Origin of the sequence: Pseudomonas sp. PDM25 (assembly GCF_019219045.1) — a bacterium.
Classification (GTDB): domain Bacteria; phylum Pseudomonadota; class Gammaproteobacteria; order Pseudomonadales; family Pseudomonadaceae; genus Aquipseudomonas.
This window is the reverse complement of sequence record NZ_JAHUWL010000019.1, coordinates 56,220-113,890: the sequence shown is the minus strand read 5'-3', so window position 1 is coordinate 113,890 and position 57,671 is coordinate 56,220. Positions and strand designations below refer to the sequence as shown.

Annotated in this window: 41 protein-coding genes (2 of these 41 cut by a window edge); 17 read left to right on the top strand and 24 right to left on the bottom strand. The window is 58.9% G+C overall.

The window, feature by feature from the left end:
- From KW848_RS27410 to cbiE, 7 genes are all read right to left on the bottom strand, one after another.
- Positions 1–1,045, bottom strand: partial view of a TonB-dependent copper receptor gene (locus tag KW848_RS27410; protein ID WP_218538658.1) — the 5' end (the start) only. Its footprint begins 1,073 nt before the window's first position; the window shows 1,045 of its 2,118 coding nt (coding positions 1–1,045); its start codon is at positions 1,043–1,045; the stop codon falls past the left edge of the window.
- 190 nt (positions 1,046–1,235) lie between these two features.
- Positions 1,236–1,682: a DUF2946 domain-containing protein gene (locus KW848_RS27405; protein ID WP_218538657.1), complete on the bottom strand. Its 447-nt coding sequence runs from the start codon at positions 1,680–1,682 to the stop codon at positions 1,236–1,238.
- 19 nt (positions 1,683–1,701) lie between these two features.
- The gene (locus KW848_RS27400) at positions 1,702–2,181 is read right to left on the bottom strand and encodes a copper chaperone PCu(A)C (RefSeq protein WP_111449207.1); all 480 of its coding nucleotides are present in this window, start codon (positions 2,179–2,181) and stop codon (positions 1,702–1,704) included.
- 48 nt (positions 2,182–2,229) lie between these two features.
- On the bottom strand, positions 2,230–2,628 hold the full coding sequence (locus KW848_RS27395) for a DUF2946 domain-containing protein (RefSeq protein ID WP_218538656.1): 399 nt from the start codon (positions 2,626–2,628) through the stop codon (positions 2,230–2,232).
- A 177-nt stretch (positions 2,629–2,805) separates the two neighbouring features.
- Positions 2,806–3,540 (bottom strand): cobalt-precorrin-6A reductase, encoded by a 735-nt coding sequence (locus tag KW848_RS27390; protein WP_218538655.1) that lies wholly within the window; start codon positions 3,538–3,540, stop codon positions 2,806–2,808.
- The gene (locus KW848_RS27385) at positions 3,537–4,634 is read right to left on the bottom strand and encodes a cobalt-precorrin-5B (C(1))-methyltransferase (RefSeq protein WP_218538654.1); all 1,098 of its coding nucleotides are present in this window, start codon (positions 4,632–4,634) and stop codon (positions 3,537–3,539) included. Before KW848_RS27385 ends, KW848_RS27390 begins: the two co-directional genes overlap by 4 nt.
- Complete coding sequence (cbiE, locus tag KW848_RS27380; RefSeq protein WP_218538653.1) at positions 4,627–5,838, bottom strand: precorrin-6y C5,15-methyltransferase (decarboxylating) subunit CbiE; 1,212 nt, start codon at positions 5,836–5,838, stop codon at positions 4,627–4,629. The genes KW848_RS27385 and cbiE overlap by 8 nt, the downstream gene beginning before the upstream one ends.
- A 144-nt stretch (positions 5,839–5,982) precedes the next feature.
- On the opposite strand from cbiE, the gene cobG reads away from it, so the two are divergent.
- From cobG to KW848_RS27350, 6 genes are all read left to right on the top strand, one after another.
- Positions 5,983–7,284: a precorrin-3B synthase gene (gene cobG, locus KW848_RS27375; RefSeq protein ID WP_305729614.1), complete on the top strand. Its 1,302-nt coding sequence runs from the start codon at positions 5,983–5,985 to the stop codon at positions 7,282–7,284.
- Positions 7,277–7,903: a precorrin-8X methylmutase gene (locus KW848_RS27370; RefSeq protein ID WP_111449201.1), complete on the top strand. Its 627-nt coding sequence runs from the start codon at positions 7,277–7,279 to the stop codon at positions 7,901–7,903. The genes cobG and KW848_RS27370 overlap by 8 nt, the downstream gene beginning before the upstream one ends.
- Entirely contained in the window at positions 7,903–8,634 is a 732-nt protein-coding gene (locus KW848_RS27365) for a precorrin-2 C(20)-methyltransferase (protein ID WP_111449200.1), read from the top strand. Before KW848_RS27370 ends, KW848_RS27365 begins: the two co-directional genes overlap by 1 nt.
- Positions 8,634–10,337 carry a precorrin-3B C(17)-methyltransferase gene (cobJ, locus tag KW848_RS27360; RefSeq protein ID WP_218538651.1) on the top strand — a complete coding sequence of 568 codons (1,704 nt, stop codon included), beginning with the start codon at positions 8,634–8,636 and terminating at the stop codon, positions 10,335–10,337. The genes KW848_RS27365 and cobJ overlap by 1 nt, the downstream gene beginning before the upstream one ends.
- Positions 10,338–10,844: 507 nt before the next feature.
- Positions 10,845–17,921 (top strand): TcdA/TcdB pore-forming domain-containing protein, encoded by a 7,077-nt coding sequence (locus KW848_RS27355; protein ID WP_218538650.1) that lies wholly within the window; start codon positions 10,845–10,847, stop codon positions 17,919–17,921.
- Positions 17,922–17,942: 21 nt separating this feature from the next.
- Positions 17,943–25,094 (top strand): TcdA/TcdB pore-forming domain-containing protein, encoded by a 7,152-nt coding sequence (locus KW848_RS27350; protein ID WP_218538649.1) that lies wholly within the window; start codon positions 17,943–17,945, stop codon positions 25,092–25,094.
- Between the two features lie 70 nt (positions 25,095–25,164).
- Here the strand turns inward: KW848_RS27350 and KW848_RS27345 are convergent, their stop codons facing one another.
- A complete protein-coding gene (locus tag KW848_RS27345) occupies positions 25,165–25,815 on the bottom strand; it encodes a hypothetical protein (RefSeq protein ID WP_218538648.1) in 651 nt (216 codons plus the stop codon).
- Positions 25,816–26,048: 233 nt separating this feature from the next.
- Here KW848_RS27345 and KW848_RS27340 point away from each other — a divergent pair, with 233 nt between their 5' ends.
- On the top strand, positions 26,049–26,870 hold the full coding sequence (locus KW848_RS27340) for a hypothetical protein (RefSeq protein ID WP_218538647.1): 822 nt from the start codon (positions 26,049–26,051) through the stop codon (positions 26,868–26,870).
- 106 nt (positions 26,871–26,976) lie between these two features.
- On the opposite strand, the gene KW848_RS27335 is transcribed toward KW848_RS27340, so the two are convergent.
- From KW848_RS27335 to gcbA, 15 genes are all read right to left on the bottom strand, one after another.
- Entirely contained in the window at positions 26,977–27,573 is a 597-nt protein-coding gene (locus KW848_RS27335) for a MarC family protein (RefSeq protein ID WP_007937197.1), read from the bottom strand.
- Between the two features lie 65 nt (positions 27,574–27,638).
- On the bottom strand, positions 27,639–30,416 hold the full coding sequence (locus tag KW848_RS27330) for a hybrid sensor histidine kinase/response regulator (protein ID WP_218538646.1): 2,778 nt from the start codon (positions 30,414–30,416) through the stop codon (positions 27,639–27,641).
- A gap of 98 nt (positions 30,417–30,514) precedes the next feature.
- Positions 30,515–31,810, bottom strand: coding sequence for a phosphoribosylamine--glycine ligase (gene purD / locus KW848_RS27325; protein ID WP_218538645.1), 1,296 nt, complete (start codon positions 31,808–31,810; stop codon positions 30,515–30,517).
- Positions 31,811–31,964: 154 nt separating this feature from the next.
- The gene (purH, locus tag KW848_RS27320) at positions 31,965–33,572 is read right to left on the bottom strand and encodes a bifunctional phosphoribosylaminoimidazolecarboxamide formyltransferase/IMP cyclohydrolase (RefSeq protein WP_218538644.1); all 1,608 of its coding nucleotides are present in this window, start codon (positions 33,570–33,572) and stop codon (positions 31,965–31,967) included.
- A gap of 81 nt (positions 33,573–33,653) precedes the next feature.
- Positions 33,654–33,974 (bottom strand): DNA-binding transcriptional regulator Fis, encoded by a 321-nt coding sequence (fis, locus tag KW848_RS27315; protein WP_030128251.1) that lies wholly within the window; start codon positions 33,972–33,974, stop codon positions 33,654–33,656.
- Positions 33,971–34,981: a tRNA dihydrouridine synthase DusB gene (gene dusB / locus KW848_RS27310; RefSeq protein ID WP_218538643.1), complete on the bottom strand. Its 1,011-nt coding sequence runs from the start codon at positions 34,979–34,981 to the stop codon at positions 33,971–33,973. Before dusB ends, fis begins: the two co-directional genes overlap by 4 nt.
- Positions 34,982–35,166: 185 nt before the next feature.
- Complete coding sequence (locus KW848_RS27305) at positions 35,167–36,375, bottom strand: DUF3426 domain-containing protein (protein WP_111449191.1); 1,209 nt, start codon at positions 36,373–36,375, stop codon at positions 35,167–35,169.
- Between the two features lie 30 nt (positions 36,376–36,405).
- The gene (gene prmA / locus KW848_RS27300) at positions 36,406–37,284 is read right to left on the bottom strand and encodes a 50S ribosomal protein L11 methyltransferase (RefSeq protein ID WP_218538642.1); all 879 of its coding nucleotides are present in this window, start codon (positions 37,282–37,284) and stop codon (positions 36,406–36,408) included.
- Between the two features lie 169 nt (positions 37,285–37,453).
- Complete coding sequence (locus tag KW848_RS27295) at positions 37,454–38,995, bottom strand: Fic family protein (RefSeq protein ID WP_218538641.1); 1,542 nt, start codon at positions 38,993–38,995, stop codon at positions 37,454–37,456.
- Between the two features lie 156 nt (positions 38,996–39,151).
- Complete coding sequence (gene accC / locus KW848_RS27290; RefSeq protein ID WP_111449189.1) at positions 39,152–40,510, bottom strand: acetyl-CoA carboxylase biotin carboxylase subunit; 1,359 nt, start codon at positions 40,508–40,510, stop codon at positions 39,152–39,154.
- A gap of 17 nt (positions 40,511–40,527) precedes the next feature.
- Complete coding sequence (accB, locus tag KW848_RS27285; RefSeq protein WP_008153753.1) at positions 40,528–40,989, bottom strand: acetyl-CoA carboxylase biotin carboxyl carrier protein; 462 nt, start codon at positions 40,987–40,989, stop codon at positions 40,528–40,530.
- Between the two features lie 48 nt (positions 40,990–41,037).
- Positions 41,038–41,490 (bottom strand): type II 3-dehydroquinate dehydratase, encoded by a 453-nt coding sequence (gene aroQ, locus KW848_RS27280; RefSeq protein ID WP_111449188.1) that lies wholly within the window; start codon positions 41,488–41,490, stop codon positions 41,038–41,040.
- A gap of 131 nt (positions 41,491–41,621) precedes the next feature.
- The gene (locus KW848_RS27275) at positions 41,622–43,361 is read right to left on the bottom strand and encodes a protein-disulfide reductase DsbD (protein WP_218538640.1); all 1,740 of its coding nucleotides are present in this window, start codon (positions 43,359–43,361) and stop codon (positions 41,622–41,624) included.
- Between the two features lie 177 nt (positions 43,362–43,538).
- Positions 43,539–44,582, bottom strand: coding sequence for a methyl-accepting chemotaxis protein (locus KW848_RS32550; RefSeq protein ID WP_375154738.1), 1,044 nt, complete (start codon positions 44,580–44,582; stop codon positions 43,539–43,541).
- A 955-nt stretch (positions 44,583–45,537) separates the two neighbouring features.
- Positions 45,538–47,208 (bottom strand): diguanylate cyclase GcbA, encoded by a 1,671-nt coding sequence (gene gcbA / locus KW848_RS27265; protein WP_218538638.1) that lies wholly within the window; start codon positions 47,206–47,208, stop codon positions 45,538–45,540.
- Positions 47,209–47,534: 326 nt separating this feature from the next.
- On the opposite strand from gcbA, the gene KW848_RS27260 reads away from it, so the two are divergent.
- The 10 genes from KW848_RS27260 to KW848_RS27215 all read left to right on the top strand — a co-directional run bounded on the left by KW848_RS27260 (position 47,535) and on the right by KW848_RS27215 (position 57,294).
- Positions 47,535–48,686, top strand: a complete 1,152-nt coding sequence (locus tag KW848_RS27260; protein ID WP_218538637.1) for a DUF2515 family protein — start codon at positions 47,535–47,537, stop codon at positions 48,684–48,686.
- Positions 48,683–49,420 (top strand): hypothetical protein, encoded by a 738-nt coding sequence (locus tag KW848_RS27255; RefSeq protein WP_256365298.1) that lies wholly within the window; start codon positions 48,683–48,685, stop codon positions 49,418–49,420. The genes KW848_RS27260 and KW848_RS27255 overlap by 4 nt, the downstream gene beginning before the upstream one ends.
- Positions 49,399–49,905, top strand: a complete 507-nt coding sequence (locus KW848_RS27250; protein WP_111449182.1) for an Hcp family type VI secretion system effector — start codon at positions 49,399–49,401, stop codon at positions 49,903–49,905. The genes KW848_RS27255 and KW848_RS27250 overlap by 22 nt, the downstream gene beginning before the upstream one ends.
- On the top strand, positions 49,902–50,378 hold the full coding sequence (locus KW848_RS27245; RefSeq protein ID WP_218538636.1) for a hypothetical protein: 477 nt from the start codon (positions 49,902–49,904) through the stop codon (positions 50,376–50,378). The genes KW848_RS27250 and KW848_RS27245 overlap by 4 nt, the downstream gene beginning before the upstream one ends.
- A gap of 154 nt (positions 50,379–50,532) precedes the next feature.
- On the top strand, positions 50,533–51,600 hold the full coding sequence (locus KW848_RS27240; RefSeq protein WP_056746213.1) for a DUF2333 family protein: 1,068 nt from the start codon (positions 50,533–50,535) through the stop codon (positions 51,598–51,600).
- A gap of 3 nt (positions 51,601–51,603) precedes the next feature.
- The gene (locus KW848_RS27235) at positions 51,604–52,161 is read left to right on the top strand and encodes an NUDIX hydrolase (protein WP_111449179.1); all 558 of its coding nucleotides are present in this window, start codon (positions 51,604–51,606) and stop codon (positions 52,159–52,161) included.
- Between the two features lie 292 nt (positions 52,162–52,453).
- Positions 52,454–52,825 carry a translation initiation factor Sui1 gene (locus KW848_RS27230; protein WP_007907444.1) on the top strand — a complete coding sequence of 124 codons (372 nt, stop codon included), beginning with the start codon at positions 52,454–52,456 and terminating at the stop codon, positions 52,823–52,825.
- A gap of 214 nt (positions 52,826–53,039) precedes the next feature.
- Entirely contained in the window at positions 53,040–54,953 is a 1,914-nt protein-coding gene (gene speA, locus KW848_RS27225; protein ID WP_111449178.1) for an arginine decarboxylase, read from the top strand.
- Positions 54,954–55,186: 233 nt separating this feature from the next.
- Positions 55,187–56,515 (top strand): type VI secretion system Vgr family protein, encoded by a 1,329-nt coding sequence (locus KW848_RS27220; RefSeq protein ID WP_218538635.1) that lies wholly within the window; start codon positions 55,187–55,189, stop codon positions 56,513–56,515.
- Positions 56,512–57,294 carry a DUF4123 domain-containing protein gene (locus KW848_RS27215; protein WP_218538634.1) on the top strand — a complete coding sequence of 261 codons (783 nt, stop codon included), beginning with the start codon at positions 56,512–56,514 and terminating at the stop codon, positions 57,292–57,294. The genes KW848_RS27220 and KW848_RS27215 overlap by 4 nt, the downstream gene beginning before the upstream one ends.
- A 60-nt stretch (positions 57,295–57,354) precedes the next feature.
- Here KW848_RS27215 and KW848_RS27210 read toward each other — a convergent pair whose 3' ends face one another.
- Positions 57,355–57,671: the 3' portion of an MATE family efflux transporter gene (locus tag KW848_RS27210; RefSeq protein ID WP_218538633.1), read on the bottom strand. 1,033 nt of this gene lie beyond the right edge of the window; only the last 317 of its 1,350 coding nucleotides appear in the window; its start codon lies beyond the right edge, outside the window; it ends in the stop codon at positions 57,355–57,357.

The following is a 57,671-nucleotide window of genomic DNA, read 5'->3' as shown; positions in this document are numbered from 1 at the left end:
GCCACGTGGCTTTGATCCGTGCGCCGAGGGTTCGACGGTCGACGTTGGAGGCCATGGGACCGGCCATCATGCCGGTGCCGGACGGCGTGCGCAGGGTGTAGTTGTCCATCACGTGGTCGGCGTAGTTGTAGTAAACCTGCGCCTCGACCTTGTCCAGCACGTCGCCGATGTTCGACTGCTCGAAACGCAGGCCCAGGCTTTCGCGCTTGAACTGCGAGCCGTCCATGCCGCGACCGGCGTAACGCGCTTCGCCATCGCCCTTGCCGGCGGTGAGTTCCAGCAGGGTGTCGGCGTCCGGGGTCCAGCCCACTGCGACGTCGCCATTCCATTTGTCATAGCGCGACGGCACGGTGTCGTTGTTACCGTCCCGGTAGTCGTCGGCCTGCGCGGTGTTGCCGATCACTCGCACGTAACCCAATGGCCCGCCGGCAGCCGCGTCCACCACTTTGTCGAAACGGCCGTTGGAGCCCGCCAGCACGCTGGCGTTCACTCGCGTGCCGAGTTCGCCGAAGCTTTCCGGCTCGCGGTCGAAGAGGATGGTCCCGGCCGACGCGCCTGGTCCCCAGAGCACAGTTTGCGGGCCTTTGATCACGGTGAGTTTGTCGTAGGTTTCCGGCGAGATGTATGAGGTCGGTGCATCCATTCGGCCGGGGCAGGCGCCGAGCAACTGGCCGCCGTTGGTGAGGATGTTCAGCCGCGAGCCGAACATGCCGCGCAGCACCGGGTCGCCGTTGGTGCCGCCATTGCGCACCAGGGCGAAGCCGGGGATGGTTTTCAGGTAGTCGCCACCGTCGCTGGCCGGCACCGGTTGGCGCGGATCCTTGGGGTTGGTGACGATGGTCAGGGGCGAACTCGGCGCGATGGCGGTGATCACCGTCGGGCTCAGTTCTTCACGGTGACCGGCGTGTTCATCGGCCAGCACCATGGGGGTCAGCAGTGCACCGCAAAGGATGGCGGTGGCGTGCCTGAAACGAATACTGGATTCGTTCGGGGCAAAAGAAGCTTGGGCAGCGCTCAAGCGTGTGTCAGCAGAAAACCTGGACATGACAATTTCCATCGAACAGTCGTAAACGACACGGCCGGCAGCCTGCGCATTCCTTGTGGGGGCGAGTCTGCTCGCGAAAGCGGTGTGTCAGACGACATGAATGTTGACTGACAGTCCCTCTTCGCGAGCAAGCCCGCTCCCACTGGTTGCTGTGGCTGTCTTCGAACCGTGTGAGATCGGAGGTGGGTGTTTACGCGGCGAGGGGCGGGGCGCGGGTGCGGGCGCCGGGGAAGAAGGTTTGCCGGGCGTGGCCCAGGCGAGGGGAAGGTGAGGTGAAGGTAGTGGCTTTTGGCGTGCCGAATGCGACGAAGGACTGGCCGCCGGTCAGCGCCGGGCAATTGAACAGCAGGCTGCAATAGCCACATTTTTCCCAGAGCGCGTGGTGTTCGGCCTTGGGCGGGCAGTGCTCGGCAGCGGGTTGCGCGCCGTGGTCGGCGTGCTCCATCGCCGACATGTCCATGCTCATGTCCATCGACATGTTCATGGACATCGAGGCGCGTTGATCCATCGGCATCGACTGAGAAATCAGCGGGCCGATAAAGATCATCAACATGGCGAACAGGCTGATCCAGCTGCCGCGCGTCAGGCTTAACGGCTGACGACGGTGTGCGGATGACCTGGCGCTAAGCGGGCGCATGGGCGTTTTGCTCAGTCGCTTACTGGGCGTGGGCGTGCGTCTGCATGTCTTCCGGTGGCTTCTTCTGCACCGAGACTTCGACCGTCACATCGCCGGACTTCTCGAAATGCATCGTCAACGGGAAGCGTTTGCCATCGCTCAGCAGGCTGCGGTCTTTCAGGTTTACCAGCATCACGTGGTAGGCCATCGGCGCAAAGGTGACGTTGCCACCGGCAGGAATGTCGACGCTCGGCACCTGCTGCATTTTCATCAGATCGTTTTGCATGACGTGCTCGTGTAACTGAGCTTCGCCTGCAATGGGCGAGTCGACACTGAGCAAGCGGTCAGCGGTTTTGCCACCGTTGTGAATCACGAAATACGCAGCAACGGTCGGCGCGTTGGGCGGCAACTCCTGCGACCACGGATGAGCAATTTCCAGCTCCCCGGCCTTGTATTCGTGAGCATTGGCAAAACAGGCAGGCAGCAGCAACACAGCCAGAACGATGAGTTTGTTCAACATGGCAGTTCTCCAGAACGATTCAAAACGCAGGTCAATTGCGAGAAGGAATCACACCAGAGGGGAAGCGCGGGGGTTGAGGCTCGGCCATTGCTGGCGCGGTGTCGGTGTATCGAGAGAGGCGTCAGGCAGGCTTCGATTAGCCTCGAACTGAGCAAAGTACAGTTGGGGCTCATGCCCCGGCAGCGCCACCAGTGGCGCGGAACCTGAACAGCACCAGCAATGTTGCATGTTGGAGTGATCGTCACTCTGCGGGGCTTTCTGTTCGATATCGCCCAGGGAAATCGCCACCATTTTTGTGCCGCTGGACGAACAGAAACTGCCCAACAACACCTGCTCGGCAGGCGATTTCGCCGTCTGCGCCATCGCTCCCGTCATCGGCATGGCGAGCATGTTGAACAGCACTGCGAAGCAGGCGATCCAGGCAAATGCGAGCCGTTGTCGGGACATGGGACAAATCCGGTTGGGTGGGGGATCAGGCGCGGCTATTTAGCCTGATCAGGGCCGATAAGTAAAAAAGCGGCGTGCGGTGTGGTGTCGCAGCAGACTTTCAAGCGAGTGTAGCGGTATCGATTGGAAATGCCGGATGAATTGAGGCTAGCCGACAAGCCCCCTCTCCACAATGATTTATTCGTCCGTTAGATTGTGCTTCGCCAGGGCTGCCAACACGTCATTCACCGACCCAAACTCCCGATCAACCCCCGGCAACACTGGCCGCTGCAAAACAATCACCGGCACCCCACGCTCCCGTGCCACTTCCAGCTTCGGCTCGGTCGCGGTGCTGCCGCTGTTCTTGCTGATCAGTACATCAATCTGCCGACGTTCAAACAGCGCACGTTCATCTTCGATCAGAAACGGCCCACGCGCGCCGATCACTTCGCAGCGTTCATTGCTCGGGTAAACGTCCAGTGCGCGCAAGGTCCAGAATTGCTCTGGCGGGATTTCATGCAGATGCTGCAAGGGTTCGCGACCGAGGGTGAACAACGGTCTGCGGAAAGGTTTGAGGGCCTCGATCAACCCGGCCCAGTCGCTGACATCTCGCCAGTCATCGCCGGTCTGTGGTTGCCAGGCCGGGCGCCGCAGGGCCCAGCAGGCAATACCGCTCAACCGCGCAGCGGTAGCGGCGTTCTGGCTGATTTGTGCGGCGTAGGGATGGGTGGCGTCCAGCAGCAGGTCGATCCCTTCATCCCGAATGAACTGCGCCAGCCCTTCGGCACCGCCGTAGCCGCCAACGCGAACCTGACAGTCAAGATCTGTCGGCACACGCCCCACGCCGGCCAGGCTATAGATGTGTTCCGGCCCGAGGGTCCGGGCGATGGCCAAGGCTTCCGTCACGCCACCCAGCAACAACACGCGCTTCATTGAAAAGCTCCCGCATGGCCAACAATCCCGCCCTGGCGATCGATGGCGAACACTTCGACCTGAACCTGCGTCGGCACCACGCTGCGGGCAAAGTCCAGCGCGTGCTGACACACCGCATCACCCAGGGCGATCCCGGCAGCGCTGGCCATTGCCAAGGCTTGCTGGCTGGTGTTGGCCTCGCGAATCCCTTGCTGCAACGCCTTATCGGCGCCAATCGCCGCCGCCCACTCGGCCAATTGCGGCAGGTCGATGCTCGAATGCCGACTGTGCAAATCCATGTGCCCGGCCGCCAGTTTGCTGATCTTGCCGAAGCCGCCGCAGAGGCTGAGTTTATCCACAGGCACTTTGCGCAGATGTTTGAGCACCGCACCGACGAAATCGCCCATTTCGATCAGGGCGATTTCCGGCAAGTCGTAGACCCGGCGCATGGTGTCTTCGCTGGCGTTGCCGGTGCACGCGGCGATGTGCAGGTAGCCGTTGGTTTTGGCGACGTCGATGCCCTGATGGATCGAGGCGATGTAGGCCGCGCAGGAAAACGGCCGGACGATGCCGCTGGTGCCGAGGATCGACAAACCGCCGAGAATCCCCAGGCGCGGGTTCATGGTTTTCAGTGCCAGGGCTTCGCCGTCCTCGACATTCACCGTGACCTCGAAACCACCCCGGTAATCAAGCTCTTCGGCCAGCAGCGTCAGGTGGTCGGTAATCATCTTGCGCGGCACCGGGTTGATCGCGGGTTCGCCGACGCCCAGCACCAGCCCCGGCCGGGTGACGGTGCCCACGCCCCGGCCGGCGCTGAAGCGGATGCCTGGCTCGCTGTGCAGGCGCACCTGGGAAAACAGCAGGGCGCCGTGAGTCACGTCGGGGTCGTCGCCGGCGTCCTTGATCGTTCCGGCTTCGGCGCCGTTGTCGATCAGACGACAGAACTCCAGACGCATCTGCACCTGTTTGCCCTTGGGCAGAATGATTTCGACGGCGTCTGCTTCCACGCCACTGAGCAACAGACGTGCCGCTGCGAGGCTGGTGGCGGTGGCGCAGCTGCCGGTGGTCAGGCCGCTGCGTAGCGGGGCGGGTTGTTCGGCGGTTTCGTCACGCATCGAGGGGTTTCGTCACGTCCAGCAAGGTAATCGGCAGCGCCTGACGCCAGGTGTCGAACTCGCCCAAGGGTTGCGCCTGAGCGACGTGGATGCGGGTCAGTTCACCGCCATGCCGTTCGCGCCAGGCCATCAGGGTCACTTCGCTTTGCAGGGTGACTGCGTTGGCGATCAACCGGCCGCCGGGTTTGAGTTGCGCCCAGCAAGTGTCGAGCACGCCTTCGCGGGTGACGCCGCCGCCGATGAAAATTGCGTCCGGGCGTTCCAGCCCGGTCAAGGCTTGCGGTGCACTGCCGCGAATCAGTTGCAGACCGGGCACGCCCAAGGCATCGCGGTTGTGTTCGATCAACAACTGCCGACCTTCATCCGCTTCGACGGCCAGCGCCCGGCAGCTCGGATGAGCGCGCATCCACTCGATGCCGATCGAACCACTGCCGGCGCCGACGTCCCACAGCAGTTCGCCGGGAACCGGAGCGAGGCGCGCGAGGGTCATGGCGCGCACATCGCGCTTGGTCAGTTGGCCGTCGTGCTTGAAAGCGGAATCCGACAGGCCGGCCAGTCGGGACAGGCGCGGCGTGTTCGGTTCGGCGATGCATTCGATGGCGATCAGGTTCAGGTCGGCGATCACAGGGTTGTTCCAGTCATTGGCGACACCCTCGATGCGTCGTTCGGCTTCGCCGCCCAGATGTTCCAGCACGGTGAGGCGACTCGGCCCGAAACCACGCTCACGCAGCAGCGCCGCGATGACCGCCGGGCTCTGGCCGTCGTTGCTCAACACCAGCAAGCGAACACCGCTGAACAACTGCGCATTGAGTGCGGCGATGGGGCGAGCCACCACCGAGAGCGTGACCACATCCTGCAGCGGCCATCCCATTCGCGCCGCCGCCAGCGAGCAGGAGGAGGGCGCCGGCAGTATCAGCATTTCATCACGGGACAGATGCCGGGCCAGGCTTGCGCCCACGCCAAAGAACATCGGATCACCGCTGGCCAGCACACAGACCGGTTCGCCGCGCAGCGCCAAAACCGGCTCAAGGCAGAAAGGGCTGGGCCACAACTGGCGCTCGCCACGGATGCACACCGGCAGCAAATCCAGTTGTCGCTGACCGCCAATGATCCGCGAAGCGCGCAGCAGAGCGTGCCGGGCGTTTTTGCCCAGGCCCTTGAAGCCGTCTTCGCCGATTCCTACTACTGTCAGCCACGGTGACATCTATAGCCCTCAAATATAGTCCTCAAACGGACTGTTCCGACGGGCAGGCTTTTCATGCCGTCGAACAAAGCAGGCATAATACCGCGCCTTCGCCCGCGAAGCGCCTTTCCCACACAGCCGGTCGCCCCCTTGAACGAACGCCCGATGTCCACCGCTTTACGCCCCTCGGCTTGCCCGGGGTTGCTGCGTATCGTCCCGGCGCTGGATGGCGGCATCTGTCGGATCAAATTGAACGGCGGCTCGATCAGCGCAGCCCAGGCTGAAGCGGTGGCCCGCGCGGCTGAACAGTTTGCGGGGGGCGTGATCGAGGCGACCAATCGGGCCAATCTGCAGATTCGCGGGATCGGCAGCGAACAGACAGCACTGATCGACAGCCTGCTCGCCGCTGGATTGGGGCCGCGTACCGCGGCGGGCGACGATGTACGCAATCTGATGCTCAGCCCGAGCGCCGGGATTGATCGGCGCATGCTCTTTGATACGCGTGCGCTGGCGGAACAGATCCTCGCCACCCTGCAAAGCCACGAACGTTTCCACGAACTCAGCGCCAAGTTTGCGGTGCAACTCGATGGCGGCGAAGCGTTGGCGATGCTCGAACACCCGCATGATCTGTGGTTGTCTGCGGTTGAGCGAGGTGGCGAGTGGTTGCTGGTGTTCGGTTTCGCGGGTTGCCCCACGGACAGGCCCGCAGGCGCGGTGCCACTTGAGCAGGGGCATGCACTGGTCGTTGCGGTGCTGGAGTTGTTTCTTGAACTGGCGCGTCCTGATCAAACGCGGATGCGTCATTTGCTGGCCGAATACCCGTTCGCAGCGTTTCTTGCTCGTTTGGCCGAACGAGTGTCCTTGAAGTCGATCACCGATTGGCGGCGTTCATTGAGCCCGGATGCTCTGCACATTGGCGTTCATCCGCAGGCTGGAACCGAATATGTCTATATCGGTGCCGTACCTCCTTTGGGGCGGCTCGATCCCGTCATGCTCAGAGGCGCGGCACAACTGGCGCGCGAGTTCGGCGACGCGAGCCTGCGTTTCACCCCATGGCAAAGTCTGTTGCTGCCCAATGTTCGAAAAGAACGGGCGCCCGAAGTCATTGGGCGTCTGGAGCAACTGGGCCTGCTGTGCAAGGCCGGTCAGCCCTTGTCACGGTTGATCGCCTGCACGGGTTCCGCTGGCTGCGGCAAAGGCCTGACCGATACCAAGAGCGACGCCTTGCAATTGGCGGCGCTGTTGCGACGTCACGATCAAACGGTGCATTTGTCTGGCTGCCCGCGTTCCTGCGCCGCCGCCCATCGGGTGCCGGTCACGTTACTGGCCGTCGCCCCCGGTCACTACGACCTCTATTTTCGCGATGCAGCGCAGCCGGGTTTCGGCGCGCTGCACGCACGCAACCTTACTATTGAAGCGGTCGCAGCCTTGCTCGACGCCCGCTCACGGAGCCCCCTTGATGCTTGATTACATCCGCGACGGTCAGGAGATCTATCGCAACTCCTTCGCGATCATTCGTGCCGAGGCCAACCTTGCGCGTATTCCGCCCGATCTGGAGAAACTCGCGGTCCGTGTGATCCACGCCTGCGGCATGGTCGACGCCATCGACGGCCTGCAATTTTCCGAAGGCGCGGGCAAGGCCGGGCGTGATGCGCTGGCCGCCGGTGCACCGATCCTGTGCGATGCGCGGATGGTCAGCGAAGGCGTGACCCGCACGCGTTTGCCTGCGAACAACCAAGTCATCTGCACCCTGCGTGATGACAGCGTTCCGGAGCTTGCCCGTGAGCTGGGCAACACCCGCTCCGCCGCCGCGCTGGAGCTATGGCGCCCGCACCTTGAAGGCAGCGTGGTGGTGATCGGCAACGCGCCCACCGCACTGTTTTATCTGCTGGAAATGCTCGACGCCGGCGCACCGAAACCGGCGCTGATCCTCGGCTTCCCGGTGGGCTTCGTTGGCGCCGCCGAATCCAAGGCAGCGCTCGCGGCGGACAGCCGTGGCGTGCCTTTCGTCATCATGCAAGGCCGGCTGGGCGGTAGCGCCATGGCCGCCGCCGCCGTCAATGCCCTCGCCACGGAGATCGAATGATGCAGCAACCTGGACGTTTGATTGGCCTGGGCGTCGGCCCCGGTGATCCGGAACTGATTACCGTCAAAGCCCTGCGCCTGCTGCGCGAATCGCCGGTGGTGGCGTACTTCGTCGCCAAGGGCAAAAAGGGCAATGCTTTCGGCATCATCGAGGCGCATTTGCAGGACGCGCAAACGCTGCTGCCGCTGGTGTATCCGGTGACCACCGAAGCGCTTCCGGCGCCGCTGTCGTATGAACAAGTGATCAGCGATTTCTACGATGCGGCCGGCGAAGAACTCGCCGCGCACCTGGACGCTGGCCGTGACGTGGCGGTGATCTGCGAAGGCGATCCGTTCTTCTACGGCTCCTACATGTACCTGCACGATCGACTGGCCGAGCGCTATGAAGCCGAAGTCGTGCCGGGTGTTTGCTCAATGCTTGGCGGTGCCTCGGTACTGGGCGCGCCGCTGGTGTATCGCAATCAGAGTTTGTCGGTGTTGTCGGGCGTATTGCCTGCCGACGATCTCAAGCGTCGTCTGGCCGATGCCGATGCGGCGGTCATCATGAAGCTGGGGCGCAACTTTCCCAAGGTCCGTCAGGTGCTCGAAGAACTCGGGCTGGCGGGGCGTGCGCTGTACGTCGAACGCGCGACCATGGCCAACCAGAAAATCGTCCCGCTGGATCAGGTCGAGCCGATGTCCTCGCCGTACTTCTCGCTGATCATTGTGCCCGGCGAACGGTGGCAAGGCTGATGGCCCGTCCAGTTCCGGCGATTGTCATTCTGGGCAATGGCAGCCTCGCGACTGCGCGCAAGATTGCGCAGCTGTACCCTGGCGCATTGATCCATGGTCTGGCTGAACGGGTGGACGGCGCGGACCGCGTCTATCACGAATTCGGCGCCACCTTGCGTGAGCTCTATCAGCAGGACACGCCGATTATCGCCTTGTGTGCGGCGGGCATCGTGATCCGCACCCTGGCGCCGCTACTGCTGGAAAAAGGCGCCGAGCCGCCCGTGCTGGCCGTGGCTGAAGACGGCAGCGCCGTGGTGCCGCTGCTCGGCGGCCTCGGTGGCGTGAACGTCATGGCGCGCGAGATTGCTGCCGGTCTCGAGGTGGCTGCAGCGATCACCACCAGCGGTGAATTGCGCTTTGGCACCTGCCTGCTCAATCCACCCAGCGGTTATGCCCTCGGCGATCTGGAACTGGGCAAGCGCTTCGTCTCGGATTTGCTCGCCGGCCAAAGCGTGCGCGTCGAAGGGGCTGCGCCGTGGCTGGCGCAGGCGCAGTTGCCGCAAGATCCTCACGCGCAGTTGTCGATCCATGTCGGCCATGCCGAGCGTGCGCCTGCGGCCAATGAATTGATGATCTACCCGCGCAATGTGTTGGTGGCGGTGAGCGGTGAGGTCGCGGATCTGTCAGGTGTCATTCGCGCGACCCTGCATCAAGCGAACATCGCCGTGCAATCGGTGGCGTGCCTGTTGGCCAGCGACCTGCACATGGCCAATTCGGCGCTGCGCGAAGCGGCACTAGAGCTGGGCGTGACGCTGCGTTTTGCGTCGGTCAGCGGCGGCGTTAGCGAGTTGTCCCGCCACACCGTGCCGAACGCGACCATCGTGTCAGCGGATACCGGCATTGCCATCGCGGTGGCCACTGAGCCGCTGGACGCTGCGCAGATCGGCCGGGCACGCGGTCGTTTGGCCGTCATCGGTCTGGGCCCTGGCGCCGCCGAACTGATGGTGCCAGCGGTCAAGGCCGAGCTGGCCAGGGCCACCGACGTACTCGGATACGAAACCTATGTGCGCATGGCCGGACCGTTCCGCGAAGACCAAGTGCTGCATTGCACTGACAACCGCGAAGAGATGCAGCGCGCCCGCCACGCCTTCGAGCTGGCGGCGCAAGGCCGTTCGGTGATTGTGGTTTCATCCGGTGACCCCGGTGTGTTCGCCATGGCGGCGGCGGTGCTTGAAGCGTTGCATGAGTCGAGCGAGCCGAGCTGGCACAGCGTCGACCTGGAAATCCTGCCGGGAGTCTCCGCTTCGCTGGCGACCGCTGCACAGGCCGGTGCGCCGCTGGGCCATGACTTCTGCGTGATGTCGCTGTCGGACAACCTCAAGCCTTGGGCGATCATCGAGAAGCGCCTGGACCTGGCCGCCGAAGCCGATCTGGCGCTGGCGTTCTACAACCCGATCTCCCGTGCGCGGCCGTGGCAACTGGGCCAGGCGCTGGAAATCGTCGGCCGGCATCGCACACCGGAAACGGTGGTGGTGCTGGGGCGAGACATTGGCCGTCCTGGCCAGACGTTGCGGGTCACAACGCTCGGCGAACTGACCCCTGATCAGGTCGATATGCGCACCATGGTGCTGATCGGTTCGTCTACCACTTGCGTGTTCCCTCGTGCCGAGGGTGGTGAGTGGGTGTATACGCCGCGGTGGTATGGCATCAAGCCTGCCTCCTGAACACAGCGGCCCCGCGAGGGCCGCTTCTCACTTCATACATTCCCGTCTGCTGTCGGCACTTTCCCTTTGGCGTTGATGCGTCGTTTATTTCACCAGTCGTTGTGGGATTTATGAATCTCGCCACGAAGAATTAATACTGTTTTCTGTCGCTGCTTTCTTCCGTTATCCAATGCTTTCTTTGCAGTCGAACACTTCGGCGTTGCGCATGAGTCACAATACCGGCTGTTTGCTGATGGTTCGCGCGATGTTGTTTGTCTAAGTGCGCTTATTTAGGTCTGCAATATAAGGTTTTATTTTTTTTCAAATTTGATTGTGTTGAAATTAATTGAATTTCTTCGGGTTTGAAGTGGCTGTTTTTACGATTTAGTTTTGTCTCATGTGAAGCAATTGCTTCGCGTATTGATCTGGTCTCGTTCAAAAATACAAAAGAGCTGCCATTGTCGTTGAGCGGTATTTGCGCGGCTGGCTTTCGGAACTTAATTGCATGTATTGAAGCTGGAGAGTGTCTTGTCTAATAGTTATTTGGATGTTGCGTATGTCGGTGAGTATGTAAAGTTTGCAAAACTTTTTAATCTTGAAGATCTTGAACAGGCGTTGATTTCGCACAAAGGTACCGAGGAGTATGACGCCATCCTCAGGTATTACTCTGGCTGCATCGATTTGCTCGATTCGCCCAGGATGCTGGAGCCGCTGGGCCTGTTGAAGCAGGCTTTGGCATCTTTGGTCGGGCCTGAGAGTCGACAACGACGAACGACTGAATCGCTTCCTCCCCAGAGCCCTGCCCCCGATATGGTAGACATCTACGAACGGCTCGAAGGTTTCGAGGCTCGTTTGTCGAACGGTGCGCAGCAGTTGCAAACGCCCAAAACCAACGTTCCTGACAATCTGCACTTTGTCTGGCTCGGCGGCGGTTTGGGCGATATCCAGCGCGACTACATCAATATCTGGAAACAGACCCTGGCTGGGCAGGGTTACACCCTCAAGCTCTGGTACGACAGCGATGCATTGCTGGCTTACGAAACCAATCGGATTATTGTCGAGGCCGCCAAGGCTGACGCCATGCTTAATGGCGGGCAGGCCAGTAGTGACGCTTTTGAACTAGGCAACAAGTATGAAGAGCGGGTCATCGCTCTCAAGCAGCAAATGTTTGCGCACATTAATAAAGCGGTAGAGAGCGGTGAGAGCGCGGACAACGCCAGGATCGATCTGTTGGTTCGAGCCTATAGCCAAGATGAAGCACGGTTGAAGGCTCTAAGGGAAAAGAACCGTCAGAGTCTGTTGTCGTTGGGCGAGGGCGGTATTGTCCTTCGCGATCTCGCCACCGAGGCGACATCGTTGTACTTGCAGGACATCTACGCGCGAGAAATACGCTTGCGTGGCAACTTTGCTGCCGCCTCCGACATTGTCCGCGTCGAGGCGCTGTTGGCCGACGGTGGCAGTTATGCCGATGTCGACAACCTGCCTCCACTGTTGGAATCGTTGGGTGGGGTGGACATCAGTCGGTTTGAGCCGAATGCACGCCTGGGTGTTTTGCAGTTGATACTTGACCACAGTCCTGAGTGGATGCCGGGGCGGCAGGTTATACGCAGCAAGTACAAAAACTATTTCGAGCGAATTCCCCAGGAGCACCGTGAGGCGCTGGAGCGTTTTGCCAAGAGCAAGCCCGATCTCGCCAGTGTTTTCCGGCGCCCGGTTGAACGTCAGGTGCGACCTGATGGACTGCGTGCCGTCGTCGACCAAGGTGAGTTGAGTAACGCGTTCATGATGGCTCATCCCGGGGCAGCGATGCTCAAGACCATTCTTGACCGTTTCAGGCTGAACTATGAGGTGGTGAATGCCACCATTCGGTTAGTCACTGAAAGAAAGATTGCGCTTAACGACTTTCAGGCTATCCATGAGGTTGCCAATGAAGTGGTCGAGAAAAGGTTCGGGCGTTTATTTGAATTATCACCGGCGGAGGAATCAGCGGGCAGGGGGTTGGTCAGAGCTGCCTCTGATTACTACAGCGACGGTATCCGTCCACTGGGTGACGTGACGATTCATCTGACCGGACCTGCGGCGATGCGCAATGGGCTTGCGGATTACGAGAAGATGCATTTCACCCCACGGGGCGCTGAAGCTTCGAGAGCTGAAGTCGCCATACCCGCCATCGCCACCGTCAACCGGGCGACCGAGGAAGAGCTGGATCACTCCTGGATGGAGAACGAGAGCAACTTGGCTCAATGGCTGAATAGAGAACAGCAGCATTGGCAGGCCGGGCAGTTCAAAACCCGCTATGTCGGCGATGTCGCACAACTGCTCAAGTACCAGAGCATTGATTTCGATGAAGGCTGGCCGGTGATCGAAGGTCGTCATGTGTTGATCACTGATCTGTTGCAGCAACTGGCCGATGATCTCGGTGAGCCATTTCGCAAGGCAATGAGTCAGCGCCGCAACGGCAGCGTGACGTTTGAAAAACCATGGTCCCTGAGCTTCGATGACCGGCAAGCAATCATTGCTCAGGATGTCAGAAGCCATCCCCTGACTCCCCCTGCGGACGCAGCGACACAAAACCTGTCGGTGGATGAACTGCTGAGTCAGACCGCTAAAGACCCGCTTATCAGTATGAAATTAAACCCGCTGCAATATCTGTTGCTGGGGGGGCTGTTGGGGGTCAATACACTGGATAAAAAGCATTTTGATGCCGCCAGTGCAACGCTTGAAAACCTTGCCAACTCGATGTCGGACATGGGGGTCATCCACCGTTACGGAGCCATTGAACAGGAGCTGTTCAAGCAAAGTCATCCAGCTTTCCTTGCCGGATTGAAGGGGGCTTCCAATCCGTCCGTGGCCCTGTCTGAAACCAGTGTCGATCTCAAGAAGCAGGCGCTCGCACGCCCACTGACCCTGCTGGAATGGGGACGCTCGGTCGCCAGAATTCAGCATGTGGCGAAACTCGAGTACCGCCACAAGGTCGGCGAACGAATCAATGAAGTGCTGGAGAGCTTCCCTTACGGTAGTTACAAAGAATTGCCACAGGACTTGTTGCTCGAAGGCGTGGGTGACCGGGTTGCCGGACGCTGTTACCCATTAGCGCTGGCGATGGCCGCAGCGCTCCACAAAGGCAACAATGCGGCAAGCACGTTGAGAGAACGCTTTTACCTGGCTGTCGGCGAGCCTGAGGCCGCGGACTCAAAGGCGTTTGTGAGCATGATCGAGGAGTTGCGTGACGCGCCTGTCAATGACATAGGCAAGCCACTGATGCGTTCTGATCTGGCTCAGATCGTAGCGCTACTGGAAGAAAAAACGGCCAGCACGACTGTAATGCTCAATTCGGATAACCACTCGATGCTAGTGGCGAAAATCTTTGAAGGCGAGCGCAGCAATTACCTGCTCTTCGATCCGAATATAGGGATCCTCGAGATGGTTACGTCGTTGGCGTTCAGTAACGCACTGACGCACATTCTCCTGCGCAAAAAAATGGCCATGCATTACGCAGCCTTTGGCGATGCGCAACGGCCGACCTTTGATCTGATCGAGCTCGATGGTGAAAAACTGAACAGTAGGGTACTTGCCTCCGGTATTGAGGTTTCAAGCCTGTCGGAGTCAGGCGCGCTGCCTGAGCAAACGGTGCCACGTGTAAGACAACGGCTGGCCAGTGCCCGGGGACGGTCGCTGGTCAACAATGCGGCGCTGGGCAGTTCATTGCTGGAACTGGACGCGCACTGGTGGGGTGGGCAGATCGCGCAGGCGACACGTCAATTGCAGGAGCAACACGGGCTGGCGTCGGATTCTGTTGCGCTGTTCGAGACACTGGAGATAACCCCGACAGGGGGATACGCAATCAGTCTGGTCAACACTGAGTCCGGGCACGCCGAGCGTGTCACCACCAGCGATCATCGGTTCCTGAGAATTAAACAATTCCTCTCCGAAACCTTCCATTCATTGGCCGCTCGCCCGCGTGCATCGGTCAGTCCGCTTGATCCGACGGAGGCCAGCAGCGTTCATACGCTCAATGCCGGGTTCACCGTACAAGCCCTGATGAATGCGCTGCGACATCACGAGGGCGCGGTCAGCGGTAGTGACAAGGCCCTGACCACCGCCATTCGCCTGCATGCCTACGTCAACTATGCCCAACTGGCCCACGGCAACATCGTGGATGTGCTCGGCGTAGTGAACCTGGTGCGTCAGGCCCTGAACGATGAAAAGCTGATCGCCCGTACCAGCGCACCGTTGGTGCAAAAGGCCTTGGGGCATATCGCCAATGAAGGCGTCGGTACTGTGCTGGGGCTGGTGAATGTCGGGTTTGATATTTATCAGTTAAGCCACGCCACCAATGACATTGAGAGGGCGCAGTTCGGCACGCAGTTGGCCTTTGATTCCGCGAGTGCGGTGGTAGGCGTAGCCGGTCTGGGGGCGGCATTGGCTGGCGCGGGTACGGTGGCTGCGGTGCTGGGAGGGGGCGGGGTGATTCTTGGCGGGCTGGCGGTAGGCATTACGGCGCTGGCCGAAGGTTTTGCCACCATTGCCGAGGAAGCCAAGGAGGTCGCGCTGTTTTTTGATGGGCTGGAAAAGGCGCACTTAGAAGGTGGCTATCACCTGGACAAGGCCTCGAATGCCTGGATAGCGCATCCCTTGCTGGTGTTTGCCGATCTGGATTTGCGCGCATCCACCGTCCATTTCGACAGTCCGAAACTGTTCCCGCTTCGGGACCATTTCGGGGTTCCGGATTTCGATGTGGATTACGACCGCGCCACCGATATTCGCCAGGGGCTTGGGTTGCCGGACTCGGCGCGTTTCTTCCCACAGGCAGGACAGACAATCGTTCTGCCCTGCACCCCCAAGACCTGGTACGCCTACGAATACAAGTTGCTGCCGTTTGTCACGTTTCGTCATGCCGGCGGTTACGACACGGCGCGTCGACTGGAAAAAAAGAACGAACAGGGGCAATGGCAATTTCTGTTTTCGTTCTATTCATTCCCCGGAGAGTACGTGGTCAACCGGCTGAATCCGGTCTACAAGCCAACGCTATTCAATGTTCGTCTCGATAATGTCGAGCGTTCACTGGCAGTGCCTGCGCTACCGAAAATGTGGCACGGGCTGGTGTCCTACCGAGTAGAAGGCGCAGGGGTTCAATGTTCCGTGCTGCTCAATCCCGGGGTGAGCCTTGAACTCGCCGCACCCGGTCAGATTGCGATGCAATGGGTGCTGCTGATGCCATGGCTGGTGGAGGCAGATATCCGGATAGAGGCCGGGGGCCGCCTTGTCTCGGGGGCATTGGATGTGACCTTCAGTGGCAGTGGTGTTCACCATGTATTGCTCAAGCTTGCGGATAACAAAATCCTGCGCGTGGATCTTGCCGCCCTGCGCATGGAGGTGGTCGAAGAAGTGGCCGATCCGGCGCTTGGGGAGCAAGCGTTGCTGGATCACTTCAAGTCATTGGCCAGTGAACATCGCCTGGCCATGCCTTATACCCCGGTTCACAACTTTGTGGTGCCCTATGAAAAGCCGGACGAACCCAGGACTGTAGTCGCGTATTACGACTCGGCTCAGGATCGTTTTCTGTACATCCGCGATCCGCAGGTGCTGTTGTCCGACGAGGTGGTATTGGGCGCAGTGTTGGAGGGTTCGGCTTACTTCTATCATCCCGATGATTTCTATGTCTGGCAGGTCAATGCGATCACCGGGACGCTGGTTCAGCGCTATCGATTGCTTTACAGAACTGGCGTGGCGATTGTCCGCTTTGAGGCCGTGGCCAATGGCGGCATTCAGATCGTGCAGCGGCTCACTGGAAAGGACGGCCAGCGCGATGAACTGACCTATGTGATCCATGACCGGAGCGTGTTGCTCAGTTCGATCACCCGCGGTCAGGATCCTGCACTTCAGTCGCTTTTAGAGGCCGACACGCTGACGGACTGGAAGCACGTACTGGGCGACTATCACCTGCCGCTGGAGTCCACCAATACGGTGAACTGGCGTCCCGCTGCACTGGTTTCGATTTGTTGGCAGATCAATGCCGAGTTGCGGGATCTGGTCTGGGTGCGCAGCGGTGATGGGTTGATTATTCGTGCACCTGCCAGGCGTCACCGTGCGCGAGGATGGGCAGACTCGATCAAGGCCTTGAGTGATCTTGTGCTCATCGCTCCCGCCGGTGCCGAGGGCGAAGTGTTCGTGACCTACGACAAACTTCACCAACGCCTCATGTGCCAGCAAAGGTTGATGGTGGATGGTCGTGCACAATGGTCGTCCAGCAACATCTCCCCCCTTGGGCTAAAAAATGTTGTCGCCGTTGAGCGGGACTATCTCGTCCTGACCGACGCGGGTCTGTTCTTTGACATTACGCCGCAAGGGAACCTGAGATTTGGCGGGCTGACCGAGCATTGGCTCAAGGACAAAAGCCAATGGTGGTTGGCGCTGGCAACGCTTGCGTTGCACCACCAGGTGCCGAGTTTTGCCATCCTGGGTTTGACCGGTTTCAAGGGCGATGCCTTGTGCGCCTGGTACCTGGATGGTCGGTTGCTGCTCGCTGAAATGGGGCACGGCAAAGAAGTACGGTTGCTGAGTATTACTCCAGATAATCAGGCCACCTGGCTGTTCGATTTATCAACCGGGAAGATTGTCCGCCAGGGTTTTATCGATCCAGAGCACTTGAGCACAGCATTTGCCCAGGGAACGAAACTGTTAACGCCTGCGGCATTGCCAGCCGCGACGCAGGAATGGGCGAGCTGGACGTTTAGCGATGTAACAGTAGAAGGCGCTGGTCTGAGGGCCACGACGCTTGAAGGTGTGGAGGTGGATTTACAGTACAACGCACCGGCACGGATTACGGGCGTTGACAGCCATTGGGTCGCGGCGCTGGAAGGTGAGTTGAGCGAGGGGTTGGCGGCGCTGGCGAATGAACATCGATGCGCCGATTTTCTGTCCGTCGAAGACCCTGACTACCAACAATGGTACGTAGTCCGGACCGGGCGGTTGATCCGCATTCCGAAGACCGCTGTCGTTGCGCAATTCACACTCGTCGGCACCCAGCATCAAACCAACGTGATGCTGCATGACTCCATGGATGGTTTTTTGCACACCTATCCGCAAAACAACAGGGTCGGGCCGCTCGACTATGTCCAGCGCAACGCCGAAGTACTGGTGGTCGAAGGGCCAAAGACGGGCAGCGACCTGCTGCCGCTGATTGCCGATGATGTCAGCATCCTGGTGCTCAAAATGGGTGAGGGTTCAACGACCTGTCGGCTTACCAGGGCGGCGTGGTTGAAACTTCAATCGGTCATTGTCGATTGCCGCCCTTCGCTCGACCACTCGCCCTCGGATCCGGGAAAACTGATCTGGGATATCGTGGTTGCGGATCAATTGTGGGCGAGCCGGGTCGATGAGCACTTGGTGATTGTGGATGCCGACAGCGGACACAGTTTGATCTTTCGCGACGTGTTCTCGACGGATGTCGTTTTGCAACGGAACGTATTTCTGACGATGAGCGGCCATCAGTCCTTCGCGGTGTCAACACTGGTGAGTGCCCTGGCCAGGAATGGCAGCACGAGCAGTGTGTTACTCAAAGACATTTTGCCCACCGCAATAATTGAAACGATAGAAGGTTGAGTTCTGACAGCCACTGACACATTGAGCCTGTTCGATGGGGGAGTGGCTGTCAGCTTTTTACATATGGATATGAAAATGAAAAGTACAACTGGCGAAACATTAAATCAGACTGACACTTTCCCCACGCCGTTTGATCGCAGCGAATTGGAATTTGCGTTGAGCGGTTTCAAAGATATGCCGGCGCATGCAGCGGCCTTGCGTTACTTCGACGGTGCTACCGAAGCGTCGACGCTTGACGCTCAACTGACGGCGATAAGTCTATTGAAGGAAACGCTCGAATCAACAAGCCCGAAAGGCTCGGCGGCCACACTGCCAAAAGTCCGGGATAAATTGACGGACTATTTCCTGCGTTTGAGTACAACGGTCGAACTCCTGAATACCGCCAAACCCGTGCCTAAAAAGTTGCACTTTGTCTGGGTGGGCGGGGGCATTGGTGCTATTCAGGGAGACTACATCAATGTCTGGAGGCAAATGCTTGCCCCGCAGGGTTACAGCCTCAACCTGTGGTATGACAGCGATGCGTTGCTGGCCCATGAGACCAATCGCATTATCGTCGAGTCAGCCAAAGCGCTGGGGACGATTTCTGCGCCACAAGGCGCAGTCGATACGTCTGCCGCGCTGGGTCGCCGTTACATCGAGCGAACGCGAGTGTTGCGACAGCAGATGTTCGAGCATATCCAGACGGTCACACAGGCGGGCGGTAGCGCCGATCAGGCGCGAATCGATCTTTTAGTCAGTGCCTATGGCCAGGATGAAGGTGCGCTCAAGGCACTCAAAGCCCGCAATCTTCAATCTCTGCAACGCCTGGAAATGACTCATCGAGACATACACGTAGAGCTTATCGATCAACCGATGTTCGATATTTATGAGCGCGAAATCTCGTTTCGGACCAACTTGGCGGCTGCATCCGATATCACACGTTTACAAGTTCTGAATAGCGAGGGTGGAACCTATCTTGATGCTGATTTGCTGCCGTCTCTGCATAAAGTGCTCGGTGGTGTGGACCTCGCCGCCTTCAGTGCCGAAGAACGTATAGGTGTGATGCAGGTATTGTTTGATTACAACCCGACACTGCTTCCGAATCGGGGACAGGCCTATGCGGATTTTCGCCCCAAGGTGCCCGAACAACACCGAGAGGCGATAACCGCATTTGCCAAAAGCACGCCGTCCCTCAGCGATATTTTTGCCCCGTTCAATGACGTCATGGTCGCGTCGAACGGTCTGCGTGTCGGTAATAAAAACACGCCTGATTCGATGGCGAATCAAATCAAGACGCCATTCAACGGATTATCCAATGCCCTGTTGAGTGGTCATGCGGGTTCTGCACAACTCGCCGCCGTTATGGAAAAAATTCGCAGCAACTATCAATTCCTGGACCGGGTAGTTGCGCAGGCCTTGAGCAGCAATGTATCGCTTCAGGATCGCCAGGCATTTCCCGATCTGATTATCCGGGAGATGGAGAAACAACACGGTCCGATTTCAAGCTGGAACTCGAATCTGCAAAGCCTCAACAGTTTTTTGCAGGCGATCAATGACTATGATGCCGACGGGATCAGATTCGGTGCCCAGTCGGCCATTGCGATGAGCGGGCCGACGGCGGTGTCCAGCGGGTTGAGTGACTTTGTCGACGACCATGCGGTGCTTGAAAGCCGCCAACAGATCAGCGACAAGGTTGACCTGTTCGACGGCTTTAACCTCGCCACCGAAGAAGAAACCCATCACAGCTGGAAAGACAATGCCAAAACTGAGGCGGCCTGGTTCGAGCTTGAGACAACAAAAGCGAGCCAGGGCGGCTATAAGGCCCATTTCAAAGGCAACATCACGGAGCTGCTTAAAGGTCAGTTCATGACGTTTGAAAAGGGTTGGCCTGTGATTGAAGGCCGCCCGGTTTTACAGACCGACATCTTGCAGCAGTTGGTGGATGACCTGGGAGCCCCCTTCATCCGGGCCATGAACGAAAAGCTTAGCGGCGACCTGAGCTTCGATAAGCCTTGGTCCCTGAGCTTCGATGAGCGTCAGCGGATCCTGGCGCAAGCCCGTGTAGAACTTCCGGTCTCGCACGGTTTTGAGCCGATCGGCAATCTGAATGAAATGATCGTTCGCATTGGCCACGACTCTCTGCCGCTTGATCAGTTGAGCCCGGTGCATCGAGTACTGCTCGGCGGGCTGTTCGGCGCGCAGACGCTGGATAATGCCGGATTCGACGATGCCTGGCAGCACACCCGAGCCCTTGCGCAGAGCACCACCGACCTGGGTTTCGCCCAGCGTTATCTGGCCATCGAGCAGGCCTTGCTCACACGCAGGCCTCCTGCATTCGAAGCTGGTTTTGCAGCTGCCCAGGCAAGGGTTGAGCCATCGAAGAACAGCGCTCAAGTGCTCAAGGCCCTCGCGTTCGAGAAACCGCTGACCTTGCGCCAATGGGGCGAGCACATGGCCCGTATCAGGTTTCAGGCCCAACATGAGCTGCGTCAACACATCTTCCAGCGCAGCGCCACGGTGCTGGAAACCTTCATCGAGCAAGGTGCTTCGACGGGGAGGTTGATGCCTCAGGGTTTATTGGTCAGGGGTGAAGGCGATCCTGGAAGGCGTTGTTATCCGCTGGTATTGGCCATGGCGGCGGCCATTGAAAAAGGCCCCTCGGCTGTGGACGCTTTGAGCGGCAGGTTGGCCAATGCCAACCTTGCGCCCGACGCCAATGAAACCCATGCTTTTCTGCGAACCCTCGATGAGCTGCGAACTGTACCAATGGCGCGGTCGGGCGTTTTATCAGGAGCGTTCGGGCTGGATCAGGTCATGCGGACCCTGCAAGCCAGTACTTCCACCCGTACCTTGATGCTTAACACCGAAAGCCATTCCCTGTTGGTGGCAAAAGTCGTCGCTGGCGAGTCGAGTGCCTACCACTTCTACGATCCGAATTTCGGTGTCTTCGGATTCGAACAGGCGCAGGACCTGCACCGTGGTCTTGAGCGGTTCCTCAGCAGCCCTGAGCTGGCCAGACTCTATGAGATCAATCACGTGATGGAAGCGACGTTCAACGTCGTCGACCTCAATGGTCCACGTGTCGCCGATCTGACGCTTCCATCGCAGATCAATGTGTCAGGTTTGCTGAGTCATGATCCGATCAGCATCGGGGTAACGGTGGCGCCATGGGAACACCATGCTGAGTTACGGGCCCGTTCATTGGTGGAAAATGCCCGACTGGGGCGAGGGCTGAACGAACTGGATGCCCGTCACTGGGCGCAGCAGATTCAGCACAGCGCTGATCGCCTCCACGCGGAAAGTAGCCTTGGGCGAGACTTTGTTCCGGTGTTCGACAGTGTGCGAGAGGTGTCTGGTGGACACTATGAAATCAGCTTGGTCAATCTCAAGGATCCAACGCGCACCGTCAGGGTGCCAAGCACTGACGGTGTCCTTCCGCGGATCCGCTCCTACCTGACGGAGACTTTCCAGACACTGTCGGTCAAGCCGTCAGTGCCGGGCAGGGTTGACCCGAGCGATGTCAGCGCCGTGCATACCTTGAATGCAGCTTTTACGGTTCAGGCGCTATTGGTAGCGCTCCAGTCTCATGAGCAAATCAGCGCCATCAATGAAGACCGCAGCCTGACGACCGCTGTGCGAATGCACGGTTACCTCAGTTACGCGCAACTGGCCCATGGCAATCTGCTCGACATCGTGGAACTGGTCAAACTGGTCAGGGTGGCGTTGAACGACGCACCGCTGGTGGCCCGAACCACCTCCTCGGTAGTGGTCAATGCGCTGGGACATATTGCCAGGGATGGTTTGGCCACGGTGATGCAACTGGCTACTCTGGGTTTCGATATCTATCTGCTGGCCAATGCCAAGGACGATCTGCAACAGGCGCAATACGGTACTCAGTTGGCGTTCGATTCCGCGGGGTTGGCACTGTCCGCGGCCGGCATAGGCGCCGGCCTGGCAGGTGCCAGTACGGTCGCTGCGTTTCTTGGCGGAGCCGGTGTGATCCTGGGTGGGTTCGCCATTGGCATCAGTGCGCTGGTTGAAGGGTTCAATGGCACGTTGGAACGAGGACGGCGGATCGGTCAGTACCTGAACCGCGTCGATAAGGCGTATCGCTCGGGCGGTCACTCGATCAGGGAGGGTGTGTTTTATCCGAATCCTTACGCGGCCATCCGCGAGATTGATTTGCGCAACCAGCGGCTGACGTTTGACAGTCAGGAAATTTTGTCGGCCAACACCTATACGCTGAACCCGCCAGATCAGAATCCTGATCGTTCGAAAGCCATCAACATTCGTCAACACCTCGGGTTGCCGGAGCATGCGGCTATTGGCGATTTGACGACCTTTCAGGCCATTGTCCTGCCGTGTGTGGCCAAGACCTGGTTCGGTTTCGATTACTCGGCCCTGCCGTTTTCGACCACGCGTTCCGAGCATTTTGAAACCGCGCTGAAGCTGGAGTACGACACAGCAGGCAATCGCCAGTTCTGGTTTACCTTTTACAAGTTCCCCTCCGAGTACATCCTGCACAACTTGTATCCGATAGAGGTCGAGACGACGATCAGGGTCTTGCTGGATGAGGAACCGCGTTTGTTGCTGGTGCCTGAGCTGCCCAAGATGTTGCACGGCAAGCTGACCTACAGTGTTGAAGGGGTGGGTGGTCATTGCGCGCTGACACTCGCCCCGGGCGTGCGCTCGATCAATCTGTCACAGGCAAAGGCGCGCCCCATGGCCTGGACGCTGCGTGCGCTCTGGTTGAGTGAAGCGGACATCGTTGTCAGCGACGGCTTTTTGAAGGTGGGGGCTATCGACGTTCATGTCATGGGTACACCCGAATTGGTTATCCAGACTTCGCATAACTCGTTTCGAGTTGACTGGGCGAAACGGCAACTGCTGCTTGAAGAGCTGGAGAACGATCCGACTGCCGACACCGCGATGATCCAGGCCCGAGTCAGGAACCTGGCCCGCGCCAATCGTTTAGCCAGCCCATTCACCGCGGTACAGAATTTCCCGGTTCCGTTCGCAGACCCACAAGAACCACAACTCACTATGGCTTTTTATGAGCAGGCCCGTGATCGTTTCATCTACGCTCGCGACCTCCCACCAGCCCTGGCGAACCAAGCCAGGCTGGGCGCGGTTATTGGTGGGCAGGCGTATTTCTATTGCTCCCGGGAAGCACTCATCTGGCGCTCTGACGTGGTCACCGGGCAAGTCAATCGATTCTATAGGCTGATGGACCCGGTGCCCGGTTCGAGCATTTCGGTGTTCCAGGTCCTGGGGCAGGGGGTCATTCGGATTGTCCAGCAAGTGACCCAGCGCACTGGGCGTGAAGCCGAGGTGGTCTACCTGTTGGGTGAGGACGAAGTCTTGCTGCTGGCGATTGCAGGTCATTTGACCGAGCGCCAGCAAGACCTGCTGCTCAAGGGCGTGATGCGGGGGTGGTCGAACTTCCTGTGGGATTACGAATTGTTGGTCAAGGACTCCAAACTTTGGCCTTTGACCCAAGTGAAAGTCGTGGATTATCAGCCAGCGGCGTTTGTCTCGATAACACCTTTGACACAGGGCAAAAAGGAATCGCTCAGCACGTGGGTCCGTGCTGCCGATGGCCTGCTGATTCGTCCCGCTGTGTCGCAGATTGAGGGACCGCGCGGCCCGGTCAGCCCGATGTTGCTGACACCCGCGACCAGGAAGGGTAATACCGTCCTGTTCTTTGACAAGCTCAATCGGACCCTCTATCGCCAGAAGATCGGGACGACCGTTAGCGGTGCGGATGCCCAGGCTGAGCGTATCGGGCCCTGGAATGTGATTGAAGTCATCGCTAATGAAAAACGCTACGTTGCGTTGACCAGGGAAGGGCTGTATTTCGATATCAACGAGCAAGGGCAGTCGCAGCTGGCCGGAGTCTCCGAAGACTGGCTGGAGGATGCCAGAGGGCCGTTGGGCATAGGCTTTGAGTTCTGGACCGACGTTGAGGCGCTTGCGAAGGCGCATCAAGCGTCGAGCTTTTCGATTCTTGGTCTGGGTAGCGGCGTACGGGATGAAAAACTGTGTGCCTGGTACGTCGACCATCGATGGCTGATGGCGGATATGGGCCCCGGCAAGGTCATGCAGTTGGTGGCAACGACGCCAAATGAGGAGACGGGCTGGCTGCTGGATGTTTCCGTTGGGCAACTTTACCGCCAAGCGTTCCTTGAGCCTGAAAAACTACCGACCCTCTTTGACAATGGTCTGCAGCTTCTGCGGCAGGACCTGTTGCCTGTGCCACAAAAGGTTTGGCCCGAATGGTCTTTTGCACAGGTATGGACACATGGCTCCGGTCTGCGAGGACGGACGCTTGAAGGGGTTGAACTCGAGATGGTGTTCGGTGAGCCGGCACGTATTGTCGGCGTCACGGGAGGCTGGGTGCTGGCGCAACAGGGGACGAAAGACCCATACGATGCGAGGTTGAGGCAAGCGTTGAAGGCGCTGGTGAGCAAACATCCCCACGAAGCATTTGTATCGGTTGGCGGTTACTCGGGCTACCAATGGTATGTCGAGGGTATCGATCGTGTGGTGGGTGAGGTCGATACGAGACTGGAAACCCGACTGCTGGGTGTTCGAAACAAAACGGTTGCCTTGTTACATGAAACGCCCAGCCAACTGACATACAGCGCTTCGAAGGATGTGTGGCTGGAGAAAAGCGTTGCTCGTCGTGAAGACGAGGTACTAATGCTGGAGTTTCAGGGCGAGCTCAGTGACGTTATGCCGTTGATACCTGACGACGTTACACAGTTGATCTTGAGTTATGGGCCAAGAGCGATCAGCTGCAGCCTATCGAGCACTGTCTGGCAGCGGCTTGAATGCATTATGGTTGATTGTCGTCGTTCGTTGAGCGCTGAGTCACAGATGCCTGGCACGTTGATTCTGGATACCGGGACGCAGGATGCGTGGCGGGTCAGTCTGGTTGAAAATCAGTTGCTGTTCACCGACCCGAATACCGGACACAGCCTGATCCTGCTCAACCACTCCGACGGTTTGACTGAGCGCCGTGCGATGAGCCTGAGTCTTCAGGTTCATGGCACCACAATGACCGTAACCCTTGATCAGCTAGTGCAGGCACTGGCCCTCAATGGCGAGGACAGGCAGCTTGCGGCGCTAATGACGAAGGTGGGCATGACGTTGTTGATGACCCGGCAGAGAGAAGCAATCGTACAAGTTTGATCCCCGCGTTCGGCGTCGCCCCTTCACATGTTCAAACGTGTGAAGGGGTTTTTTATGTGTGCGAGGCGGTTTATGGGTTTACCTTCCTCAAGGTAAATCGCTTCATGACTTGTTCACGGAGCTTGGTCTCCATAAGCGGTCTTTTTGTGTCGAGTATGGCTCTGTTCAATTTGAGAAAGGCACTCTGTTGAACGAGATTCGCCGATTGCTTTTCCCAGGACCAAAACAAGAAGCCGTTCTTCGTTTCATTGGCAACCAACTCGAGGTTGAAAACGGCTATATGGAGATTTCTACTTGAGTCATAACGCGCAGGAAGCACTTGGAATCGACGCCCTTTAAGGCTCTCGTCGTCCAGTGAGCGCACGGCGCCAATGTCTGGTCGCAAGGCGTCGAGGGTGTCAATCATGGCATTTGCTTGCCCTGAGTCGCTCAGGGCTTGCGCTTTGCGCACCAGAAAATCGGCAACGCTGCCAGAAACATCAAAACGTATTCGTGTCGTAATGGCACCTTCATGGAGCGACCAGCCGAGAAACATGAGAGTGCGAACATATTCATCCAGCCAGTATTGTGAGTTGGCAAAGCGATTATGGACGAGGTCGGCAGACCGTGTGGCAATGTGCGTGCAGTTGGTTAAGTCGTCAAAGTCTTGCAGAGTAAGTTCGCCGACACTTGAAATTAGATTGGGGCCCGTCACCACACCGGACGGTAGCGTATTGCTCATAAGTAACTCCTGATAAAATAAATATGAGGGTGTTGCACGTTGTGCAATGTCCACAGCTTACAGTGGTGAGTGTCAGTGCCGGCTTTGTTATATGTGTGAAGTTTTCTCTTGAGTTGGGTGCTGTTCTTATACATATATGGAATTTAATTGTGGTTTGTCTGCCCGGGTAGGGTGCGTTAGATTCGCCTTGCCCTATTTAGGGTACTATTAACTTATTAAATGGAATGTTGAATATGGATATTATTGAAAGTGCTGTCGGTGTCGAAAAGTGTACTGATTTAGTGAAAGCGCGTATTAGTCGGCGGTTGTCTGAGCAGCCTGTCATTCGTATGCGGTCATTTGTGGCAACAGATACTTCGAGCCCGACCAAAGAGCTGGATGCGGTCGTGCTGGCCAATACGCTGGTGGGTTATGGCGAAAAAATTACGCTGGAAAATATGGCGATCATTGAAAACCTGATCAAGTTTTCGAAGCTGGAGGCAAGTTACGAAGTGCCAGGCGATGACCCTCAAGCGTGGTATCTCGCGTTCCTGAAATGCATGGATGAAGCAGGGTGTTTCGTGGCAGATTCCGGTTACACCGTTTATCAGAAGAGTTCCCGCCAATTGACCATGGATAACATCGTTACTGACATCGTCAAGGCCGGTATGGATGCAGCGAAAGCCGCGATTCCGGGGGCTTCTGTACTTGACGCAGTTGCTAGTTCGACATTGGATGCGTTGAAGAAGGAACCGGAAGCGATCAACTTGTTCAATCGCGAAGTTATAGGCAGTAAAGGTGTCCGGCTGGCGGTGATGCCATGTGATCAATTGGCCAATGGTATTATCGTGACTTCGTTGGCATCGATCGACTGCGTGGGCATCAGTAAGGAAACCACGCCTCTCTTTTTTAACTGGAAAACTTCGGATCTCGATATCTTTCGTGGTAGTTCTTTTATTACCTTTAACCCAATTCGTTATGCTGGACTGAAGAATGAGCTGGAAGAGTACTTGGGGCAGTATTACAAGCCGCTGCTGCAGAAACGCTTCAATCGCCGCAGAAATGCTCCGGAGTAAGTAATCAACACCAGACAACAACGTAATCTATCGAGTTGCCCGTGCGGACCCGTATACCGGCTGGTGTGGCAGGGGAACGGCCTGGAAGGCCGTCCCCTAAGCCGATTCAGGGAACCAGATAGCCCTTCACCCCGGTAAAGATGATCTGCGCCGCCAATGCGCAGACGAACAACCCCATCAACCGGCTGACGATCTGCAACCCCTGGTCACCGAGAATGCGCTCGATGCGGTTGGACAGGTAAAGCACCACGCCGACGGTAAAACTGGCCAGGGCAATGCTCAGAATGGCCGTGAGTTTGTCGTCCCAATGAGGCTGACTCACGCCCATCACCAGCAAGGCGCCGATGGTGCCGGGGCCGACCGTCAGGGGAATGGTCAGCGGGACGATGGTCACGTCCTGCTGCACGTTGTCGGTTTGCACCGCCGACTTGCCCTGGGCCATGCCCAACGCCGAGATAAACAACACACTGCCGGCGCCGATGCGGAACGCGTCCACGGTGATGCCGAACACACTGAAAATCACTCGCCCGAACAGGTACAGCAAGACGCTGGAGACCAGTGTGGCTGTCGCCACTTTCCAGGCCAGACGGCGTTGTTCCTTGCGCGAATAACCGCGGGTCAGACTGATGAAACAGGACAACACGAAGAACGGGCTGTAGAGCACCAGCATCTTCAGGTAAACGCTGAACAACACGTGGAGCATGGGTGCAAGCTCACTGGCGAGGGAAGTCGAGGGGGAGTCTATCAGGCGCTGCGGGGGCTGTCGGCTCAGGACGTCTGAGTCGCTGCCCGGATCTGCTGATCACGCTGGGCCACCCAGTGCTCGATCAGTTCCCGCAACTGCGACAACTCCACCGGTTTGGCCATGTGCCCGTCCATACCGGCCTGGCGCGCGCGCTCTTTGTGTTCGGCAAGAATGTGCGCAGTCAAAGCCACCACCGGTGTGCGAATCCGCTGATTGCCGACTTCCCAGGCTCGCAATTGCTGAGTCGCGGAGAAGCCGTCGAGGATCGGCATTTCGCAGTCCATCAGCACCAGGTCATAACGCTGGGCTTTCATCGCCTGCAAGGCTTCTTCACCATTGCTGGCGGTATCCGGTTGCAGGTTGAGTTTGCCTAGCATGCCGCGAATCACCTTGGTCGAGATGCTGTTGTCTTCGGCCACCAGGATGCGGAAATCGCTGGGCACTTTCACCGGCAAGGTCGGGCCGGTGGTCAGGTGCTGCGAGAGGGAGAGGCCCTTGTTTCGCTGGTTCAGCTCGTCGGCCAACGTCGTCTTGAGGGTATAACCGGCCACCGGTTTGGCGAGGATGCGTTTGATCCCCGAGTTGCGCGCGATGATCTTGCTGGGCGCATTGCTGATGCCGGTGAGCATGATCAGCAGGATGTCGTGGTTCAGGCTCGGGTCTTCCTTGATCTTGGCCGCCAGTTGCATGCCGGTCATGCCGGGCATGTTCTGGTCCAGCAGGACCACGTCGAAGTAATCGCGCAAGTGAGCCTTGGTGCGCAGCAGCGCCAGCGCTTCCTTGCCGGACGCTACGGCACTGACATTCAGACCCCAGGCGCTGCACTGTTGCACCAGCACTTTGCGACACGTGTCGTTATCGTCCACCACCAATACCCGTGCACCCTGCAGGGGGCCATCGAGGTCAGACGTCGGGTGTTCGAGGCGGTCAGGGTCCAGCGGCAGGGTCAGCCACAAGGTGCTGCCCTGATTGGCGCCGCTCTTGATCCCGAACTCCCCGTGCATCAAGCGAATCAGCTGACGGGCGATCACCAGCCCCAGGTTGCCTCCCAAACGGGTGGCCGAGAGGAAGTGCTTGCTGTGCAGTTCAGCGTGCATCAATGCATCGCGCTCTTCGGTGTCCATCGGCTCACCGCTGTCCTGTACGGCAATGCGCAAGCGCGGTTTGACACTGCGCTCATCGAGCGCGACAACGATCAGGATTTCGCCTTCGTCAGTTTTCTTCAGAGCGTTTTCCAGCAGGCTCAGCAGGGTCTGGCGCAGGCGCGTCGGGTCACCGCTGATGACACGCGGCACTTGCGGCTGGATAAAGCTGATCAGCTCGACGTTCTGTTGTTCGGCTTTGGCGCGGAAGATACTCAGGCAGTCTTCGATCAGTGCGTTGAGGTCGAACTGCACATCGTCCAGTTCGATCTGCCCGGACTCGAGCTTGGAGATGTCGAGAATCTCGTTGATCAGTGTCAGCAGTTCGTTGCCGGCACTGTGGATGGTCTGTACATAGTCGCGCTGCTTGACCGAGAGCGGCGTGCCCAGCAGCAGCTCGGTCATGCCCAGCACGCCATTCATCGGGGTGCGGATTTCGTGGCTGATCTTTGCCAGGAATTCGGCCTTGGCGTTGATCTCGGCGTTGCTGGCGGCCAGGTCGCGGCTGACGCTGAAACGGTCTTCGGTAATGCTGCGCTGACGTTCACTCAAGGCAATGCTCATCAACACGCCGCTGATGCAGATTAACCCCAGCAGGGTCATGATCAAGCCCTGCGGTGCGACCAGGGTCAATCCCAGCAGGGCCGGCAACATGATCAGAGTGCCAATGTTGAACACCACCATCGCCGCGACGAACAGGCGCGCCGGGCGATAACCTTTTTGCCAGTGATAGGCGCTGACGAACAACATGCTCAGGCCTGCCAGCGCAACCAGGGCATAGGTCATGATGTTCAGCGGCAGCGTGTTGACGAACAACAGCAGCAAGCTGCAGACCACGATGAACAGAATGTCCCCCATCAGCAGTTTGTTCAGTGGGTGCGGGCCGAGTGGGGTGAAGAAGCGATAGGCGAACATCAGGCCGCACGGCGCCGTCAGCAGCAAGGCGAAGTAGGCGCCGGGTGTTTGCACCGCATGCCAGTTCGGCAGCCAGGGCCCTGCCAGATTCAGCAACAGCAACAGGCTGAGCATCAACAATGTTTCACATCCGGCTAGCCAGAAACTGCTGCGTGAGCGGCTATAGGCGTAGCGGACGAGGCTGTACAGGATCAGCATCCCGAGGCAACCGAACAACAGTCCGTAGATCAGCGTCTGATTCTGATTGGCCGCGGTCATGACCGCCGACTGCAGGGTGATGTAAGGCCTCAGCTGATGGTCGGAGACCAGTCGCAGGTAAACATCGAGAGGTTTTTCGTTTTGCGGCAGAGGCAACATGAAGTCGCTGCTGGGCAGCGGCCGTTCAGCCTGGGGCTGGCCGGTGCCGGTGTTCAGTTGCTCGATCAGCGTGTCGCCGTCCAGCACATACAGATTGAGGTGCGACAGATCGGGCGCGAATACCCGCAGCAACTGTTCATGCTTGCCGGGAGCGAGTCTGAAACGCAGCCATAACGCACCATCGGGTTCGGCGGCGGTGAGGCGTTCCAGTTCAATGGGGCTGAATTGATTGGTGTAGCGAGCGGAACGGATGTCGCTGAGTTGCAGGTCGCCCTGTTCGTCGAGCAATACCGCCCAGCCACTGCCTTGCGCGGCCTGGGCCGGGAGCATGCAGAGCAAGGTCAGCAGAGTGACGGTGAATCCTATGGCAATCCTGAGCCAGCGCACGGCGAAATCCCTTCGTAGGTTAATGCCAGATTATAACTATGCGCGGCGCCGGAATAGTCCGGCAAGGGCCCGAAGCCCTTGCCTGGCCGAATGGCGTTTTATTCCTGATTTTCGCCACGCTCGCGGGCAATGGCACGGTAGCCAATGTCCTTGCGATAGAAACAGCCTTCCCAGTCAATTTTGGCCGCCAGCTTGTAAGCCTGCTGCTGAGCGGCATCGACGCTGGCACCCATTGCCGTGGCGCAGAGTACCCGACCACCGGCCGTCACCACTTGACCGTCCTTCAGTGCAGTACCGGCGTGGAAGACTTTGCCTTCCAGTGCGGCAGCGGCATCGAGACCGTTGATGGCAACGCCTTTAGCGTAGTCGCCAGGATAGCCGCCAGCCGCCAGCACGATACCGACGCTCGGACGTGGATCCCATTGTGCTTCGACCTTGTCCAGGGCTTGCGCCAGCGCCGCTTCGACCAGCAACACCAGGCTCGACTGCAAACGCAGCATCACCGGTTGGGTCTCAGGGTCGCCGAAACGGCAGTTGAATTCGATGACTTTTGGGTTACCAGCCTTGTCGATCATCAGACCGGCGTACAGGAAGCCCGTGTAAACATTGCCTTCCTCGGCCATGCCGCGCACGGTCGGCCAGATCACCAGGTCCATGACGCGCTGGTGCACTTGCGCGGTCACGACCGGGGCCGGGGAGTAGGCACCCATGCCGCCAGTGTTCGGACCGGTGTCGCCGTCACCGACGCGTTTGTGGTCCTGGCTGGTGGCCATCGGCAATACGTTCTTGCCGTCGACCATGACGATGAAGCTGGCTTCTTCGCCGTCCAGGAACTCTTCGATCACGACGCGCGAGCCGGCGTCGCCGAATGCGTTGCCCGCGAGCATGTCGCGCACGGCGTCTTCGGCTTCGGTCAACGTCATGGCAACGATCACGCCTTTACCAGCGGCCAGGCCATCGGCCTTGATCACGATCGGTGCGCCTTTTTCACGCAGATAAGCCAGGGCAGGCTCGATCTCGGTGAAGTTCTGGTAGTCGGCGGTCGGGATCTTGTGGCGCGCCAGGAAATCCTTGGTGAAGGCTTTCGAACCTTCCAGCTGAGCAGCGCCAGCGGTTGGACCGAAGCAATCCAGGCCACGGGCGCGGAACAGATCGACGACGCCCGCGACCAGCGGCACTTCCGGGCCGACGATGGTCAGGGAAACATTCTTCTCGGCGAAGTCTGCAAGCTGTTCAAGGGCCAGCACGTCGATAGCGACGTTCTCGCACTTGGCTTCAATGGCGGTGCCGGCGTTGCCCGGAGCCACGAAAACTTTCTGCACGCGCGGATCCTGAGCCACTTTCCAGGCCAGGGCGTGTTCACGGCCACCGCTGCCAATGATCAAAACATTCATTTCAAAAACCTCGGATGACGCTAATTCTGGGGAGCACCGCAGGGACGCTTTTCTGTGGGAGCTGGCCTGCCGGCGATGCAAACAACTCGGTTTATCAGCTAAACCGAGGGGATGCTATCGCTGGCAGGCCAGCTCCCACAGTTGATCGTTGTGCTTAGTGGCGGAAGTGGCGCATGCCGGTGAAGACCATGGCAATGCCGGCCTCGTCGGCCGCTGCAATCACTTCCGCATCACGCATCGAGCCACCCGGCTGGATCACCGCAGTGATGCCGACCTTGGCTGCGTTGTCCAAGCCGTCGCGGAATGGGAAGAACGCGTCGGAGGCCATCACCGAGCCTGCCACCTGCAAACCAGCGTGTTCAGCCTTGATCGCAGCAATGCGCGCGGAGTTCACGCGGCTCATCTGGCCAGCGCCGACACCGATGGTCTGACGGTTCTTGGCGTAGACGATGGCGTTGGATTTAACGTATTTGGCGACTTTCCAGGCGAAGATCAGGTCGTGGATCTCTTGCTCGGTCGGGGCGCGCTTGGTCACGACTTTCAGGTCGTCGGCACCGATCATGCCGATGTCGCGGCTCTGTACCAGCAGGCCACCGTTGACGCGTTTGTAGTCCCACGCAGCAGCGCGATCAGCCGACCACTCGCCGCAGGCCAACAGGCGCACGTTGGCTTTGGCAGCCACGATGGCGCGAGCTTCTGCGCTGACGGACGGGGCGATGATCACTTCGACGAACTGACGCTCGACGATGGCTTTGGCGGTTTCAGCATCCAGCTCGCGGTTGAACGCGATGATGCCGCCGAACGCTGATTCGGTGTCGGTGGCGTAGGCCAGTTCGTAAGCCTGGCGGATACCGCCTTCGGCGTCCGGGCTGACGGCCACGCCGCACGGGTTGGCGTGCTTGACGATCACGCAGGCTGGCTTGACGAAGCTCTTCACGCATTCCAGCGCGGCGTCGGTGTCGGCCACGTTGTTGTACGACAGCTCTTTGCCTTGCAGCTGGGTGGCGGTGGCGATACCGACTTCGGCAGGCTTGGCTTCAACGTAGAACGCCGCGCTCTGGTGCGGGTTCTCGCCGTAGCGCATTTCCTGAGCCTTGACGAACTGGCTGTTGAAAGTGCGCGGGAACTCGCTGCGGCCTTCGGTGCTGAGGGTGTCAGCCGCCTGGTTCACGGTGCCCATGTAGTTGGCGATCATGCCGTCATAGGCTGCGGTGTGTTCGAAGGCCTTGAGCATCAGGTCGAAACGCTGAGCGTAGGTCAGGCCGCCGGCCTTGAGGCTTTCAAGGACGCTGGCGTAATCGCTGGCATTCACCACGATGGCCACGTCTTTGTGGTTCTTGGCTGCCGAGCGGACCATGGTCGGGCCGCCAATATCGATGTTCTCGATGGCGGTCGGCAGGTCGCAGCCTGGCTTGTTGATGGTGGCTTCGAACGGGTACAGGTTGACCGCTACCAGGTCGATCGGCTTGATGCCGTGCTCGTTCATGATGGCGTCGTCGATACCACGACGACCGAGGATCCCGCCGTGGATTTTCGGGTGCAGGGTTTTTACCCGGCCGTCCATCATTTCTGCGAAACCGGTGTAATCCGCGACTTCCACTGCGGCAACACCGTTGTCGCGCAGTAGCTTGAACGTTCCGCCGGTGGAGAGGATCTCGACGCCCAGGGCTTCAAGCTCTTTGGCGAATTCGAGGATCCCGGTCTTGTCGGAAACGCTGATCAAGGCGCGGCGGATCGGCAGGCGGGTAGTCTGGTCGGTCATTTCAATTTCCATCAAAAGCAAAGGAGTCAGCAAAAAAGGCGACCGTTTCTACGCGGGCGCCTTTCTGGTTTGATTGAATGCTTACAGCAAATCGTACTGCTTGAGTTTCTTGCGCAGCGTGCCTCGGTTCAGTCCGAGCAGCTCACTGGCCTTGGTCTGGTTGCCCTTGACGTAGTTCATCACGCACTCGAGCAGGGGAGCCTCGACTTCGGAGAGCACCAGGTTGTACACATCCGTGACGGCAGCGCCCTCAAGGTGGGCGAAATAATTGTGCAGCGCCTTCTCGACATTCCCGCGAAGGGTCTGACCTTCTTCGCTCGGCGTATTGAGGTGCTGTTTCAAATTCACATTGTCGCTCACGGGTGTTGTTCCACTCACTAAAGTCTCGGTCATCATCGTCATGCGGCCACCTCTTCTCCGTCCCCTGTCAGGCTCTTGTAACGTTCGGCGAAGAAGCCCTGAACGTTGGCGCATTGTGCTTCCGTATCTTCCAAACGATTGAAGTGGGCGCGAAACTCCCTGGCGCCCGGCAAGGTTGCGAGATACCAGCCCACATGCTTTCGAGCAATGCGCACGCCCATGACGTCTCCATAGAAGACGTGCAGCGCAGCCAGATGCTCTAGCAGAATGCGTTCCACCTCGATCAGTTCCAGTGCCGGGAGTTTTTCGCCGGTACGCAGAAAATGATCGATCTCACGAAAAATCCATGGCCGCCCCTGAGCGGCCCGGCCTACCAACAGGCCATCGGCACCGGTCGCATCGAGCACGTACCGGGCTTTCTCTGGCGAATCGATATCGCCATTGGCAAACACCGGAATCGACACGGCCTGCTTGATCGCGGCGATGGTGTCGTACTCGGCTTCGCCGGTGTACAGATCGGCACGGGTGCGCCCATGGACCGCCAACGCCGTAATGCCTGCCTGCTCGGCGATCTTCGCCACGGTCAGGCCGTTCTTGTTGTCCCGGTCCCAGCCGGTGCGGATCTTCAGGGTGACCGGCACATCAACCGCAGCCACTACGGCCTGCAGGATCTCGGTCACCAGTGCTTCATCCTTCAACAGCGCGGACCCGGCGGCCTTGTTGCAGACCTTTTTCGCCGGACAGCCCATGTTGATATCAATAATCTGTGCGCCCAGTTCAACGTTGGCCTGGGCTGCATCCGCCAGCATCTGTGCATCACCACCGGCGATCTGTACCGAGCGGGGCTCGGGATCACCTTCGTGGATCATGCGCATCCGCGATTTGCGGGTGTTCCACAAGCTCATGTCGCTGGTGACCATTTCCGAGACTACAAGTCCTGCGCCCAGTCGCTTGCACAGCTGACGAAAGGGTTGGTCTGTGACCCCCGCCATCGGGGCGAGAATCAAGCCGTTGTGCAATGTGTAAGGACCGATGCGTACCGCCGACATAGGACTTCCCTGTTGTGGGGTCGGATCATGAGAGTTCGAAAAAGGGTTGGCATGATACCCGCTCTCGATGACTGGATAAAGGCTGAATTGAACAAAATCTGAACAGTTATTCTGTTATCGCCAGCGGTTTGGTGTGAGCGGTCAAAGTCAGAAATATGCCGTCAAAGCCGTAATACTGAGCCGTTTCACTCGGGCGAATGGAAGCTCAGACTGTAATTCACCGCTTTGGAGCCTGGATCGAGGATATCCAGTGCGATGTGGATCGGCGTTTGCGGAGGCATTTCCGCCATCCCTTCGAGATCGCCGTTGAGGTACTCACCGGGCTTGAAGCGCCGGCTGGCGATCAGGTGGCCGTTGAGGTCGGCAAAACGCAACTCCAGCAGCGGGAAAGGCTGGGAGAAGGGCGCGCGGTTGTAGATGATCGCGTCGACCACCAGTGCTCCGTTGAAGTCCGGGTGACTGCGGACCACCAGGTTGCTGCTTTTGATTTTGGCGATGTCGACTTTGGATGGCACGGTGCAGCCGATTTGCGGGCACAGTTGCTGGAACCACGGACGGTATTGGTCCTGGCGTGCCAGCTCGTCAAAGTGGTAGGCAATGTATTGACCGGCGAGGCCGGCGAGGCCGAGCAGGATCAGTAGCAGCCAGAAAAAGCGTCGGCCCCAGGGAGAGCGGCGCTTTTGCCAGTCCAGTTGCAGCGGGTCATCGGTCAGGTCTTGCAGGGCTTCAGCGCGGACAGCCGGCTCACGCTTTTTGCGCACAGGTTCGATCGATGGCCGATCGTCGTCGATGTCATCGGTCGCCGACAGGCGTTCATGATGCATCGGTGCGTCGAGTGGGTCGTGCAGGCGCAGCTGTGGCGGCAGATGTTCGTCGTCCAGCTCCACCGGTTCCAGGGACAGCGAAGGTTCGGTGCGCGAGTATTTGCTCGGATCGAGTTCCAGCTCTGGCAAGTCGGCTTCTGTGGTCTGCGCACGATCGGCGGCCGATTCGCTGAACAGGCTGTCGGGCCACGGCGCTTCTTCGTGCTCGACGGTATCCCGGCTGGCACTCAGGTTGTCTTCGCGCTGTCGGCCGAATTCCGTGGTCGGCTGGATTTCCCGCTGTTCGAGGCGGGCGAGCTCTTCGTCCAGGTCCAGACTGTCCAGATCCAGCTCGGCCGCGGACCATTGCTTTTGGCTGATGGCTCGCGGCTCCGGCGGTTCGACGATGGCCGGTGCAACCGGGGTGATCGTGTCTTTGCCGGCCTGTTGTTCAAGCAGCTGCTTGGCGGCGTTGAACACCTGCAAGCACGAGCCGCAACGAACCACTCCGCGGGCTACGCTCAATTGAGCATGGCTGACGCGGAAGCTGGTTTGGCAATGCGGGCACTGGGTGACGAAGCTGTCGGTCATGCGGCAATCCGGTTTATGCAGGCGTTCATTCTAGCGCCGACGGCCAGTGATGCGCACCCAGCCATCGCGATTGGCAATCGGGTCCAGATCGAAGTCCTGGGCATAAGCCTTGGCGACTTCTTCACCTTGCTCGGCGAGGATGCCCGACAGCGCCAGACGACCACCGGTTTTGACCAGGCTGGACAATTGTGGCGCCAGTGAAACCAGCGGGCCGGCAAGAATGTTGGCGACCAGTACGTCGGCCTGAACCTGCGGCAAATCTTGCGGCAGATACAGCGGGAACAGTGCTTCGGCGATGTTGTTGCGCCCGGCGTTGTCGCGGGACGCTTCCAGGGCTTGCACGTCGATATCGGTACCGACGGCTTCCTTGGCGCCCAGCAGCAGGGCAGCAATCGCCAGAATCCCCGAGCCGCAGCCGAAGTCCAGGACGTTGCAGTCTTTCAGGTCCTGGCCATCGAGCCATTCCAGGCACAGCGCGGTGGTCGGGTGCGTGCCGGTGCCGAACGCCAGGCCCGGATCCAGCAGCAGGTTCACCGCGTCTGGTTCAGGAGCAGCGTGCCAGCTCGGGACGATCCACAGGCGCTGGCCGAAACGCATGGGCTGGAAACCGTCCATCCAGCTACGTTCCCAGTCCTGGTCTTCGATGACTTCGCTGTGATGCTCGGGCAGCGGGCTGCCGGTCAGCAGCTCAAGGTGGGCCAGTACGGCGGCGGCTTCGGTGCCACCTTCGAACAGGGCCAGCAGGTGCGTATGCGACCACAGCGGCGTGGTGTTGAGTTCCGGTTCGAAGATCGGCTGATCTTCAGCGTCCATGAAGGTCACCGAGACGGCGCCCACTTCAAGGAAAGCGTCTTCGTAGGTTTCGGCTTGTTCTGGGCTGATGGCGAGACGGACTTGCAGCCAAGGCATGGCGGGCACCTTTGAAAAATATTGATTGCAGCCTAGCGGGCTGCGAGAAGCGCGCAAGTTTACGCGAGCGCGGAGGTTTTGTGGGAGTGGCCTTGCTCGCGTGCACATTAGGAAGCCTTCAGAAACAACAAAGCCGCTCGGAAGCGGCTTTGTTAGTCTGGATCACATATTAATGCTGATGCCCTGCATTATTGGCTATGAGCCATTGCAGGCCTTTGTTCGTCAGGCGATAGCGTTGCAGGCGGCTGTTGGGGCGTTCAGGCAGCGTCATTTCAAGCACCCCGGCGGCTATGGCCGGCAGTATGTAAGCCTTACGGAAGTGGTCGGCGTTTTTCAGGCCCATACTGGTCTGAAGTTCCAGCCTGCTCATGTTTCCTTCAATGGCCCTCAGCACCGAAGCGACTTCCATGTTGACTTCCATGTTGACTTCCATGGTTGTTGCTTCTGCTCTCTGTGACTGAGGGTGCGCTGGAAGCCGTATGACATACGAAATCCGATCATCGTCGGTTTCAAATAATGGCGCAGGTGAGCCATTGACCGCCATGACCTTGAGGATTTTAGGGATGCCCGTCGAGCGGCCTTCGGTCAGACTCAGTTCTTTCAGGAACTCACCAATTCGCCGGTTACGGTAACGGCGGCTCACGGCGCGGCCTATCCGCAGGTCCTCCATTCGAATCGAGCGGTCTGGCCCCGGGAAGCTCAGAATCACCAATTCCTCCTGGCTGATGCGGACTTCAATCGGTTCGCGTTCTTCATAGGATCGGTGATAAACGGCATTGACCAGTGCCTCTTCAATTGCTGCGAAGGGGAAATTCCAGATCCGTGTAGCTTCGGCGCGGCCTGCATGCTTGATCACTGTTTCATGCAGGTAATTGCGCTGGATATAAGCCAGTGATTCGCGGGTTATGGTTGCCAGTGGCCCCTTGAAAATCTTTTCGTCAAAGCGATCACCGCCAGCGCCCTCCGGAAACCACAGCACATCAATCTGTGTGCCGGGGAAGAATCGCTCTGGGGCTGGGCTAAAGAACATCAGTCCCGCATTTTTGGGCCATGGCGACTCGGTCGGGCCGCCCACGACGTTCATTTGTCGCCCTAGCGCTTCGGTAGACAGGACCGCTGCATCCTCGGCCAGGGCACTGCCCACTTCTTGCAGGAAGCTTTGCATTAGAGGTTTGGATAGATCGCTGACACGAGCGCCCAAATTGAAGCGATCATCGAAAGGCACCTTGGCAGTAAGGCTCAAGAGTTCTTGTTCGGTTTCGCCCTTGGCTTCCACCGTGCTGCTGTAGCGACGGATGTAGTAGTGCAAGCTTCTGTACTTGGCTGTCACTGCGGCCGGAGCTTTATAGGGACGATTTTGCCCGCCGGGCGCCCATAGCACGATCAACTTGCGACCTTCGACCTCTTCAATACTCAACACTGGAAAGTAAGCAGACTGAATTGATTGGCAAGCCGCTAGCAGTTCGAGCTGGATCTTGTCGAGTAATTGATCGGAAAGTCCCAGTGGAGGAAAGATCGGCTGACCATTGGCATCGCAATCCTGCCCAATCACAACGTAACCACCGCCCAGGTTTTCGAAGTCGTTGGCGAAAGCGCAGAGCGTGCGAATGATCGGATCAGGATTCCAACCCGATTTGTATTCGATTCGCTCACCCTCGACTGTCCGCTGGCGCAGGAGATCGTTGAGATTGATGGGCAGTTTTTCAGGCATGGGCTGGCTCTGGTTCGTCGGCGTTGCGCTGATAAGAGGGCGATTATAGCCAGCCAGGACAGGCCAGTGCCTGTCAGATTAGCCGCGCAAGGACGGATGAAACCTTCAGAAACAACAAAGCCGCTCGAAAGCGGCTTTGTTGGTATGGATCACAGCTTAATGCTTTTCGCCAGCCAGCTTGTGTTCCAGGTAGTGGATGTTGATTCCACCTTTGCAGAAGCCTTCATCGCGGACGAGGTCGCGGTGCAGCGGGATGTTGGTCTTGATCCCGTCGACAACGATTTCGTCCAGCGCATTGCGCATGCGCGCCAGTGCTTCGTCACGGGTTGCGCCGTAGGTGATCAGCTTGCCGATCAACGAATCGTAGTTCGGCGGAACGGCATAGCCACTGTACAGGTGCGAATCGACGCGAACGCCGTTGCCGCCTGGTGCGTGGAAATGCTTGACCGTGCCAGGGCTCGGCATGAAGGTTTTCGGGTCTTCGGCGTTGATTCGGCATTCCAGTGCATGACCGCGGATAACCACGTCTTCCTGGGTGTACGACAGCTTGTTGCCAGCGGCGATGCTGAGCATCTCCTTGACGATGTCGATGCCGGTGACCATTTCCGAAACCGGGTGCTCAACCTGAACGCGGGTGTTCATTTCGATGAAATAGAACGCGCCGTTCTCGTACAGGAACTCGAAAGTACCCGCGCCACGGTAGTTGATGTCGATGCAGGCCTTGACGCAGCGTGCGAGGACTTCAGCTCGTGCCTTCTCGTCGATGCCCGGTGCCGGCGCTTCTTCGAGAACCTTCTGGTGACGACGTTGCAGCGAGCAATCACGGTCGCCCAGATGGATGGCGTGGCCCTGGCCGTCGGAAAGTACCTGAACTTCCACGTGACGTGGGTTGGTCAGGAATTTTTCCAGATAGACCATCGGGTTGCCGAACGCCGCGCCAGCTTCGGAGCGGGTCAGTTTCGCCGAGGAGATCAGGTCTTCTTCTTTATGCACAACGCGCATGCCGCGACCACCGCCGCCGCCAGCGGCTTTGATGATCACCGGGTAACCGACTTCGCGACCGATGCGCAGAGCGGTTTCTTCGTCTTCAGGCAACGGGCCGTCGGAACCCGGAACGGTTGGAACGCCAGCGGCGATCATGGCGTGCTTGGCCGATACCTTGTCGCCCATCAGGCGAATGGTGTCGGCTTTCGGGCCAATGAAGGCGAAGCCGGAGTTCTCGACCTGTTCAGCGAAATCAGCGTTTTCCGCAAGGAAACCGTAGCCTGGGTGAATGGCGGTAGCGCCAGTCACTTCAGCCGCGGCGATGATTGCCGGGATGTGCAGATAAGAGTGCGCGGCCGAGGCCGGGCCGATGCAGACGGATTCGTCTGCCAGGCCCAGGTGCATCAGCTCTTTGTCGGCCTTGGAGTAAACGGCGACAGTCTTGATGCCCATCTCTTTGCAGGCACGCAGAATCCGCAGGGCGATCTCACCGCGGTTGGCGATCAGAACTTTTTCCAACTTCGCAGTCATCAAAGTCTCTCCGCGGTTCAAACGATGGTGAACAGCGGTTGGTCGTACTCAACCGGCTGGCCGTCTTCGACGAGGATAGATTCGATCACACCGCTGGATTCAGCTTCGATGTGGTTCATCATCTTCATGGCTTCGACGATGCACAGGGTGTCGCCTTTCTTCACGGTCTGGCCGACTTCAACGAAGGACGGCGAGGATGGCGAAGACTTGCGATAGAAGGTACCGACCATAGGCGAACGGGCAACGTTGCCGTTCAGAACTGGCGCGGCCGGAGCAGCAGGTGCGGCGGCAGCGACCGGGGCAGCAGCAACAGGTGCCGGCGCCGGAGCATGCATTGGAGCCGGAGCGTAGTACTGCTGAGCCGGGGTCTTGCTGTGACGGCTGATGCGTACGGACTCTTCGCCTTCCTTGATCTCGAGCTCGTCGATGCCGGACTCTTCCAGCAGTTCGATCAGTTTCTTAACTTTACGGATATCCATGAATCATCAACTCCCAAGGGTCGGTCAGGGGCGTTTAACGCTTGTAGTTCAAGTCGTTGCCTGTGTTTCAAGCTGTTCTAGCGCAGCCTCCAGGGCCAGTCGGTAACCGCTGGCGCCAAGGCCGCAGATCACTCCCACCGCTACGTCGGAGAAGTAAGAGTGATGGCGGAAAGGTTCGCGTTTGTGCACGTTAGACAAATGCACTTCGATGAATGGGATGCTCACCGCCAGCAGCGCGTCACGTAATGCGACACTTGTGTGCGTAAAAGCTGCTGGGTTGATCAGAATGAAGTCCACACCTTCGCTGCGGGCAGCGTGGATGCGGTCGATCAATTCGTACTCGGCGTTGCTTTGCAGGTGCAGCAAATGGTGGCCGGCTTCACGGGCACGGCGTTCCAGGTCCTGGTTGATCTGCGCCAGTGTCGTAGCGCCATAGGTGCCCGGTTCACGGGTGCCGAGCATGTTCAGGTTGGGTCCGTGCAGAACCAGTAGCGTCGCCATCTGCTGTTCCTTGTGATCTGTGTGCAATTGTCAGAACCCGGCGACTATGCCGCAAAGCCTTTGTGACTGTCCAGTTCTATGCAATAGCCAGCACGATGGCCGATGTTTGCGCGAAATATGTGACCGGGTTATTAAATCCGGTCATTTGCTTTCGCAACACGTTCGGCGAAGTCGGTGGCGTTGATCTCTCCGATCACTCGCACATCGGCGTGTTCGACACCGTCCTTGCCGAAAAACATCAGCGCTGGCGGGCCGAACAGTTTGTAGCGGTCAAGCAGGGCGCGTTGCTCGGCGTTGCTGGCGGTGATGTCGAAGCGGATCAGTCGATAGCCTTTGAGGCGTTCGACCACCCTGGCGTCGTTGAGCACTTCATGTTCGATGACTTTGCAACTGATGCACCAGTCGGCGTACCAGTCGAGCAGCAGCGGGGTGCCTGACGATTTGGCTTGGGCGAGGACACGGTCCAGGTCTGCCGGAGTGCTGACGGTTTGCCAGGCACTGGTGCTTTGCGGCTGCTCATTGCCGGCAACCGTGCGCGACTGGCCAATCGGATTGAATGGGTCGGTCTGGCCGCTGAACGCTCCATACCAACACGCCAGCGCATAAAACAGCAGGAACATCCCCAGCAACTGGCCCAGGCGTTTTCTCGGCGGTTTGTAGACGAACTCCAGCGCACCCATGAACAACCCAACGCCACCGGCCAGCAAGCCGATCAGCAGCAACGTGATCTGACCCGGCAGTACTCGACTGAGCAGACCGATCGCCAGCCCCAGCAACAAAACGCCAATCGCGTTTTTCACATAGATCAGCCAGGGGCCGCTTTTCGGCAGCCAGGCGGCGCCACCGGTGGCGACCAGCAATAGCGGGGCGCCCATGCCCAGGCCGAGCATGAACAATTTCAGACCACCGCCCACTGCATCGCCGCTGGCGCTGATGTACAGCAGCGCGCCGGCCAGCGGTGCCGAGACGCAGGGTGACACCAACAGGCTGGAAACCACGCCCAGTACGGCAGCGCCCCACAACGAACCGCCCTCGGTGCGACCGGCGATCCGATCCAGCCGACTGCTGATAGCGTAAGGCAGCTTGAGTTCGAAGACGCCAAACATCGCCAAGGCAAACAACGCAAAAAACGTCGCGAACGGCACCAGCACCCACGCCGATTGCAACCGCGCCTGAAGATTGAGCTGTGCGCCGAACATCCCCATCAAGGCCCCGAGCAGGGCGAAGCAGGCGGCCATTGGCAGCACATAAGCGAGGGACAGATTGAAGCCGCGCAAACCACCCACCTGACCGCGCAACACCACGCCGGACAGGATCGGCAGCATCGGCAGCACGCACGGTGTGAACGTCAGGCCTATGCCGGCGAGGAAGAACAGCGCCAGTTCGCGCCAGCTCCAGGCCGGAGTCGCGCCTGCGCTGCCATCAATACTCAGGCGCTCGGTTTCGGGTGGATAGCACAAGCCTTTGTCGGCGCAACCCTGATACGTCACCACCAAGGTGAAGGCGCGTTGATCGGTGCGCGGCAGCTCTACGTCGAGAACCCCGTGGTAGACCTCGACATCGCCGAAATACTCATCGTGCTTCTGTTCGCCCTTGGGCAGTTGCGCGGCGCCGAGGCCTGCATCGGGCGGGTCGGCGCGAAACTGAAAGCGGTGCCGGTAGAGGTAGTAGCCCTCGGTGGCGACGAAGCGCAGTTTGATCGATTGCGGTGTGCTTTCTACCAGGCTCAGCTGAAAGGCTTCACGCACCGGCAGAAAATCGGCGCTGTTGTTGATCGAGCCCAGCGTCGAACTGGGCCGACTGTCCAGCAAACCGGCGGCGGTGGCCGGCAGGGCGAGCACTAAAAACAACAGGCAGAGCAAACGGCGCATGACAATCTCGCGTATCGAAAGTGAGGGCATGATAGCGGACGGCGGTCGGGTGTGCAGGGCGAGTCCTGTGGTGATTGTTCTGACGCCTTCGCGAGCAAGCCCGCTCCCACATCGACCGAGTTCATCCATGGGTACGCGGTCGAATGTGGGAGCGGGCTTGCTCGCGAAGGCGATCTGTCAGACGCGGAAGGCCTGGACCGCTGTATGCAACCGTCCACCCAGCACCAGCAAATTCTCCCCCTGCACGCGTCCCTCGCCGATGCGCAGCAAGTTATCCCCACCCAATTGGTGAATCCGCTCACTGTGATCGCGGATTTCGCTGACAGCGCCACTCTGCTGGGCGGTGACATCGGCGATGCGTACGGCGGTGTCGGAAATGGTCTGGATCGCACCGACGATTTTATCCAGCGCACCGTCGGCGGCCTGGGCCTGATTGGCAGTGGCTTCGGCGTGTTCGACCTGGGCGCGCATGCCTTCCACCGATTGTCGCGCCGCGGTTTGTAACCCGGCGATTAACGTCTGGATCTCTGCCGTGGCGCCAGCGGTGCGTTGCGCCAGTGAGCGAACTTCTTCGGCCACCACGGCAAACCCTCGACCCATTTCCCCGGCTCGGGCCGCTTCGATGGCGGCGTTCAGGGCCAACAGGTTGGTTTGGTCGGCAATTGAGCGGATGACCGTCAGCACGCCGCCAATGGTTGCCGACTCTTCGGCCAGGTGTTCGATCATTTGCGCGTTGCCTTGCACTTCGCCGACCAGCGCGTGCAGCCCGGTGAGGCTCAAACCGATGACTTTCTGGCCGTGCTCCACCGCCAGCCCGGCATGGCGGCTGGCGTCGGCGGCTTGGCTGGCATCGCCGGCAACCTGTTGAATGGTCGCTTCCAGTTCGCCGAGAGAATCACGGATCAGCGCCGTGTCGCCGGCCTGATGTTCGGCGCCGCTGTGCAGGTCATTGCTCAGCTCGGCCAGCGTTCGGCTACTGCCGGCGACCTGTTCGGCGTTGAGACGAATGGTCCCGACCAGGTCGACCAGATAGGCGCGCAAGCGATTGAGCGACGCTTGAATGTCATGCAGTTCGCGATTGGTTTTACCCAGTTGAATGTCCCGGCTGAAGTCGCCCTCGGCCCAGGTCGAGAGGGCCGGGGCGAGGTTGGTCAGCGTCCGGGCCAGTTTCCGTTGCAAGGTGTCGATCAGCAAAGCAATCAGCAGGATCAGGCCGATCATCACGCCTTGCATCAGCCGCACTTCGCCCTGGATCTGTCCGTGCTGGGCGCGAACCACCGGCTCCAGTCCGGCAATGGCCTGCTGCACGGCGGCGATTTTCAGGTGAGTGGCGGCGCTGAGGTCGGTGCGTTTCTGGATCTGGTCACGTGTGCGCGCCAATTCGGCCGGGTAGCGAGTGAGGAGGCTGTTCAGTTCACGCTTGAGGCCAACGCCCGCATCTTCGGCAACCGCTTTTTCGGTGTTCTCCAGGCCCATCATCGCGGCGAAATCATCGGTGCCGGATTCGCTGCTGCTGGCTACACCGAGTAGCGGCAACGCGCCCAGTAACTCAGCCTGAGTGCGGATGTTGGCGACTTCACGCTCGACATCGGCGGCCAATTCACTTCGGCCGCTGCTGACCAGTTTGTCCCGGGCCAAAGACAACTTGCCCAAGTGCTGGGAGGCGGCGAGCAACGGTGTCAGATACGCCGCGTTAGCGCTGGCGTATTGGCTGAGCTGATCGAGGCTGGCGCCCAGTTCGCGTTCGGCCTGAAGCAGCAACGCTTGCGGATCTCCCGCGAGTTTGCCCGCGGCCAGCAGGTCGGTTTTGCTGAATTCTTCGAGGTTCGACAGGCTCGGGCGCAGGGTGTCGGCCAGGGCCGGCGGCAATTCGCCGAGTTCCCTTTGCAGGCTGTCGATGGCCTGGCTGGCACTGCTCAGGCGCAGGGCATCGCCGCTGGCGAGGTAGTCGTCGATGTTGCGCGCGACTTCATTTTGAAATTGCTGGGACAAACCCAAGTAACGCTCCATCAAAAGATAGGGGCGCTCCAGGGCTTTTTGCGACCACCACAGTGTGGCGCCAAGGGCCACGCACACGGCGACTAAAAGGAGGGTGTTGAGATTGGTCAGCAGCTTCAGGCGCATTGCGGGTCTACCAGCGGCAGAATGGTAAGCGCCTGAATTTATTGCGTTTGTGTTACAGGGTTATGACCGAATCGGTCGATTCTGATGAAAAAGTGGCACTTTGCTTTGACGTCCGCGCAGCCTGCACGCGGTTGCGTCCGGCGTCTTTCGCGCGGTACAGCGCTTCGTCTGCCTGGCTGGCCATCATCAGGCTGTCGGAGTGTTCACACAGTTCCACCACGCCGGCGCTGAACGTGCACCAGAGGTCCTGCGGTTGAGCCGGGTAGTGAATCTCGGCAAAACGTCGACGGATTTCGTCGAGCACTTTGTGGGCCGATTCGAGATCGGTGTCCGGCATCACGATCGCGAACTCTTCACCGCCGTAACGGCCGATGAAATCGGTTTTGCGCAAGCGTTGCTTGAGAAACAGCGCCAGGCTCTTGATCACCCGATCGCCCATGGGGTGACCGTGGCTGTCGTTGACTCGTTTGAAGTGGTCGATGTCGAGCATCGCAAAGCTCAGCGGCTTGTTTTCGCGGCGGGCGCGGAAGCTGCAGTCTTCGAGCAATTGCAGAATGTGCGTGTGGTTGTACAGCCCGGTGAGGCTGTCGCGGACCATCCGCGCCTTGAGATTGCGCGCCCGCGCCGCGCGGTTGCGCACGGTGGTGATCAGGTGTCGGGGCTTGATCGGTTTGGTCAGGAAGTCGTCGCCGCCCTCGCTCATGGCGTCGAGCTGCTTGTCCAGATCGTCTTCGGCCGACAGGTAAATGATCGGCACGCTGACATAACGGTCGTTGTGGCGGATCACTTTGGCCAGCTCAGTACCGGTGCAGGCCGGCATGTACATGTCGAGGATGATCAGGTCTGGCTGGAAGTCCGCGAGCTCGGCCATGGCCTGGATCGGCTCGATCAAGGTCCGCGTGACAATCCCGGCGCTGTTGAGCAGGCGCTCGGTGTGCAAGGCCTGGGCGCGGGAATCGTCGATGATCAGCACTTTATAAGGTTCGTACTGGGCGACGCAGGTCAGGACTTCGATTTTCTCCAGCAGGCTCGAGGCTTCGAGGGTGCCGGTCAGGAATTCCTGGCCACCGGCACGCACGGCGGCGAGGCGGGTCGGGGTATCGGTTTCGTGCAGGCTGAAGAACAACAGCGGCAATTGATGATCGAGGCCTTCCTGGGCTTCGGCAGCCAGTTTCAGGCCGATGCCGGCGCCACTGAAGTCCACGTCCATGACGATCGCCGCGGGCAAGCGCTCGATCATCGAAGAGCGGAACGCCGCAACGCTGTCGAGGGCTTGCGCGCTGAGCCCGAAGAATTCCAGTTGTTTGGCCAGGCGCTCGCCACGGTCATGATCCTGCAGCATCACGTAAACCGGCTTGCGCAGCGGCGGCAGAAAGGTCTGCTCCAACTGATCGCCATGGCGCAGGCCGGTGCGTGACAGGCGCTGCATCAAACGATTGAGCTCTGTGATCAGTCCGCTGCTCAGGCGTCCACGATTGGCGTCGACAGCCTCCAGCGACTGACCGATATGGCGTGCCAGTTGGGTGTGTTCAGGTTGTTCGAAGCGCTCGGCGAAACGCAGCAGGCGCAGGTTGGCCTCGCTCAGTTCCGATAGGTCGGTGGTGGACCACTCGCTGCGTTGCAGGCGCTGCCATATCTCAAGAATTTGACGTGCCTGATGAATTACCCGCTGGGCAAAGTGGTGCTTGAGGCGCTCACGGCTGGGGTCTTCTGGCTCGGTCATATCCTGACAACTAGTTAGGGGGCATGCTGAGATTGACTGGTGGCTCTATGCTAGCACCTCTTTTCAATTGCATGAGTGTCGTACATCAATTAACTGTAAAGCGACCTGATTCAGTTTCTGACCGATGAGTCTCCGCCAGGGCGTCACTGGCCGATAGAGCCAGAGGAACCGGGTGTTTCAGGACGTTTCCTGAATATTTCAAGGTTATTTCCCAAGGCTCGGCGAGCCTCGTCTGTCAGGTATTTCTGATTTTTCGGCCAAACGATCCGGTCGGGAATTGCGGCTGTTAGGGTTCAGGGATTCCCTTAGTCGCTCGTCCGCAAACCATGACCCAGTGTTTCAAGGAACACCCCTGCGATGAGCAGCGCCTGAACTACAACAGCACACCCGTTGCTGACTGTGAGTGTAAAGAGGAGCTGCTTTATGGGAGCAAGACGCTTGTTACCGACGTGCCGGTTCTGACCTGCGCGTGCCTTTGGCGTAGATACCAGCGCGAGGCGGAAGAAATCGTCGCACCCAATGGGGTCTTGATTGCCGACCCTATCGAGCGCAACCGCGCTATCAACGCTGCGTACGCTCGACTCTGGTTACACGATTCTCGGTTTCAGTGGGCGGGGCTGGCGGCATTTGCCTCCAAGCAGGTCGGCTGCGGATTGCTTCACGCGGTGGACAGTATCGATCTCATACGCGACGAGCATGAGGCGCGGCAGCGATTGCGCGACAGCCGCCGAGAGTACGGTTTGCTGACGCCGGACAGGATGCCCGAGCAGGTGGATGAGTTGCGTGACTATAAAGAAGCGGATGCGCGTAATCCTGTGCCCTCTGTGGATTTTCGTTCTGCGGGTGAGGACTTGTCGTTGGTGCAACAACAGTTTCGGCATGTGCGCGACATGATGGCGTTGGGGAATACCACGCTGTTTCTGGATGTTTTTCCGTTGCATGAGTTTTATGCGAAGCGTGGGTTGAAAGAGTTGAAAACATGCTTGGAAGCGCGCGAAGGAATTTATGGACACCCAAAGCACCCGGTGCTTTGGCCGGTAGGGCAGAAAAAGCTAAAATTCGGGCGCAACTACGGAGAAATACTACGGGCCTTCGAGGCTTTGGATTCAGGGGATATTGCCAAAAGCGTCGAGCATTTAGCCTGGCATGAGCAGCAAAATATCCTACAGCCCACGATTTATCAGAATGGGCAACTGGTAGCTCTACTGCGTGGTAACCACGCTTCTTACGTAACCGGTTTTCCTACTGGCGTAGCCCAGGCAATTGAGTTGACGCTCTCCAGCCAATGCCAACGTGTTGACGACGGACGCACCATTGGTTTCAGCGACAGTCCGCTGGCGGATTTGTCGGATCTCAAGCAGCGAATGCCTTTCGTACTTCGGGCAGCGGCACGCTTCGATCAGATGCTCAACGGCACAAACCGTAGTGTGCTGGAGCAGTCGATCACCGCGATCGCAACAGGGCAGGGATTGCGATGAATTCGCGACGAGGCAAGGGCCGTTGGCGGCTTGGGGTTGGCTTGTTGCTTCTGGCCTTCCTGATACTGATGGCGGCGAATCAGATGATCGAATCCCTATTGCAGGAGCCGGTAATTGCATTGGAAATGGGCGGCAGCTATGAAACGTTGCTCAAGCATTCTTCGGTCTCCTTCAGCCCAAGGGTTCCGGGCCACGTCTGGATGGGCCTTCCCTCGGGGGATGCACGGCTTAGGTTCATCGATCCGCAGTACGAGTTCGTCACGCCGAGAGCACGATTTTTCACGGTTGTATTTGACGACAATGTCGTTAGCAGTATTCGCATGTCCCCGCAGGTCGAACCGTTGCTACTCGATGAGGCTCTGAAGGTCGCTCTGGATTTGCAAGACCAATGGCGCGGGAGCGGATGGAGGGTAGCGGGCAAGACGCGCTATCCCCCCTTTGCCGACACACCTGAATGGCGAGCGCAGCTGCGAGACGTTAATAAAGGAGGATCCGTCTACTGGAAGGCAGGCAAACAATACCAAATCGCAATGTTCATGAGCCGCTTCGAATACAACGAGCGACCAAATGAAGAGCGTTACCTAATCACACTGTCGATCGGCAAGCCGTGGACGCCTTTCGCAGAAGACGGGGACGAAGAAGCTCTAATCGAACTGGATCAATCCATCCCGGACACCCCCTTATTCCCCACAAAAACCAAAGGAGCCCCACCATGCCAACTCCCGCCTTCATGACCCTTCACGGGGAAAGGCAAGGTCTGATCAGCGCCGGCGCCTTTACCGAAGCATCGGTAGGCAACACCTACCAATTAGGGCGTGAGGACCAAATCATGATTCAGGCCCTGAGCCATGGCATTTTCGTGCCGAAAGGCTCGGGTGCGGGGCGTCGGATGCACAAGCCTTTGATCATCACCAAGACCATCGACAAAGCGACACCGCTGATCAACAACGCTTTGTGTTCGGGAGAATTGCTCAAAGTGTGCCGCGTCGAGTGGTATCGTACGTCGGCTCAGGGCACCCAGGAGCATTTCTACACAATGGAGCTGGAAGACGCGCTGATCATTGGCGCTGAGGTTCTGATGCCGCATTGCCAGGATCCCGGCACCGCTCACCTCACTCAATTGGAGAAGGTCCATTTCAGTTACCGGCGAATTTACTGGCGGCACGAAGTCAGTCGAACCATGGGGTCCGATGAGTGGAACACCGAGGTGCAGGGATGAGGTTGGTCAACGAACTCGATTTGTCCGATTGGGAGCGCCAACATGCCTACTCCAGTGAGCAAGCACTGGAAGTGTTGCGCCAGGCGCTGCTTGATCGACAACCCATTGAAGGCCTGGGCCAGTTGCGTGCCGGCCTGCTGATCGATATCGACAGCGAGGTGCTTGATCTGATTGAACGGGGAGAGTGGCGGTTAGTCAGGCCTGAAGCCGACTACGTTGACTGGAAAATGCCGGATCGTGCCTTTGATCCAAAGGTCATGGAGCTGATGCAAAATCCGCCCGTCCAGCCCTCAAGGTCGCCAAAGATCTTTCGCCTCGTAGACAGCGTGACAGGCGATCCTCTGACTCAGCGGCATTACATCGCGACGGTAGATGGGGACACTGCGCCGCGCAGAACCGACGGCGAGGGCATAGCGCATCTTTTTGTATCGCCCGGGGTGCAGCAGATTTCAATGGTGATCATCGGCGTTTAAACAGGCGACGTCGCTTGAGTTAATGGGAGCGCGGTTGTCACGGCTGCCCGACGGTAATTTATCCGGATAACCCCACGACGGGTGCCGGCCAAAGGCACGTTGTTGTATGGTTGTGGTCGAACCGATGAACTCAAGTGATTGAAAGGATATCGCCATGCTGGACTGGAAGAACCGCGCGGGCAGCGCGCCTGAACGTGCCGCTGAACCGAAATCGGCCACCCGCAGTTACTTGGGTGGCCTGTTGTTCAGCCGGGCGCTGGCCACTCTGATTGCCATTTACTTGCTGGTGGCGATTGCATTGGGCTGGTACTGGAGCCAGGAACCTGCGCTGTTTCCGGTTCAGCAAAATGCCCAGATGGCCGCCGAGAAAGAAGGCAAGCAAATGGTCATCGGCTACACCACGGTCGAAACCCTCAAGACCGTCGCCGGTACTTTGCTGACCAAACCGGGTGGCTATATTTCCAACGACCGTTTCCCGCCGGGCCTGTGGATGGATAACACGCCGAGCTGGGAATATGGCGTGCTGGTCCAGGTCCGTGACCTGAGTCGTGCACTGCGTAAAGACTTCGCTCGTTCCCAGTCGCAGTCCACCGAAGACGCTGACCTAGCCAAGGCCGAGCCGCGCTTCAACTTCGACAACAAGAGCTGGGTGCTGCCCTCCAGTGAGTCCGAATACCAGGAAGGCATCAACTCCCTGAGCCGTTATCAGGCGCGCCTGTCTGACCCGAGTCAGAAAAGCGCGCTGTTCTATGCCCGCGCCGACAACCTGAACAACTGGCTGGGCGATGTCGGTACCCGTTTGGGTTCGCTGTCGCAACGGCTGTCGGCCAGCGTTGGCCGGGTCAAGCTCAACACGGCGCTGAAAACCGAAGTCGTCGCCCCGGGTCAGGTGCCGCAGGTTGACGAAGAAATCGTCGAAACCCCGTGGATGCAGATCGACAACGTGTTCTACGAAGCTCGCGGTCAGGCCTGGGCCTTGTCCCATCTGCTGCGCGCCATCGAAGTCGACTTCGCCGATGTGCTGGCCAAGAAGAACGCCACGGTCAGCGTGCGTCAGATCATTCGTGAACTGGAGGCCTCGCAGGAACCGGTCTGGAGTCCTATGATCCTTAATGGCAGCGGCTTCGGGGTGCTGGCCAACCACTCGCTGGTCATGGCCAACTACATCTCCCGGGCCAACGCCGCAGTGATCGATTTGCGTCAATTGCTCAATCAGGGCTGAGTCATGGTCAATAGCGCCAGAGAGGTCGCGCACCGCGCGGCCTCGGATGCCGAACAGATCGCCTGGGTTGACGAGCAGGACAACCTGCTCGGCGCCCTGGTCCGCTCCGACCTGCGTGAGCGCGGGCTGATCGGGCGCGGCACTTACATCATGCTGTTCAATTCCGCCGGTGAGCTCTGCGTGCATCGACGCACGCTGAGCAAAGCCATTTATCCAGGTTTCTGGGACGTGGCGGCGGGGGGCATGGTGCTAGCGACCGAAACCTACGCCGAATCGGCGGCCCGTGAGCTGGAAGAAGAGTTGGGCGTGAGCGGGGTGGAACTGACCGCCCATGATCACTTTTTCTTCGAAGACACCGGTAATCGGCTCTGGTGTTCGGCATTTTCGGCGGTGTGGGACGGTCCATTGATCCTGCAACCCGAAGAAGTCCTTGAAGCGCGTTTTATTCCCGTTGATCAAGTCCTGCTGGAAATCCAGCAAAAGCCTTATTGCCCGGACTCTCTGGCCGCATTGAAGCGCTATCTTGGTTCTCGGAAGAATGGCGTCGCAAAAGAGGCATAAATTGGCGCCGATTGGCTCTTAGCAAGTCGGCTTTTTGCCGTTACACTGCGCGACCTTTTTAAGCTGAACCGGCATTGCTTGTTGTAGGAGCAGAGCTTGCTCGCGAAGAGCGCAAGGACGACGCGTACATTCAGAACGCTCGCGTTATCGTTGACGTCCATCGCGAGCAAGCTCGGCTCCTACAAGGTTGTACCGTTTCAGTAGCGCTGCCCCTGCCTGAGTGGGGCTTCGCGGTCGATGGCAACTGTCCAGGTTGCCGCGACCAGTCTTTGTCCTCCCAAGAGGATTGCCGGTGGCCAAAAAAGCCGCATCCTTCGCCGCCCTTGGTGGCCTGGTATTTTCCACCGACGCAGGTCGTCATTGCCCGGATTGCAGTCAACCGGTGGATGCCTGCATCTGCAAACAGACCGTTATTCCGGCCGGCGACGGCATCGCTCGCGTGCGTCGCGAAAGCAAGGGGCGTGGCGGCAAGACGGTGACCACCATCACCGGCGTGCCGTTGGCCGAAGACGCACTCAAGGACCTGGCGACCACGTTGAAGAAACGTTGCGGGACCGGCGGTGCGTTGAAAGACGGAATCATTGAAATCCAGGGCGATCATGTCGAGCTACTCTTGGCCGAGCTGATCAAACACGGTTTCAAAGCGAAGAAGTCCGGCGGCTAGCAGCCTCTGTGAAAACCACCCTCGGCTTGATCCAGTCCTGACAGCAGGCCTGGCGCCGTCTACATGGTTTTCACAGAGCCTGTTCTGACCGGTTTCTAAACTCACTGCGGTCAGCGAGGTCTATCCCCTCGTTGACGAACCGTCATTTTCATTCTTTAGACTGCGCCGGCCTGAACCCAGGCGACGCTCTATGACTTCTTTATAGGGGACTTCAATGTCCGTACGACGCACACGCAAAGACGATGGCAGCCAATGGACAGTTGCGGACAGCCGCAGTGTTTACGGGATTCGCCATTGGGGGGCCGGGTATTTCGCGATCAGTGACGCCGGTCGCGTCGAAGTTCGTCCGAACGGTCCGACCAGTTCGCCTATCGACCTGTTCGAGCAAGTTGATCAGCTGCGTAAAAGCGGCCTGTCCTTGCCGTTGCTGGTGCGTTTCCCTGACATTCTGCAAGACCGCGTGCGTCAGCTGACCGGCGCGTTCGACGCCAACATCGAGCGTCTGGAATATCAGAGCAAGTACACCGCGCTGTACCCGATCAAGGTTAACCAGCAAGAAGCAGTGATCGAGAACATCATTGCAACCCAAGACGTGTCCATTGGACTTGAAGCCGGCTCCAAGCCTGAACTGCTGGCCGTGCTGGCCCTGGCGCCGAAGGGCGGCACCATCGTCTGCAACGGCTACAAGGATCGCGAATTCATTCGTCTGGCGCTGATGGGCCAGAAGCTCGGCCACAACGTGTTCATCGTGATCGAGAAAGAATCCGAAGTCGGGCTGGTGATCGAAGAAGCCGCCTCGCTCAAGGTCAAGCCTCAGGTTGGCCTGCGCGTGCGTCTGTCGTCCCTGGCCTCGAGCAAGTGGGCTGACACCGGTGGCGAGAAATCCAAGTTCGGTCTGTCGGCGGCGCAACTGCTGTCGGTGGTCGAGCGTTTCCGCGCGGCTGGCCTGGATCAGGGCATTCGCCTGTTGCACTTCCACATGGGTTCGCAGATCGCCAACCTGGCGGACTACCAGCACGGCTTCAAGGAAGCGATCCGTTATTACGGCGAATTGCGCAACCTTGGCCTGCCAGTGGACCACATCGACGTCGGTGGCGGTCTGGGCGTGGACTACGACGGTACGCACTCGCGTAACGCCAGCTCGATCAACTACGACATGGACGATTACGCCGGTGTCGTGGTCGGGATGCTCAAGGAATTCTGCGACGCGCAGAACCTGCCGCACCCGAACATCTTCTCCGAAAGCGGCCGTTCCCTGACCGCTCACCACGCCATGCTGGTGGTGCAAGTGACCGACGTCGAGAAGCACAACGACGACGTGCCGCAGATCGAGAACAAGGACGAACTGCCGGAAACCGTGCAGTGGCTGGTTGACCTGCTGGGCCCGACCGACATCGAGATGGTCACCGAAACCTACTGGCGCGCGACTCACTACATGAGCGACATCGCGACCCAGTACGCCGATGGCAAGCTGACCCTGGCCGAGAAAGCCCTGGCCGAGCAATGCTATTTCGCGGTATGCCGTCGCCTGCACAACTCGTTGAAGGCTCGTCAGCGTTCGCACCGTCAGGTGCTCGACGAACTCAACGACAAGCTGGCCGACAAGTACATCTGCAACTTCTCGGTCTTCCAGAGCCTGCCGGACACCTGGGCCATCGGCCAGGTACTGCCGATCCTGCCGCTGCACCGTCTCGACGAAGAGCCGCTGCGCCGTGCGGTGCTGCAAGATCTGACCTGCGACTCCGACGGCAAGATCAAGCAATACGTCGACGAGCAGAGCATCGAAACCAGCCTGCCGGTTCACGGTTTGAACGACGGTGAAGACTACCTGCTGGGTATCTTCCTGGTCGGCGCCTACCAGGAAATTCTCGGCGACATGCACAACCTGTTCGGTGACACCGACTCGGTGAACATCTATCAGAACGCTGACGGCAGTGTGTACCACGCTGGTATCGAAACCCACGACACTATCGAAGACATGCTGCGTTACGTGCACTTGTCGCCGGAAGAGTTGATGACCCACTACCGCGACAAATGCGCCAGTGCCCGCATCACCGCCGCCGAGCGTACCCAGTTCCTCGACGCCCTGCGTCTGGGGCTGACCCGTTCCTCTTACCTGTCTTCTTGAGGTAAGGCACCGCTCTCATCAGGTTGTCTGAAAATGTACTGCGCGTAGCGGAAATTTCAGATGACTTGGTGAGATGCCTCTCTGATTTCAAGCGAAATGACTCACATTCCTGGCCATCCAAGCGATGTGGTCTTCTTTTCGCGTAGGTCATTTCCTAAGTTGTACTTCGGCACTCTACTCGGCCAACTCTCTCGGAGAGAATCCCCGACCGCCCCTCCTGTAGAGAATCGCCGATGTTCGATCCAGTCAACGAGCCGTCATTTCGTCTGGATGTAGAGGGTCTGTCCGACCCCTTTGAGGTCTTGGCCTTTACCGGTAGAGAAGCCATCAGCGAGCCTTTTGTGTTCGACGTGGATCTGCTGATCGATGACCCGACACTCGACCTTGCAAGCCTGCTGTACCGTCCGGCCTTTTTGCATGTCGGGCCTGCGGAAAACGGCTTCCACGGACAATTGCATGAACTCGTCCAGCGTGACCACGACTTGGCTGTCAGGCTCTGCCGCGTACGTCTGGGGCCGAAGCTGGCGTGCCTTTCCCTGCGCTTCAGTCAGCGAATTTTCAGCGCGCGCTCGGTGCCGCAAATCCTCAGTCAGGTACTCAAGGAGCACGGTATTGCCGGCAAGAGTCGGCGCTTTGAGCTGAGTGGCGTTTACCCGGCCCGTGAATTCTGTACGCAGTACCGGGAATCAGACCTGCAATTTATCCAGCGTCTGTGTGCCCAGGAACGGCTTCATTACCATTTCGAACACGGCGAGCGCGGGCATTGCGTGGTTTTCGGTGATGGTCAGGAGCCCTTTCGTTTCGGCGAGAACGCGGTCTACCAGGTCGAGAGCGAGCAATCGGCCGTGCGTCAGTTCAAGCTTCTGGGGTGCGCAGGGCAACGAACCGCGCCGATGGCCGAAGGGCGGACGGACCTGGCGGCGCTGCGCAGCGGGCAGTTGATGCCGCTGTCCGGTCATCCGATTGCCGACTGCAATCAGCCCTGGCTGCTGACTCATGTGGAGCATCAGGGCAGTCAGGATTTAACGGCGACCTACAGCAACCAGATCCGTGCGATTCACTGGCAGGCGTCTTTTGTAGCGCCTCATTGCGCACTGAAACCCAGGATGCACAGCCTGCAACGGGCCTGGGTGGTCAACATTGATGAGGCATGCCCCGATCCGTCGAGACCGGTTGCCGTGCAATTTGACTGGCTTTATCAGGGCGAAGGCGCGGTGCCTAGCCACAGTTGGCTGCCGGTGGCCGCTGAACTGGGCGCCGCGGCAGTCACGCAGTTGAGTGAGGGGGCCGAGGTGGTGGTGAGCTTTATCGAGGGGGATCCGGATCAGCCGTTGATTACCGGGTTTCTTCACGTCCCTTCGTCCGTAGAAGAGGCTGAGGAGGGCGGCCCGCCGCGCACATCCGCGACAGATGATGTCGAGGGCATGCTGGCGCTTCTGCAATCGAGCGAACCCTTGATGTTGCTGTGTCTGCTGCCCGGTGGGGGCAGTTTCAACCATTGCACGCAGGCCCTCTGCACCTGCCGGGTGGCGAAGCGGTTTGGCCAGAGCGGTTCGGCATGAACGTCGCGACCCCGCAATGGCTATTGCTGGATGTGCCGGGTGCGCCACGGGCGGGGGCGATGCTGCAACAGCAATTTGCGCATGCCCGGTGGTTCTGGTTGTTCGAAGACACTGAGTGGCATGCGTTGCGTGAACACGGCCCGGCCCTGATCGACCTTCGGACATGCCCCGCGCTGGCCGGGTTGTGCCACAGCGAAGTGCTCTTCTGGCGCGGCTTGCAGATAGCCAGCGAGGTGTCGTCGACGCAGTTGCTGGAGCATTTGCGCCGCATGCTCACGGTCACGTTCGGCCTGCATCACCGAGCCTTGTTGAGTTACTACAACCCGCAAACGGCCAGTTACTTGTTCGATGCCTGCGATGCGCAGGAGCTGAGTCGCTGGCTGGGTCCTATCAGCCATTTGCGCTGGTTCGGCGGGACGTGGGCTGACCGTGCGATCGGCAGTCAGGGCTGGCAGCAGTTGGTCAATCCGGGGCTTGCCGTCTGCCCTTTGGCGGTTGAAGAAAACCTCAGTCCTCGTCAGCAGGAAAAACTGCAAACCTGCCTGCTGGAGCAACATGCCTGGCACTGGAGTCGATCCACCGGGACTGACTACAACACGCTGTGGTCCCACGTGCAGGAAGGGTTGGCCCTGGGTTTTACCGAGCGCCCGGTACTCGATGACTGGTTATGGCTACGCTTGCAGTACCCCGGCGCTTTGCCTGGGCACGCATTGCCGGGACTCACCCAGCAGGAGCGGCTCGATAGCCTGCGCAACCGCTGGCAAAGCGATCAACCCTGAACACACCGGTGGTCTGGCGTGCCGGTGCAGGACCTGTTCTCGCGCACTCGCCACGCCGACTCAGTGAGCTTTGCCGGCGAACCAGCCGTCGTTTTTGTGCAGATACCAGGCAAACGCGCCGAGGGTCAGGCTGCGCAGCAACATGAACAATAGAAAGGTTATCCACAGTCCATGGTTGCCAAAACCTTGCAGCGCCCAAGCGAACGGCAGTAACAAAATCACTGTCAGCAGCATACCGTTGCGCATTTCCCGGGCACGGGTGGCGCCGATAAACAACCCGTCGAGCAGGTAACTCCCGACCGCAATCAGCGGCAGCGCGGCGAGGTAGGGCAGGTAAATGAACGCCGTGTCGCGCACGCTCTGAATGTTGGTCTGCA

Coding starts and splice junctions, on each gene's coding strand:
- KW848_RS27405 (WP_218538657.1), bottom strand. CDS start 1,682: ATGCGCCCGCTTAGCGCCAGGTCATCCGCACACCGTCGTCAGCCGTTA.
- KW848_RS27400 (WP_111449207.1), bottom strand. CDS start 2,181: ATGTTGAACAAACTCATCGTTCTGGCTGTGTTGCTGCTGCCTGCCTGT.
- KW848_RS27395 (WP_218538656.1), bottom strand. CDS start 2,628: ATGTCCCGACAACGGCTCGCATTTGCCTGGATCGCCTGCTTCGCAGTG.
- KW848_RS27390 (WP_218538655.1), bottom strand. CDS start 3,540: ATGAAGCGCGTGTTGTTGCTGGGTGGCGTGACGGAAGCCTTGGCCATC.
- KW848_RS27385 (WP_218538654.1), bottom strand. CDS start 4,634: ATGCGTGACGAAACCGCCGAACAACCCGCCCCGCTACGCAGCGGCCTG.
- cbiE (WP_218538653.1), bottom strand. CDS start 5,838: ATGTCACCGTGGCTGACAGTAGTAGGAATCGGCGAAGACGGCTTCAAG.
- cobG (WP_305729614.1), top strand. CDS start 5,983: ATGTCCACCGCTTTACGCCCCTCGGCTTGCCCGGGGTTGCTGCGTATC.
- KW848_RS27370 (WP_111449201.1), top strand. CDS start 7,277: ATGCTTGATTACATCCGCGACGGTCAGGAGATCTATCGCAACTCCTTC.
- KW848_RS27365 (WP_111449200.1), top strand. CDS start 7,903: ATGCAGCAACCTGGACGTTTGATTGGCCTGGGCGTCGGCCCCGGTGAT.
- cobJ (WP_218538651.1), top strand. CDS start 8,634: ATGGCCCGTCCAGTTCCGGCGATTGTCATTCTGGGCAATGGCAGCCTC.
- KW848_RS27345 (WP_218538648.1), bottom strand. CDS start 25,815: ATGAGCAATACGCTACCGTCCGGTGTGGTGACGGGCCCCAATCTAATT.
- KW848_RS27340 (WP_218538647.1), top strand. CDS start 26,049: ATGGATATTATTGAAAGTGCTGTCGGTGTCGAAAAGTGTACTGATTTA.
- KW848_RS27335 (WP_007937197.1), bottom strand. CDS start 27,573: ATGCTCCACGTGTTGTTCAGCGTTTACCTGAAGATGCTGGTGCTCTAC.
- purD (WP_218538645.1), bottom strand. CDS start 31,810: ATGAATGTTTTGATCATTGGCAGCGGTGGCCGTGAACACGCCCTGGCC.
- purH (WP_218538644.1), bottom strand. CDS start 33,572: ATGACCGACCAGACTACCCGCCTGCCGATCCGCCGCGCCTTGATCAGC.
- fis (WP_030128251.1), bottom strand. CDS start 33,974: ATGACGATGATGACCGAGACTTTAGTGAGTGGAACAACACCCGTGAGC.
- dusB (WP_218538643.1), bottom strand. CDS start 34,981: ATGTCGGCGGTACGCATCGGTCCTTACACATTGCACAACGGCTTGATT.
- KW848_RS27305 (WP_111449191.1), bottom strand. CDS start 36,375: ATGACCGACAGCTTCGTCACCCAGTGCCCGCATTGCCAAACCAGCTTC.
- prmA (WP_218538642.1), bottom strand. CDS start 37,284: ATGCCTTGGCTGCAAGTCCGTCTCGCCATCAGCCCAGAACAAGCCGAA.
- KW848_RS27295 (WP_218538641.1), bottom strand. CDS start 38,995: ATGCCTGAAAAACTGCCCATCAATCTCAACGATCTCCTGCGCCAGCGG.
- accC (WP_111449189.1), bottom strand. CDS start 40,510: ATGACTGCGAAGTTGGAAAAAGTTCTGATCGCCAACCGCGGTGAGATC.
- accB (WP_008153753.1), bottom strand. CDS start 40,989: ATGGATATCCGTAAAGTTAAGAAACTGATCGAACTGCTGGAAGAGTCC.
- aroQ (WP_111449188.1), bottom strand. CDS start 41,490: ATGGCGACGCTACTGGTTCTGCACGGACCCAACCTGAACATGCTCGGC.
- KW848_RS27275 (WP_218538640.1), bottom strand. CDS start 43,361: ATGCGCCGTTTGCTCTGCCTGTTGTTTTTAGTGCTCGCCCTGCCGGCC.
- KW848_RS32550 (WP_375154738.1), bottom strand. CDS start 44,582: ATGATCGGCCTGATCCTGCTGATTGCTTTGCTGATCGACACCTTGCAA.
- gcbA (WP_218538638.1), bottom strand. CDS start 47,208: ATGACCGAGCCAGAAGACCCCAGCCGTGAGCGCCTCAAGCACCACTTT.
- KW848_RS27260 (WP_218538637.1), top strand. CDS start 47,535: ATGACCCAGTGTTTCAAGGAACACCCCTGCGATGAGCAGCGCCTGAAC.
- KW848_RS27255 (WP_256365298.1), top strand. CDS start 48,683: ATGAATTCGCGACGAGGCAAGGGCCGTTGGCGGCTTGGGGTTGGCTTG.
- KW848_RS27250 (WP_111449182.1), top strand. CDS start 49,399: ATGCCAACTCCCGCCTTCATGACCCTTCACGGGGAAAGGCAAGGTCTG.
- KW848_RS27245 (WP_218538636.1), top strand. CDS start 49,902: ATGAGGTTGGTCAACGAACTCGATTTGTCCGATTGGGAGCGCCAACAT.
- KW848_RS27240 (WP_056746213.1), top strand. CDS start 50,533: ATGCTGGACTGGAAGAACCGCGCGGGCAGCGCGCCTGAACGTGCCGCT.
- KW848_RS27235 (WP_111449179.1), top strand. CDS start 51,604: ATGGTCAATAGCGCCAGAGAGGTCGCGCACCGCGCGGCCTCGGATGCC.
- speA (WP_111449178.1), top strand. CDS start 53,040: ATGTCCGTACGACGCACACGCAAAGACGATGGCAGCCAATGGACAGTT.
- KW848_RS27220 (WP_218538635.1), top strand. CDS start 55,187: ATGTTCGATCCAGTCAACGAGCCGTCATTTCGTCTGGATGTAGAGGGT.
- KW848_RS27215 (WP_218538634.1), top strand. CDS start 56,512: ATGAACGTCGCGACCCCGCAATGGCTATTGCTGGATGTGCCGGGTGCG.